Annotated in this window: 42 protein-coding genes and 1 tRNA gene (2 of these 43 running past the window's edge); 21 read left to right on the top strand and 22 right to left on the bottom strand. The window is 65.5% G+C overall.

What is annotated here, in order from left to right; translation table 11 throughout:
- The 6 genes in view from J7U46_RS06330 to J7U46_RS06305 are tightly spaced (at most 39 nt apart) and all read right to left on the bottom strand, a layout consistent with a single transcriptional unit that may run on beyond the window.
- A protein-coding gene (locus J7U46_RS06330; protein WP_282823968.1) for an MFS transporter crosses the window boundary here: on the bottom strand, positions 1–883 show its 5' end (the start). Its footprint begins 917 nt before the window's first position; only the first 883 of its 1,800 coding nucleotides appear in the window; its start codon is at positions 881–883; its stop codon lies beyond the left edge, outside the window.
- Between the two features lie 37 nt (positions 884–920).
- Complete coding sequence (gene nagA / locus J7U46_RS06325; protein WP_282823967.1) at positions 921–2,015, bottom strand: N-acetylglucosamine-6-phosphate deacetylase; 1,095 nt, start codon at positions 2,013–2,015, stop codon at positions 921–923.
- Positions 2,016–2,022: 7 nt separating this feature from the next.
- Positions 2,023–2,790 carry a DeoR family transcriptional regulator gene (locus J7U46_RS06320; protein WP_282823966.1) on the bottom strand — a complete coding sequence of 256 codons (768 nt, stop codon included), beginning with the start codon at positions 2,788–2,790 and terminating at the stop codon, positions 2,023–2,025.
- 39 nt (positions 2,791–2,829) lie between these two features.
- Positions 2,830–4,161 (bottom strand): D-tagatose-bisphosphate aldolase, class II, non-catalytic subunit, encoded by a 1,332-nt coding sequence (locus tag J7U46_RS06315; RefSeq protein ID WP_282823965.1) that lies wholly within the window; start codon positions 4,159–4,161, stop codon positions 2,830–2,832.
- Between the two features lie 2 nt (positions 4,162–4,163).
- On the bottom strand, positions 4,164–5,123 hold the full coding sequence (locus tag J7U46_RS06310) for an ROK family protein (protein WP_282823964.1): 960 nt from the start codon (positions 5,121–5,123) through the stop codon (positions 4,164–4,166).
- The gene (locus tag J7U46_RS06305) at positions 5,107–6,264 is read right to left on the bottom strand and encodes an SIS domain-containing protein (RefSeq protein WP_282823963.1); all 1,158 of its coding nucleotides are present in this window, start codon (positions 6,262–6,264) and stop codon (positions 5,107–5,109) included. Before J7U46_RS06305 ends, J7U46_RS06310 begins: the two co-directional genes overlap by 17 nt.
- A 354-nt stretch (positions 6,265–6,618) precedes the next feature.
- Here J7U46_RS06305 and J7U46_RS06300 point away from each other — a divergent pair, with 354 nt between their 5' ends.
- From J7U46_RS06300 to J7U46_RS06260, 9 genes are all read left to right on the top strand, one after another.
- Positions 6,619–9,978, top strand: coding sequence for a TIM-barrel domain-containing protein (locus J7U46_RS06300; protein ID WP_282823962.1), 3,360 nt, complete (start codon positions 6,619–6,621; stop codon positions 9,976–9,978).
- A 113-nt stretch (positions 9,979–10,091) separates the two neighbouring features.
- Positions 10,092–13,145 (top strand): TonB-dependent receptor, encoded by a 3,054-nt coding sequence (locus J7U46_RS06295; RefSeq protein ID WP_282823961.1) that lies wholly within the window; start codon positions 10,092–10,094, stop codon positions 13,143–13,145.
- Between the two features lie 26 nt (positions 13,146–13,171).
- Positions 13,172–14,461 carry a DUF3472 domain-containing protein gene (locus J7U46_RS06290; RefSeq protein WP_282823960.1) on the top strand — a complete coding sequence of 430 codons (1,290 nt, stop codon included), beginning with the start codon at positions 13,172–13,174 and terminating at the stop codon, positions 14,459–14,461.
- Positions 14,462–14,500: 39 nt separating this feature from the next.
- On the top strand, positions 14,501–17,314 hold the full coding sequence (locus J7U46_RS06285; protein ID WP_282823959.1) for a TonB-dependent receptor: 2,814 nt from the start codon (positions 14,501–14,503) through the stop codon (positions 17,312–17,314).
- Positions 17,315–17,349: 35 nt separating this feature from the next.
- Positions 17,350–18,717, top strand: a complete 1,368-nt coding sequence (locus J7U46_RS06280) for a Gfo/Idh/MocA family oxidoreductase (protein ID WP_282823958.1) — start codon at positions 17,350–17,352, stop codon at positions 18,715–18,717.
- Positions 18,718–18,733: 16 nt separating this feature from the next.
- Positions 18,734–20,248, top strand: a complete 1,515-nt coding sequence (locus tag J7U46_RS06275; RefSeq protein WP_282823957.1) for a M60 family metallopeptidase — start codon at positions 18,734–18,736, stop codon at positions 20,246–20,248.
- Positions 20,245–22,365, top strand: coding sequence for a phospholipase C, phosphocholine-specific (locus tag J7U46_RS06270; protein ID WP_349239484.1), 2,121 nt, complete (start codon positions 20,245–20,247; stop codon positions 22,363–22,365). Before J7U46_RS06275 ends, J7U46_RS06270 begins: the two co-directional genes overlap by 4 nt.
- Before the next feature lie 91 nt (positions 22,366–22,456).
- Positions 22,457–24,886, top strand: a complete 2,430-nt coding sequence (locus J7U46_RS06265; RefSeq protein WP_282823956.1) for a zinc-dependent metalloprotease — start codon at positions 22,457–22,459, stop codon at positions 24,884–24,886.
- A gap of 75 nt (positions 24,887–24,961) precedes the next feature.
- On the top strand, positions 24,962–26,179 hold the full coding sequence (locus J7U46_RS06260) for a class I SAM-dependent methyltransferase (RefSeq protein ID WP_282823955.1): 1,218 nt from the start codon (positions 24,962–24,964) through the stop codon (positions 26,177–26,179).
- Positions 26,180–26,195: 16 nt separating this feature from the next.
- Here J7U46_RS06260 and J7U46_RS06255 read toward each other — a convergent pair whose 3' ends face one another.
- The gene (locus J7U46_RS06255) at positions 26,196–26,978 is read right to left on the bottom strand and encodes a transporter substrate-binding domain-containing protein (protein ID WP_282823954.1); all 783 of its coding nucleotides are present in this window, start codon (positions 26,976–26,978) and stop codon (positions 26,196–26,198) included.
- Between the two features lie 390 nt (positions 26,979–27,368).
- On the opposite strand from J7U46_RS06255, the gene J7U46_RS06250 reads away from it, so the two are divergent.
- On the top strand, positions 27,369–28,826 hold the full coding sequence (locus J7U46_RS06250; protein WP_282823953.1) for an integrase family protein: 1,458 nt from the start codon (positions 27,369–27,371) through the stop codon (positions 28,824–28,826).
- Positions 28,827–29,145: 319 nt separating this feature from the next.
- Positions 29,146–30,063: a hypothetical protein gene (locus tag J7U46_RS06245; RefSeq protein ID WP_282823952.1), complete on the top strand. Its 918-nt coding sequence runs from the start codon at positions 29,146–29,148 to the stop codon at positions 30,061–30,063.
- A 61-nt stretch (positions 30,064–30,124) separates the two neighbouring features.
- Here the strand turns inward: J7U46_RS06245 and J7U46_RS06240 are convergent, their stop codons facing one another.
- Positions 30,125–31,138, bottom strand: a complete 1,014-nt coding sequence (locus J7U46_RS06240) for a hypothetical protein (protein ID WP_282823951.1) — start codon at positions 31,136–31,138, stop codon at positions 30,125–30,127.
- Positions 31,128–32,795, bottom strand: coding sequence for an N-6 DNA methylase (locus J7U46_RS06235; RefSeq protein WP_282823950.1), 1,668 nt, complete (start codon positions 32,793–32,795; stop codon positions 31,128–31,130). Before J7U46_RS06235 ends, J7U46_RS06240 begins: the two co-directional genes overlap by 11 nt.
- A 214-nt stretch (positions 32,796–33,009) precedes the next feature.
- Between J7U46_RS06235 and J7U46_RS06230 the strand changes: the two genes are divergently transcribed.
- Both J7U46_RS06230 and J7U46_RS06225 read left to right on the top strand, forming a co-directional pair.
- On the top strand, positions 33,010–33,225 hold the full coding sequence (locus tag J7U46_RS06230; RefSeq protein WP_282823949.1) for a DNA-binding protein: 216 nt from the start codon (positions 33,010–33,012) through the stop codon (positions 33,223–33,225).
- 16 nt (positions 33,226–33,241) lie between these two features.
- On the top strand, positions 33,242–35,038 hold the full coding sequence (locus tag J7U46_RS06225) for a replication endonuclease (RefSeq protein WP_282823948.1): 1,797 nt from the start codon (positions 33,242–33,244) through the stop codon (positions 35,036–35,038).
- Here J7U46_RS06225 and J7U46_RS06220 read toward each other — a convergent pair.
- The 3 genes from J7U46_RS06220 to J7U46_RS06210 all read right to left on the bottom strand — a co-directional run bounded on the left by J7U46_RS06220 (position 35,031) and on the right by J7U46_RS06210 (position 37,509).
- Positions 35,031–35,729 (bottom strand): protein phosphatase 2C domain-containing protein, encoded by a 699-nt coding sequence (locus tag J7U46_RS06220; protein WP_282823947.1) that lies wholly within the window; start codon positions 35,727–35,729, stop codon positions 35,031–35,033. The two genes, J7U46_RS06225 and J7U46_RS06220, sit on opposite strands and share 8 nt — an antisense overlap.
- A 1-nt stretch (position 35,730) precedes the next feature.
- Complete coding sequence (locus tag J7U46_RS06215) at positions 35,731–37,152, bottom strand: serine/threonine-protein kinase (protein ID WP_282823946.1); 1,422 nt, start codon at positions 37,150–37,152, stop codon at positions 35,731–35,733.
- A gap of 280 nt (positions 37,153–37,432) precedes the next feature.
- Positions 37,433–37,509 (bottom strand) — tRNA-Met (locus J7U46_RS06210).
- Between the two features lie 79 nt (positions 37,510–37,588).
- Here J7U46_RS06210 and ftsY point away from each other — a divergent pair.
- On the top strand, positions 37,589–38,650 hold the full coding sequence (ftsY, locus tag J7U46_RS06205) for a signal recognition particle-docking protein FtsY (protein WP_282823945.1): 1,062 nt from the start codon (positions 37,589–37,591) through the stop codon (positions 38,648–38,650).
- Positions 38,651–38,782: 132 nt separating this feature from the next.
- Here ftsY and ffh read toward each other — a convergent pair whose 3' ends face one another.
- Positions 38,783–40,174, bottom strand: a complete 1,392-nt coding sequence (ffh, locus tag J7U46_RS06200) for a signal recognition particle protein (RefSeq protein WP_282823944.1) — start codon at positions 40,172–40,174, stop codon at positions 38,783–38,785.
- Positions 40,175–40,225: 51 nt separating this feature from the next.
- On the opposite strand from ffh, the gene ccsA reads away from it, so the two are divergent.
- The 7 genes from ccsA (at position 40,226) to J7U46_RS06165 (ending at position 50,506) form a co-directional block, all read left to right on the top strand.
- Complete coding sequence (gene ccsA / locus J7U46_RS06195; RefSeq protein ID WP_282823943.1) at positions 40,226–41,053, top strand: cytochrome c biogenesis protein CcsA; 828 nt, start codon at positions 40,226–40,228, stop codon at positions 41,051–41,053.
- A gap of 6 nt (positions 41,054–41,059) precedes the next feature.
- Positions 41,060–41,311, top strand: coding sequence for a PP0621 family protein (locus tag J7U46_RS06190; RefSeq protein WP_282823942.1), 252 nt, complete (start codon positions 41,060–41,062; stop codon positions 41,309–41,311).
- Positions 41,312–41,315: 4 nt separating this feature from the next.
- The gene (locus J7U46_RS06185) at positions 41,316–43,160 is read left to right on the top strand and encodes an ATP-binding protein (protein WP_282823941.1); all 1,845 of its coding nucleotides are present in this window, start codon (positions 41,316–41,318) and stop codon (positions 43,158–43,160) included.
- A complete protein-coding gene (locus J7U46_RS06180) occupies positions 43,157–44,734 on the top strand; it encodes a sigma-54 dependent transcriptional regulator (protein WP_282823940.1) in 1,578 nt (525 codons plus the stop codon). Before J7U46_RS06185 ends, J7U46_RS06180 begins: the two co-directional genes overlap by 4 nt.
- 587 nt (positions 44,735–45,321) lie before the next feature.
- On the top strand, positions 45,322–48,228 hold the full coding sequence (locus J7U46_RS06175) for a ribonucleoside-diphosphate reductase subunit alpha (protein WP_282823939.1): 2,907 nt from the start codon (positions 45,322–45,324) through the stop codon (positions 48,226–48,228).
- 258 nt (positions 48,229–48,486) lie between these two features.
- Positions 48,487–49,644, top strand: coding sequence for a ribonucleotide-diphosphate reductase subunit beta (locus tag J7U46_RS06170; RefSeq protein WP_282823938.1), 1,158 nt, complete (start codon positions 48,487–48,489; stop codon positions 49,642–49,644).
- A gap of 238 nt (positions 49,645–49,882) precedes the next feature.
- Positions 49,883–50,506 (top strand): histone, encoded by a 624-nt coding sequence (locus J7U46_RS06165; RefSeq protein ID WP_282823937.1) that lies wholly within the window; start codon positions 49,883–49,885, stop codon positions 50,504–50,506.
- A gap of 142 nt (positions 50,507–50,648) precedes the next feature.
- Here the strand turns inward: J7U46_RS06165 and J7U46_RS06160 are convergent, their stop codons facing one another.
- From J7U46_RS06160 to aroE, 9 genes are all read right to left on the bottom strand, one after another.
- Positions 50,649–51,716 (bottom strand): zinc-ribbon and DUF3426 domain-containing protein, encoded by a 1,068-nt coding sequence (locus J7U46_RS06160; RefSeq protein WP_282823936.1) that lies wholly within the window; start codon positions 51,714–51,716, stop codon positions 50,649–50,651.
- Positions 51,717–51,783: 67 nt separating this feature from the next.
- Complete coding sequence (prmA, locus tag J7U46_RS06155) at positions 51,784–52,683, bottom strand: 50S ribosomal protein L11 methyltransferase (RefSeq protein WP_282825002.1); 900 nt, start codon at positions 52,681–52,683, stop codon at positions 51,784–51,786.
- A 20-nt stretch (positions 52,684–52,703) separates the two neighbouring features.
- A complete protein-coding gene (accC, locus tag J7U46_RS06150) occupies positions 52,704–54,053 on the bottom strand; it encodes an acetyl-CoA carboxylase biotin carboxylase subunit (RefSeq protein ID WP_282823935.1) in 1,350 nt (449 codons plus the stop codon).
- A gap of 12 nt (positions 54,054–54,065) precedes the next feature.
- Positions 54,066–54,524, bottom strand: coding sequence for an acetyl-CoA carboxylase biotin carboxyl carrier protein (gene accB, locus J7U46_RS06145; RefSeq protein ID WP_282823934.1), 459 nt, complete (start codon positions 54,522–54,524; stop codon positions 54,066–54,068).
- 71 nt (positions 54,525–54,595) lie between these two features.
- A complete protein-coding gene (gene aroQ / locus J7U46_RS06140; RefSeq protein WP_282825000.1) occupies positions 54,596–55,042 on the bottom strand; it encodes a type II 3-dehydroquinate dehydratase in 447 nt (148 codons plus the stop codon).
- 111 nt (positions 55,043–55,153) lie between these two features.
- The gene (locus J7U46_RS06135; RefSeq protein ID WP_282823933.1) at positions 55,154–55,720 is read right to left on the bottom strand and encodes a TlpA disulfide reductase family protein; all 567 of its coding nucleotides are present in this window, start codon (positions 55,718–55,720) and stop codon (positions 55,154–55,156) included.
- On the bottom strand, positions 55,717–56,313 hold the full coding sequence (locus tag J7U46_RS06130) for a hypothetical protein (RefSeq protein WP_282823932.1): 597 nt from the start codon (positions 56,311–56,313) through the stop codon (positions 55,717–55,719). Before J7U46_RS06130 ends, J7U46_RS06135 begins: the two co-directional genes overlap by 4 nt.
- Entirely contained in the window at positions 56,310–57,050 is a 741-nt protein-coding gene (mtgA, locus tag J7U46_RS06125; protein WP_282823931.1) for a monofunctional biosynthetic peptidoglycan transglycosylase, read from the bottom strand. Before mtgA ends, J7U46_RS06130 begins: the two co-directional genes overlap by 4 nt.
- A 2-nt stretch (positions 57,051–57,052) precedes the next feature.
- A protein-coding gene (gene aroE / locus J7U46_RS06120; protein WP_282823930.1) for a shikimate dehydrogenase crosses the window boundary here: on the bottom strand, positions 57,053–57,671 show its 3' portion. Its footprint extends 212 nt past the window's final position; 619 of the gene's 831 nt are visible here — the last part of the coding sequence; its start codon lies off the right edge, out of view; the stop codon is at positions 57,053–57,055.

Genomic DNA, 57,671 nt, shown 5'->3' with positions numbered 1-57,671 from the left:
TGCCGGTGGCCTGCGTGCAGGCCAGCACCAGGCAGGCGAGCAGGAAGGGCATCACATAGCGGCGGCTTAGCAGGGCATCGCTGGCCTTGGCGCCGCCTTCAGGCGCCGTGGCGCGCTGCATCTCGCGCAGCTCGGTCTCGGTGTCTTGTGCGCTGCGCGTGCGCAAAAGGGCCGCGCGAGCTGCATCGACACGGCCGCGCTGCAAGAGCCAGCGCGGCGATTCGGCCAGCAGGAAGCAGCCGGCGGTGAACACGAGGCCCGGCGTCAGGCACATCCAGAAGATGCTGCGCCAGGCATGGTCCTTGGCGGCGAAGAGGGCGTTCTGCTGGGCTGCGCTGTCGGTCAGCAGCTTGGCGGCGGCGCTGGCCGACTCCACGCTCTGCGCCTGGTACAGGCCGATCAGGGCCGCCACCACGAGGCCGACGGTCAGCAGCAGCTGGAACATGCCCGTTCCCTTGCCGCGGTTGTCGGCGCCGAGGCATTCGGCGAGATACAGCGGGATGACCACGCCGATCAGGCCGCCGCTGATGCCTTGCAGAAGCCGGCCGAGCAGCAGGGGCGTGTAGCCCTCAGCCAGCGCGATGACGGGAATGCTGAGCGTGAACAGCGCGCCGCTGAGCACCATGGCCCAGCGCCGGCCTATCAGGTCGGCCAGGGCACCGGCAAACAGCGAGGACAGCACGCTGCCAAGCAGCACGGCGGCGACGATGAAGCTCAGCTGCTGGGCCGAGAGCTTCCAGGCCACCGAGGCGGTGGACTCCAGATAGGGCAGGGCGCCGGCAATGATGCCCACGTCGATGCCATAGAGCAGGCCGCCGAGGCCGGCGATGAAGAGCAGGTAGCGCATGGCCCAATTCGTCGATTGGGGCTTGGCAGCGGTCATCGTCAACACTCCCTTGTTGTCTCGTTCGTCTGTCGGTTCAGGAAGAAGAAAGATCGACCGCCTCGCCCTCGACGAAGACTTCGACCACCTGGTGCTGCTCGTCCAGCACCACGATATCGGCCCAGGCGCCGGCCTCAAGGCGGCCGCGCTCGGCCTCACCGAGGTAGTCGGCCGGGTTGCGTGAGAGCCGGTGCGAGGCGTCCGCCAGGTCCAGGCCGAGGCTGAGCAGATTGCGCAGTGCCTGGTCCATGGTCAGCGCGCTGCCGGCCAGCGAGCCGGTGGCCAGGCGCACGCAGCCCAGGCATTTGAAGACGCGCTGCGATCCCAGCGAATACTCGCCGTCCGGCATGCCGGTGGCGGCGGTCGCATCACTCACGCAATAGAGCTTGGGGATGGCGCGCAGCGCCGCCTTCATGGCACCCGGATGCACGTGCTGCAGGTCCGGTATCAGCTCGGCGTACTCGGCATGAGCAAGCGCCGCGCCCACCATGCCAGGCTCGCGGTGGACCAGCGGCGTCATGCCGTTGAATAAATGGGTGAAGCCGGCGGCGCCTGCTTCGAGGGCGGCCACGCCGTCCTCGTAGCTGCCGGCCGTGTGGCCCAGCTGCACGCGGATGCCGAGGTCCTTGAGGTGTGGAATCAGCTCCAGATGGCCCGTCACCTCGGGCGCCAGCGTCAGCACGCGGATGGGCGCGATGGCATGGAACTCCTTCACCTGGGCCAGCGTGGCCTGCAGCACCTCGGGCGGCTGGGCGCCCAGGCGCTGGGCACTGACGTAAGGCCCTTCCAGATGCACGCCCAGCATGCGGGCGCATCCGCTCTTGCGCTCGGCCATCACGCCGGCCAGGCCTTGCAGGGCGCGGGTGATGGAGTTGGGGCGCGCCGTCATCGTCGTGCCCAGCAACGAGGTCGTGCCGTGGCGTGCATGGGTGCGGGCCACGGTCTCGCCGCTGTTGCCGCCGGCCATGATGTCCACGCCGGCCGCGCCATGCACATGCAGGTCGATGAAGCCGGGCAGGATGTAGCGCGCCGCGCCGCTCACCGCTGTCGCGTTGACCTGCCGTATGCGTTGGTCGAAGGCGATCTCGCCTTCAATCCAGCCTTGCGGTGTGAGGATCTGACCTTGCAGCATCGCTCGGTCAGTCGGCAATGATCACTTCGATGCCGAGGCGCTGCAGCCCGTCGCGGTACTCGGGGCTGATGCCGGCATCGGTGATCACCGTGTGGACGCGGTCCAGCAGCACGATGCGGTGCAGGCTGACGCGGCCGAACTTGGAGGAGTCGGTCAGCACGATGACCTTCTTGGCCCGCTCCACCATCTTGTGGTTCAGGCTGGCCTCCGCCTCGTGGTGGGTGGTGATGCCGAACTGCAGGTCGAAGCCGTCGACGCCGAGGAAGAGCTTGTCGAAGTTGTAGACGTTCAGGCAGGCCTCGGCCTGCGCGCCCTGGATGGACAGCGATTGCTTGCGCAGCAATCCACCGGTGAGCATCAGCTCGATGCCGGGCGCGTCCGCCAGTTCCCAGGCGATGTTGAGGCCGTTGGTCATCACCGTGACCTGCTTGAGCTCGCGGATGTGGCGGGCCAGCGGCATGGTCGTCGTGCCGCTGTCGATGATGATGTTGTCGCCCGGCTCCACGAGCGCAGCGGCGGCCGTGCCGATGTGCTCCTTGGCGCCGGCGTTGAGCGCATCCTTCTGGCGGATGTTCTGCTCGGGCGGCGGCGTGCGGGTCAGCGTGGCGCCGCCGTAGCTGCGCGTCACCAGGCCCTGGCTTTCGAGCGCGCTCAGGTCGGTGCGGATGGTCACGGCCGACACGCCGAGCTGCGGCACCAGGTCCGACACCTGGACATTGCCCTGCTTGACCAGCATTTGAAGGATCTGCTCGCGGCGCTGGCTGGTGTTTCTCATGGTTCGGACAAGAAAAGGCTTTCGATGAAGGCCGGAAGCTTAATGGTTCGAAACAACAGCGGCATCCGGACTTTCGATCCCGGTGCCCTGGCAGGCGCGAGCGTAAGTGGCCAGCACCTCGGCCACCTTGTCTTCGACCAGGCGCCGGGCCGTGGCGGGCAGGCGCCCCTGCATCACGGCGGCGAATTGCGTGGGCAGGTACTGGCTCAAGAGCGGCAGCGGAGTGTCGGCGGCATCGAAATTGGCAAACAGCCGCTGCTGCGCCGCCCGCACGGCCGGCTCGCCCCAGTAGTAGCGGCAGCGGTCGCTCAGCGCAAAGCGGCGCAACAGGCGCTGCTGCTCCGGCGTGCCGGCGTAGTGCTTGTGCCAATGGCGCGGCTCGGCGAGCATGGCCTGCTCCAGCGCCTCGGGCAGGCGGGCCTGCTGGCCTGCAGGCAAGAGCTCGGCCTCGATGCTGCTGAGCGCAAACAAAGCCTCGCGCAAGGCGAAAGTGAGGGCTGGGCCGACCTTGAGGATGGCGTAGTGGTCGCGGACCAGGGCGGCCAGCGAGGATTCGAGCTGGTAGTCGGTCGAGTGGGCCTCGAACACAAGGCCCGGCTGGCCGGCCACGAAGGCCGAGAGCTCGGCAGCGGCCGCGCTGTCGTAGTGCTGGACGTGGCTGTGGTCGAAGTCCACGCCGGGCTGCACCACCATGGCGATGACGCGTTGCCAGGCGCTGCGCAGGCCGGCGGCCGCAAAGGCCTGGCGATGGACCTCCAGCGTGCGTGCGGCGGCCTTGGGCGAGGTGACCGCCAGGGCCTGCTCCAGCGAGGCTTCGCCGCCGGGCACAGGCACCTCGGTGCCGATCACATAGACCGGCGCGGGGAGGCCGGCCTCGGCGGCCGCAGCTTCAGCCACTTCAGCCAGCTCGGCCGAGCGCTGGGCCACGGTCTCGTCATCGAGGCGGGCCGGATCGTCGGCGCAGGACATGCTGCAGTCCAGGTGAATCTTGCTGAAGCCGGCCGCCACGTAGTCATGGATCAGCACGCGGGCATTGGCCATCGCTTCCACGGCCGGCAGCTTCTGCCAGCTGTTCGGGCCCAGGTGGTCGCCGCCCAGCACCAGACGTGCCGGCGGCAACCCGAGCTCGGCGGCCAGGCCTTCGACATAGCGGCGGAAGTCTGCCGGCGTCATGCCGGTGTAGCCGCCGTTCTGGTCCACCTGGTTGGAGGTGGCTTCGACCAGCAACGGCGTGCCCAGCTCCAGCGCCACGCGCAGCGCGGCGCTCAGCACCAGCTCGTGGCTGGAGCACACGCTGTAGAGCCCGACCGGCTCGCCACGGCGGTGCGCCTTCAGGATGTCCAGCACCGGGGAGGTTTCTTGCGTCGTCATGATCAGAGAGAGAGGGAGTCGCCGCGCTGGCGGGCCAGCAGGGCCGCGCCGCGTGCGCCGCCGGCATCGCCGAAGCTTGGCGGCAGGATGGGAGGCACGCGTACGCCGTTGAACAGGTGGCGCGCCATGGCCGCCGGCAGCTGTTCGTACAGATGCGCCAGTTTGGACAGGCCGCCGCCCAGCACGATGGCATGGGGGTCCATGGCCATCACCAGGGTGGCGAAGGCCTGGGCCAGCAGGTCGAGGTGGACGTCCAGCGTCTGCTGCGCGAGCGCGTCGCCGGCCCCGGCGCGCGCTGCGATGGCAATCGCCTCGCTGCCCTCGCCACCGAAATGGCGATGCAGGTTGGAAAGCCCGCTGCCGGAGACATAGCGCTCCAGGCAGCCACGCAGGCCGCAGGCGCAATCGAGCAGGGGCAGATCATGCTGGCGCAAGAGCGCGGCCGGCACGGCCCAATGGCCCCATTCGCCGGCCAGGCCGTTGAAGCCCGCCATCAATCGGCCGTTGATGCAGAAGCCGCCACCCGCACCGGTGCCGAGGATGGCGCCGAACATGCTGGGCAAGCCAGCCGCCGCGCCGCCTTGCGCCTCGGAGAGCGCAAAGCACTGGCAGTCATTGCCGATGAAGACCGGCCGGGCCAGGCGCTCCTGCAGATTGCGGGCGACCTCGCGGCCATTCAGCGCCGGCACATTGGAGCTCAGCTGCCGGCCGGTGGCCGCATCGATGATGCCGGGCAGGCCGAGGCCCACGGCGGCACGCTGACCCACGGCGCTATCGGCCTCGCCGACCAGTTCCGTGATGGCTTGCTGGAAAACTGCATAGTCATCGCGCGGCGTGGCCACGCGGCGGCGGTGCCGCTCGACCAGGCCGCCCGCTTCCTCGACAAAGGCGACCAGCTCGATCTTGCTGCCGCCGATGTCGATGCCATGGAAGGCCTGCGAGGATTCAGAGGCTGCCGTCATGGGGATGGATGGTCACACCCTGGACCACGCGATTGACCGTGCCGTCCGGGAAGGGGTTGTCGGGCGTCAGGCCGAGGGCGGCGGATTTTTGCAGCGAGAACAGCTGCGCGGCCAGCAGCCACAGCGGCGCCAGCCAGGCATCGGGCAGGTCGGGCGCGGCGGCGCTCAGCTCGGCGGCCGTTTCGACCGGGCCGATCGCCAGGCAGCGGCCGGCCACTTGCTCACGGCGCAATTCGTCGATCAAGTCCTGCTCGTAGCGCTGTGAGAGCGCCTTGCGGCTGCGGAACACCAGCACCAGCGAGCTCTTGTTCAGGGCCGACTTGGGGCCATGGCGAAAGCCCAGCGGCGTGTTGGCCAGCGCGAGCGCGCGGCCGCTGCTCAGCTCCAGCACCTTCAGCGCAGCTTCCTTGGCCAGCGACTCCAGCGGACCGCTGCCCAGGTAGACGATGCGATCAAAGGGCTCGGCGGCCAGCGCTGCGACCGGTGCAGCCCAGTCGCGCAGCGCGATCTCGGCTTGCTCGGCCAGCTCGTCGATGCGGGGCAGGGCTTCGGCGAGACCGTCCTGCCCCAGCACCGACAGCGCGGCGAGCAGCATGCAGGACAGGCTGCTGGTCATCGCGAAACCGCGGTCGCAGCTGCCGGCCGGCATCAAGAGGTTGAAACTGTCGGCGCGGCCTTCGGCCTCACGGGCCAATTGGCCCTCAGCATTGCAGGTGATGTTGAGGAAGCGCGGGCTGCTCAGCGTCTGGCGCACGAGCTCCACGGCGGCCAGGCTCTCGGGGCTGTTGCCGCTGCGCGCGAAGGACACCAGCAGCGTTGGTGCCTCGGCTTCCAGGTAGAGCTCGGGATGGGTCAGGAGGCTGGTCGTGGCCACGGCGCGGACCTGGGCCGGCCAAGCGGCGTTCAGCTCATCGGCCACGATCTCTCCGACGAAGGCCGAACTGCCGGCGCCGGTGAGGATGACGCGGTGCGCGGGCTTGGACAGCCAGTCACCCAGGAAATCGGCGATGCCGGCCTGCCCGGCCTCCAGCACGCCGGCCAACTCGCGCCACAGCCGGGGTTGGTGGTCAATTTCTTCTGCGGTGTGGAGACCACCGATGCGACGCCATTCCTGGGGCTCGCGCTGGAGAAGTGTGTTCATTGCAAGGTTCAAAGTGCAGCGCAACGATAACCATGAACTTTCGAAATGTCAAACAAAGAAAGATAACGAAAGATGTTAAATGAACTGATGTCGGTTGTTGGTCGATCTATGCCCCTCGAATTGGCCAGATTTGTTGTGTCCCTCATGAATGTGTGCCACGAAAAGAAAGTTAAATGACTCGTCTATCGGTTGATCGAAAGATATTCAAGCCATTTTTCTAGTGGTTTTCACCTGAATGACTTGGATTTTGATTGTTTTTGCTTTCTTTTCGTTGACGTCTTTCGGACTGCTGCATAAAGTTTGCGCAACATTTGCCCCCTCCGCCGCCATGGCGGGATGCCCAGTTCAGTTGTCATGACCCGAGTTCTTCCCCTGTTTCCGTTGCGCCATCTCCTGACCTGCCTGGCCCTGTGCCAAGGCCTGGTGGGCGCTGCAAATGCAGCGCCGGTTGGCAATGTGAAGAGTCTTCGGGCGCTGGATGCTGCTACCCAGGCCGAGGCCGGCGTCGGCGCGCACTGGGAACTGCACACCGACACAGGCGTCAAGCTGCGCATCAGCCTGCCGCGTGCCGATGTGCTGCGGCTGTGGGCCGGCCCCAAGGGCCAGCTGACCGGCGCCGGTGACAAGGCGGCCGCGATCGTCGTCGGCCAGGCCGACGCCACCGTGCGGGCCAGCCTCAGCGAGCAGGCGGATCACTGGCTGATCAAGTCGGCGGCCCTCAGCCTTCGCATCGACAAGAAACCCTTGCGTTTCACGCTTTTCCGAGCCGGTGAAAGCCAGCCGCTGTGGCAGGAGGTGCAGCCGCTGGACCTGGCCGACAAACTGGCCGTGCAGACGCTGGCGACCGACAAGGCCGAACGCTTTTACGGCGGCGGCCAGCAGAACGGCCGCTTCGAGTTCAAGGGCCGGCAACTCGAAGTCTCGTACTCCGGCGGCTGGGAAGAGGGCGATCGGCCGAGCCCCGCGCCCTTTCTGATGAGCTCGCGCGGCTGGGGCATGCTGCGCAACACCTGGAGCGATGGCACGTACGACCTGCGCCAGAACGAGCAGATCCAGCTCTCGCACCAGGAAGGCCGCTTCGACGCTTACTACTTCGTCGGTGCCTCGATCCGCGAGGTGCTGGCCCGCTACACCGAATGGACCGGCCGCGCGCAACTGCTGCCGCGCTGGGCGCTGGAATACGGCGACGCCGATTGCTACAACGATGGCGACAACGTCAAGAAGCCCGGCACGGTTCCGAAGGGCTGGAGCGACGGCCCGACCGGCAAGACGCCCGACGTGATCGACAGCGTGGCCAGGAAGTACCGCCAGCACGACATGCCCGGCGGCTGGATCCTGCCGAACGACGGCTATGGCTGCGGCTACACAGACCTGCCCAAGGTCGTGGAAGGCCTGAAGCAATACGGCTTCCGCACCGGCCTCTGGACTGAGAACGGCGTCGACAAGATCAAGTGGGAAGTCGGCACCGCCGGCACGCGCGCCCAGAAGCTCGACGTGGCCTGGACCGGCAAGGGCTACCAGTTCTCGCTGGATGCCAACAAGAGCGCCTACGACGGCATCCTGAACAACGCCGACGCGCGGCCCTTCCTGTGGACGGTGATGGGCTGGGCCGGCACGCAGCGCTATGCCGTGACCTGGACCGGCGACCAGAGCTCGAGCTGGGACTACATCCGCTGGCACGTGCCGACGCTGGTGGGCTCGGGCCTCTCCGGCCAGGCCTATGCCAGCGGCGATGTGGACGCCATCTTCGGCGGCAGCCCCGAGACCTTCACCCGCGACCTGCAGTGGAAGACCTTCACGCCCGTGCTGATGGGCATGTCGGGCTGGGCCTCGGCCGCGCGCAAGCATCCCTGGTGGTATGAGGAGCCGTACCGCAGCATCAACCGCAAGTACCTGAAGCTGAAGCTGCGCCTCACGCCCTACATGTACACGCTGGCCCGTGAGGCTGAGCAAAGCGGCGCACCGCTGCTGCGCGGCCTGATGTGGGACTACCCCCAAGACCCGGCCGCCTGGACCGAGGCCCACAAGTACCAGTTCCTGCTGGGCCGCGAGCTGCTGGTGGCGCCGGTCTACCGCAGCCAGGCCGAGAGCCAGGGCTGGCGCAAGGGCATCCATCTGCCCCAGGGTCGCTGGATCGACTACTGGGATGGTCGCCAGCTGAGCGCCGGTGCGGCCGGCCGCGACATCGACAGTCAAGTCACGCTCGACAAGCTGCCGGTCTTCGTCCGCGCCGGCGCCATCCTGCCGATGTATCCGGAGATGCTGTTCGACGGCCAGAAGCCGCTCGACCAGCTGACGCTGGACCTCTATCCGCAGGGGAGCTCCGAGTACACGCTCTATGAGGACGATGGCGTCACCCGCCAATACCAGGGCGGCGCCTTCAGCCAGCAGCGCATCGCGATGCAGCAGCAGGGCGGCGAACTGCGCGTGCAGATCGAGCCGGTGAAGGGCGAGTACGCCGGCCAGGAGCCGCAGCGCCGCTATGCCTTGCGCATCCTCAGCCGCCGCGCGCCCGAAGCCGTGCAGCTCGGGGGCCAGGTCTTGCCTCGCCTCGCCGATGCGGCCGCTTTCGAGGCGGCCGAGCAGGGCTGGTACTTCGACGCGGCCGAGCGGCTCGGCACGGTCCATGTGAAGACCGCCAAGCGCGACATCCGCCAGCCGCTGGCTTTCAGCCTGCAGGGCCTGCAGGCCGCACCCGCCCAAGACGACGAGTTCGCCAGCGCGCCGGTGGTCGGCCCGGAGATTCCGGCCGACGCCATCGTGGTGATGAGCCGCCCGGCCGAAGAACCCGGCCATCCGCTGGAAAACGCCTTCGATGGCAAGCCCGACACCTGGTTCCGCACCACGCGCAACCAGACGGTCAAGGCCGGCCCGCATGAATGGGTGCTCGGCTTCACCGAGCGTCGCCTGATCGACGGCATCCAGCTGGCGCCGCGCACGGACCAGCACTGGAAGCACGGCCAGGTGCGCGACTACGAGGTCTACCTGGCTGACAACATGGGCGACTGGGGCCAGCCGGTGCAGCGCGGTCGTCTGACGCTGCAGCAGGGCGCGCAGCGCATCACCTTCGCCACGCCGCAGGCCGGCCGCCTGCTGCGCTTCCGCGTGCTAAGCGTGCAGAACCCCGACGGCGACAAGGCCGGTGCGGTCGACCCGATGGTGACCGCGGCTCAGGGAGGCGCTCCGGCCAAGGCCTTCGATGCGATGCAGGCGAGCGAGGTGGGCCCCATCGTGCTGTCGGAGTTCCGCGTGCTGGAACATCGCCCGGCGCAGCGGCCTGAGCTGCAGCGCTACCTGTCGGACCTGGCCCTGCCGGCCGGCGTGCAGCGCGACAAGCCCAGGAGTGCGGCCAAGGAGATGCGCATGAACGGCCTGCTGTTCCGCAAGGGCCTCGGCATGGACGCCAAGGGTCGCCTGGACTTGGCCATCAAGGGCGACTGGCAGCTGCTGCGAGCCGACCTCGGCGTGGACGACAGCTGCAAGACGGCCGGCGGCCTGCAGTTCCAGGTCTGGAGCGGCGAGCGTCTGCTTTACGACAGCGGCCTGGTGCAGGCACCGGCCGTGGTCAAACCGGAAATCGATGTGCGCGGGCTGCAGAAGCTCAGCCTGCGCACGCTCGGAGCGCGGGGCCACCAGCCCGCAGCGGTCTGCGGCAACTGGGCCAACGCGGTCCTGATCGGGATGGAGGGCGACGCCGCCACTGTCCAGCGCTGAACGAACCCACACCCTCACAAGCCATTGATTCAAGGCTTGCCGGACGGCAGGCCGGGCGGACTGTTGCCGCCTCGATCCCAAACCCCAGCAGTAGAAACGGAGAGAGAGAGATCATGCAGAAGAACACCCAGTTCAACCCGCCCGGCCGCTTCAGCGCCACCGCCCGCGCCGCCGCCCTGGCCTTGGGCCTGATGGCCGCCGCGCCGCTGGCCTGGTCGCAGTCGAACACGACGACCACGATCTACGGCGAGGTCAAGGCCGCCGCCGGTGCCAGCATCGTGCTGCAGAACCTGAGTACCGGCGTGCTGCGCACGCTGACGCCCGATAGCGCCGGCCGCTACCAGGCCAACTCCATGCCGCCCGGCCGCTACCAGGTGCGCCTGGTGCGCGATGGCAAGGTCGAGTCGACACAGGAAGTCGAAGCCCTGGTGGGTGGCGGCGTGGAAGCCAACTTTGGCGCTGCCAACACCCTGGCGACCGTGGTGGTCTCCGGAGCCGCCAAGCGCATCGACGTCTCCAACACCAACAACGGCGTCGTCTTTGCAGCCCAGGAGCTGAAGGCGCTGCCGGTGGCGAACGACGTGCTGGCGGTCGTGCAGCTCACGCCTGGCGTGACCCGCAACACCAACGGCCAGTACGGCAATGCGCCGCAGATCGGCGGCTCGGGCGCTTCCGAGAATGCCTACTACGTCAACGGCTTTCCGGTGACCAACATCCTGACCGGCGTCGGCATGTCCGAGCTGCCGTTTGGCGCCATCGGCAATATGCAGGTGCTCACTGGTGGCTACGGCGCCGAGTTCGGCCGTTCGACCGGCGGCGTGGTCAACATCACCACCAAGAGCGGCGGCAACAACTGGGAAGTGGGCGGCAAGCTGTCCCTCTCTCCCAACTCGCTGCGCGGTACGCCCGACAACACCTACTACCCGAACACCGGTGCCAACCCGCTGACCGACGGCAAGCTGCAGTACTGGAACCAGGACAACATCAGCACCACCAAGGTCTACGGCCTCTATGCCGGCGGCCCCATCCTGAAGAACAAGCTGTTCGCCTTTGTGGCCGCCGAGCAGACGCGCACCGACAGCGAGTCGGTCAGCGCCAGTCCCACGGCCACGGCCTCGCAGCTCAAGAATGGCTACAGCGTCGGCGACAGCAAGGTCGAGCACTACCTGCTCAAGCTCGACTACAACTTGACCGACGACCACCACTTCGAGCTGACCAAGATGTACGACCGCACCACCTCGCGGTCGCAGGGCTTCGGCTACGACTTCGGCACGCACAGCTCCAACGGCATCGCCGGCGGCGCGGGCAACACCTATGTCAACAACTGCCCCAACAACAGCTACTGCGTGCCCGGCGCCAACCTGACCATCGCTAAATACACCGGCTACCTGACCGACCAGCTGACCGTCACGGCCTTGTACGGCGACTCGCGCACCAAGCATGCGCGCACGCCCTGGAACTACGACCCGCGCTTCGCCCAGACCAGCTCCAGCGTGGATGCCCGCGCACCCGGCCTCACCTACAACGACCCGCAGACCACCACCGGCCTGCTCGTGGCGCCGGACTCCGGCGACCGGCAGAAGGGCGGCCGCCTGGATATCGAGTACCAATGGGGCAAGCACTCTCTCCGTGCTGGCCTCGACCACATGTCGATCAGCTCCGTGGTCGGCATCGACCTGGCGGGCGGCTCACGCTGGAGCTACCAGCACGCCAGCAGCCCGAACTTCAAGCCCTTCGGCGCGACCGAGACGCTGGCCCAAGGTGGCGGCCTCGGCACCCTCGGGTACTACGTGAGCCAGGACTTCAACTCCAAGATCGCCCGCCCCACCAGCGTGCAATCGGCGCAGTACATCCAGGACCGCTGGCAGGTCACCCCGACGGTGCTGCTGGACCTCGGCCTGCGCCGCGAGCAGTTCACCAACAACGACAGCTTTGACCGCGAGCTGATCAGCCAGCGCAACATGATTGCGCCGCGCCTGGCCGCCACCTGGGACCTGAACGGCGATGGCGGCACCAAGCTCTTTGCCAACCTGGGCCGCTACCACCTGCCGGTGCCGTCCAGCCTGTCAAGCAACATGGCCACCGGTGCGCTGAATACCAGCACCTACTACACCTACACCGGTGTCGATCCGATCACCGGCACGCCGACCGGTTTGCACGCAATCAGCAAGGCCACCTCGGTCAACAACGCCTTCGGCCAGACGCCGGACCCCCGCTCGCTGGTGGGCATCGACCTCAAGCCCTTCTCGCAGGACGAGTTCGCACTGGGCTTCGAGCGATCGTTGTCCAAGACGATCAACATCGGTGCCAGCCTGCTCTACCGCAAGCTCAACGACACGCTGGACGACTCCTGCGACCAGCGCCCGATCGACGCCTGGGCCGTGCGCAACAAGGTGGACGCGCAGCACTACGACGGTTTCGCCTGCGCCATCCTGAACCCGGGCCGCGACAACAGCCTGATGGTGGACTTCGGCGACGGCAAGGGCCTGCGCCGTGTGGACATCAGCGCCGCCGAATGGGGCACGCCGCGCCCGAACCGCAGCTACAAGGCGCTCAACTTCTTCGCCGAGCACCCGTTCAGCAATGGCTGGTACGGCAAGCTGACCTACACGCTGTCGGCCAGCAAGGGCAACCAGGAAGGCCAGACCGACTCCGTGGGCGGCGGCGATGTGGGCCTGACGGTCAGCGACGACCACAAGGAGCTGATGGAGAACTCCTACGGCTACCTGGGCAATGACCATCGCCACGCGATCAAGGCCTATGGCTATGTGCAGGTGCTGCCGGAGGTCTTCATCGGTGGCAATCTGCAGATGGTGTCCGGCGCGCCGCGCAACTGCACCGGCCTCCATCCGGATCAAGACGTGCGGGACCTCGGCTACGGCGCGTCCTACTTCTATTGCAACGGCAAGCCCTCGCCGCGTGGTTCGGCCGGACGCCTGCCCTGGTACACGCAAGTGGACCTGAACTTTGCCTACCGGCCGGCCTTCGTGAAGGGCCTGAGCCTGAAGGCCGATGTGTTCAACGTGCTGGACAAGCGGGGCACCACCCGCATGAGCGACACCCGCGAGACCACGTCCGGTTCGATCAGTTCCACCTATGGGCAGATCACGGGCCGGCAGTCGCCGCGCTCGGTGCGCCTGACCGCTGAATACAACCTGGCTTTCTAAGAGCCTGCAAGCGCGAGGGACGCAAGATGATGAGGAAGAGCAAGCACGCGATCACGTATCGCGCGGTGGAAGGCGCGCGGCCGTTGGCCGCAGCGCTGGCCAGCCTGGCCCTGCTGGGCGCCTGCGGCGGTGGTGGTGGCGGAGGAGGGGCGGCAACGCCCTCCGCGCCAACAACCCCGAGCACACCGACGACCCCTACCGACCCCACGCCGGTGGGCCCGCTGACCAAGGACTGCGCCAACGGCGCCACCATCACTGCGCTCACGCCCACGGCGGGCCTGGCGCGCATGGGCTCGGTGTTCTCGAAGACGTTGTACGACCCCGGCCCGACCGATGCCAACACGACCCACCAGCCCGAAAAGCTCAAGGTCCAGGTGACGCTTGATGGCAAGGCGCAAGCCGGCTGCACCGTGGCCTGGCAGCCGCGCGGCGGCGAGGCCAGCGGCTGGGCCTTTGCCGACAACGCGGTGGCCGATGCCAACGGCTACGTCACCGCCTGGTGGACCGCCGGCTCGGCCCAGGCGCAAACCATGGACGTCAGCATCCAGAACAAGGACGGCACGATCAAGGCCGTGGCCATCACGGGCACCGCCTATGGCCATTCGACGCGGGCCAACTCCATCCACCTGAGCTGGAGCACGCCGTCCTGGGACAAGTTCTCGGCCGAGGTCACGCCCATCACCTGGGAGCCCACGACCTACTACGAGGTCATCGGCATCAACGGCGGCTACACCGGCATCCAGAGCCAGCAGCGCTTGTTCTCGCTGTGGGATGTGAATGGCGTGAGCCCCGAGGTGATCGACAGCGGCATTTCCAAATGCGGCTTCTTCGGCGGCGAGGGCACGGGCATCAAGTGCGAATCGGCCTTCGTGCCGAAGACGAATGTGGCCTACCGCTTCGAGATGGAAGTGGCGGCCGCGCCGAACAACAAGCAGGACTACACGGTCTACTTCACCGACCCGACCGATGGCGTGCGCCTGAAGCTCGCCACCATGCGCTTGCCGCGGCCGCAGACCAATGCCGGCGCTTACGGCTTCGTCGAGGACTGGAGCACGGAGGCCGCGAGCTGCCTGGCCAACAAGCCGCGCGCCGCCTACTTCGGCAACGTCAAGTACCGCGACCTGGCCACGGGCCTCTGGGTCGATGTGAAGAAGGCCAATGGCACGGCCGTCTACACGCCGACGCACAACGAGGTCTGCGCCAACTACCAGCACATCGTCGAGAACGGCAAGTTCCGCTTGAGCACCGGCGGCACCGCCGTCGGCCGGCCGTTGAACCTGCCCGGCGACAGCAAGAGCACGCCGATGTCGCTCTGACATCGAGCCAAGACCCATAAAACAGAGAGGATGACATTCATGAAGTTCAATCGACTGACCAGCCTGTTGATCACCGCTGGCCTGGCCGGCTGGGCCCAGGCCCAGACCGTGAAGCCGCCCGAGGCCGACAAGCTGGAGCGGGTGGAAGTGACGGGTTCGCGCATCAAGCAGGTGAGCGTCGAGGGCGTCAACCCGGTCACGGTGATCACGGCCGAGGACATGGCCAAGAACGGCACGCCCACGGTCTTCGACGCCCTGCAGACGCTGATGCAGGCGACCGGCACCGGGCTGAACGAGAACGCCGGCTCCTTCGCGCCACTGGCCAAGCAGATCAACCTGCGCGGCCTCGGTGCCGGCCGCACGCTCTTGCTGATCAACGGCCGACGCACGGCCGATTACCCCTGGGCCAATGGCAGTGCCGGCAATTTCGCCAGCTTTGGCAACATCCCGTCGGCGGCGGTCGCGCGCATCGAGATCGTGTCGGCCGGCGCCTCGGCTGTCTATGGCTCGGACGCCGTGGCCGGCGTGATCAACGTGATCCTGAAGGAGAACTACTCGGGCGACAGCGTCAAGGTCCGCCTGAGCGGTGCCACCAGCGGCGGCCGCAAGAGCCGCAACGTGGAATGGATGGGCGGCCGCGCCAGCGAGAACTCGAACTTCATCTATGTGCTGCAGGGCAGCAAGGTCGATCCGCTGTTCGGCTACGACCGCGACTTCATGGACTCCAACCAGGACAACCCGGCGCCCATCGACCCGCGCCTCGGTTACCAGGCGCCGGTGTCGCTGCGCATCGTCCGTTCGGGCAATCCGCTGTCCAACACCACGCTGGACATCCCGGCCGGCACCTGCGAGAAGTTCGGCTTCACGCCCTACACCTCCAAGAGCATCACCAAGGTCGGCACGACCGAGACGGTCAACACGCTGGGCCCGGTCTGCGGCTGGGACGGCAATGACCCGCTGTTCATGCGCGTGGCCGGCCGCGAGGACATGGGCGGCTACCTGATGGGCAACTGGAACCTGAACAAGGACACCAGCGCCTGGGCCAGCCTGATGGGCTACCACTCCAAGGCCCTGGGCGGCGGCAGCCTGCTGTCGATCAGCGGCCCGCAGGTCGATGGCAAGGCCGTCACCTCCACCTGGTTCGATGCGGGCGAGAAGCGCCGCCTGAATGCCTTCCGCCGCCTGACGCCGGACGAGCTGGGCGGTGTCAACGCCGCACGCCAGTTCTTCACCGAAACCAACTTCGACATCGCCACGGGCCTGAAGGGCGTGACGCGCGGCGGCTACGACTGGCAGCTGTCGATCAACCGCGCCGAGCAGACCTCGAACATGAAGCGCAGCGTGATGGATGGCTCCTCGCTGTCGGATTTCTTCTTTGGCCCCTTGCTGGCAGCGAACGATCCGGCCTGCGCCGGCGCTGGCACCACGCCCTGCTACAAGCTGAACAAGGAGCGCTGGTACCGGCCGATGACGACGCAGGAGTATTCGTCGATCTCCGAGAACGTCGAGTACGTCAACAAGTCCTGGGTGACCCAGGCTCAGGGCTCCATCACTGGCGAGCTGACCCGGCTCTTCAACCAGCCGCTGGGCTTTGCCCTCGTCGGCGAGTACGCCTCGCAGGGCTACGACACCACGCCGCCCGTGGGCCTGACGCCCGATGTGCGCACGCTGTACGGCCTCCTGACCACCGGCGGTGGCGGCTCGCGCAAGCGCGCCTCGGTGGGCGGCGAGCTCAGCGTGCCGGTCTGGCGCACGGTCACCGGCACGGTCTCGGGCCGCGTCGACAAGTACGACGACATCTCCAGCATCGACCTGGCCAAGACCTGGGGTGCGGGCCTGCAGTGGCGCCCGACCAGCAGCGTACTGGCGCGTGTCAACTACGGTACGACCTTCAAGGCGCCGGACATGCACTTCATCTACCAGAAGGCGACCGGCGGCTCCTCGGCCATCAACGACACCTACCGCTGCACGGCCGCCGGCCTGTTGTTCGGCAGCCAGTGTGGCAACTCGCTCTACCAGTACACGACGACGACGGTGACCCGCGGCGACCCGACGCTGCGCGAGGAAACCGGCACCACCTTTGGCGCCGGTCTGGTCTGGGACGTGAGCTCGCAGCTCTCGCTGACGGTGGACTACTACGACCTGCGCATGCGCAACCGCATCCGCTCGCTAGGCTTCAACGAGATCATCGACGCGGAGAACGGGTGCAAGACGGGCCTCGACTACAACCTCGAGAAGGTCGACTACGCGCCGGACTCGCTGTACTGCCAGTCCATGGCTGGCCGCGTGGTGCGCGAGGCCACGACCGACGGCAGCATCGGCAACATCATGCTGATCACCGGCGGCTACCTGAACGACGCGTTCTATCGCACCAAGGGCGTGGACTTGAGCGCCAACTACCGGTTCAAGACTGCGAACTACGGACAGTACAGCGCGACGCTGAAGGTCTCGAACACCATCCGCTCCTACTTCCAGCAGAACAAGGACGCGGCGATCAACAAGAACTGGCGCAACGACCGCAGCAACTTCGACTACCCGAACAAGATGAGCCTGGCCCTGGGCTGGAGCATGGCTGACTACAGCAGCAATGTTTTCGTGACCCGCTACGGCAAGTTGCCGGTGGCCACCCAGCCGACCGGCGCCACCGAGGTCTACCGCCTCAAGCCCTATGTGCTGGTGAACTGGAACGGTTCGATGCGCTACAGCAAGCAGCTGGACCTCAGCATCTCGGTCAACAATCTGCTCAACAATTTCGGTCCGAAGGACGTCACCAACACCTCCTTCCCCTACCGCCACGGCCAGTACAGCGTGGTTGGACGGGAAGTGGGCATCCAGGCGGCCTACAAGTTCTGAACGCCCACCGCCCTTTGAAGAACCATTCCATGACGATGAATCGCAGAAACTTTCTTTCCACCGGCACGGCCGCCGGGGTCCTGGGTGCAGCAGCGGCCGCTGGCTTGCAGCGGCCGGCCCGGGCCGCCGGCCGCGAGCGCGTGCGCATCGCGCTGATCGGCACGGGCATGCGCGGCCAGGTCCTCTTGCAGGAGCTGGTGCGGCGCGATGACGTCGAGGTCGCGGCCCTGTGCGACATCGACCCCTTCATGCTGAACCGTGCCCTGGCCCAGGTGGCCAAGGCCGGCAAGCCGAAGCCGCGCACCGTCGGCGAGAACGGCGACGCACAAGCCTGGCGCCAGCTGCTCGATGCCTCCAAGATCGACGGCGTCATCATCGCCACGCCCTGGGAGCTGCATGCGCAGATGGCCATCGCGGCGATGGAGGCCAAGGTCACCGTGGGCTGCGAGGTGGTGGCCGGCGTGACGCTGCAGGACCACTGGGATGTGCTCAACACCCAGCTCAAGACCGGCACGCCCTACATGCTGCTCGAGAACGTCTGCTTCCGCCGCGATGTGATGGCCGTGCTGCAGATGGTGCGGGCCGGCCTGTTCGGCGAGCTGATCCACATGCAGGGCGGCTACCAGCACGACTTGCGCGCGGTGAAGTTCAACTCGGGCACGCCGGGCAAGGCCTATGGCGGCGGCGTGGAGTTCGGATCCAAGGGCTGGAGTGAAGCGCGCTGGCGCACCGAGCATTCGGTCAAGCGCAATGGCGAGCTCTATCCGAGCCATGGCATCGGCCCCTGTGCGATGTACGCCAACATCCATCGCGGCAACCGCTTCACCCACATCAACAGCTTCGCCACCAAGGCGCGCGGCCTGCACGAGTACATCGAGGCGCAGGGCGGCAAGAGCCATCCGAACGCAGCGGTCAAGTTCTCGCTCGGCGACGTGGTCACCACCACGCTGGCCTGCGAGAACGGCGAGACCATCATCCTGCAGCACGACACCTCGCTGCCGCGCCCCTACTCGCTCGGTTTCCGCGTGCAGGGCACCAAGGGCCTGTGGATGGATGTGAACCGCTCCATTCATGTGGAAGGCATCAGCCCGGCGCACCAGTGGGAGCCGTTCGAGAAATATGGCGACAAGTTCGACCACCCGCTGTGGAAGAAGCACGCCGCCACCGCGGCCAGCGCCGGCCATGGCGGCATGGACTTCTTCGTGATCCATTCCTTCATCGAGGCCTTGAAGGCCAGCGCACCCATGCCCATCGACATCTACGACGCCGTGGCCTGGAGCGCGATCACGCCGCTGTCGGAGCAGTCGATCGCCAGCGGCTTCAAGACCCTGGACTTCCCTGACTTCACGGCGGGGCTGTGGAAGACGCGCAAGCCGATCTTCGCCTTCGACGACCTCTACTGAAGCCGGAGGGGCGCGAATGAGGCTGGAACCTGTAAGGGTGGGGGCGTGGTTGTGCCTGGGCCTCAGCCTGCTGGCCCTGGGTGCATGCGCCCAGGCGCCTGGCGTGCCCAAAGCGCCGGCCGAACCGGTGCTTCGCTACCCGATTGCCGTTTCGGACACCGCGGCGCTCCTGCAGGAAGGGCAGCGCGATCTGGCCAATCGCCGGGCTCCGCTGGACCAGCCCTTGCCCTTCCCGCGTGACGTCAGCGGCTTTCCCGGCGAGGTGGCCGATTCGGTGCCGCGCATCAGCGCCGAGTTCCAGCTCGACCGAAGGGTGCGCAAGCTGAGCCACCCGGGCTGGACGCCGGGCTGGCGCCAGACCCTGCACACCGGCCTGTGGGCGCCGGCCGGTGCCGTCATCCGCATCGAGGTGAGTGGCATGGCAGAGCTCGTGCGAGGTGTCTATGCGCGCATTGGCACGCACAGCGACGTGCTGCGCACCGACGGCCAGCCCATCAACAACGACAAGCAGCTGCGCCGCTTCGCCAGCGTCTCCACCACCCAGCCGCTGCAGGCCGGCGTGACCGAGCTGCGCTCGCAGTACGGCGGCTTCCTGGTGATCGAGTCGCCCGAGTACGCAGACGGCCAGCTCGGCCTGCGCATCAGCGGCGCCATCCAGGGCGCCTACTTCGACACGGCGCGCCATGCGCTCGCCGACTGGCCGGCGATACGCGCGCGGCCCAGCCCCTGGGTGACGATTGAAGGCCGCCGCGCCGTCATCACCGTGCCCAAGGACCAGGTGGCTTCGCTCGACGATCCGATCGCCCTGATGGCTCACTACGACCGGCACGTGGAGCGCCACGAATGGCTGGCCGGCCTGGATGGCGAGGGCGCCGCCCATCCGCAGCAAGCGCCGCTGAAGCAGCACCTGATGTGGGACCCTCAGATCACGGCGGGCTATGCCCATGCCGGCTATCCCATCATGGCCACCTCGACCTGGCGCCTGGCCGTGCCCGAGAAGGCGCGCACCGACTGGGGCAACGTGCACGAGATCGGCCACAACTACCAGCAGTTCGCGCTCTGGTGCAATGCGTTCGGCAGCGAATCGACGGTCAATCTGTTCTCGCTGCATGCGCTGGAGCAGGAGGGCGTGACGTCACGCCTGGTCGAGAAGGGCCTGTACAAGGCGGCCGTGGACAAGCTGGAGGCGGGCCGCATCAAGAGTTTTGCCGACGATGCCGATGTCTGGGACAAGCTGGTCTTCATGATGCAGCTGAAGGCGGCGTTCCCGGAGCAGGGCTGGTCGCTGTTCCGCCAGCTGTTCCGGGCCTACCGCGAACTGCCCGAGGCCGAGCAGCGCGCCCTCATCGCGAGCAGGCAATTGCAGTACGACAAGAACTTCGAGTTGCTGTCGCGCCTCAGTGGCCACAACCTCGAAGCGCACTACCTGCACTGGGGTGTGCCGCTGAGCGAGGCAGCGCGGGCCCGCGTGCGGGCACTGAACCTGCCGGAGCCGGCGCAGCCGACCTGGCGTCTGATACCGGAGCGTTGAGGCGTATCGAGATGGTGGAGCGCAAGGGCGGACGAAGAGGATTCCTGAAGCAGCTGGGCGCGGGCAGCGCGCTGGCGGCACTGCCACCGGCCATCGCTCGCGCGCTGGCCATCGAGCCGGAGCGGCGCACCGGCACGCTGCAGGACGTGGCCCATGTGGTGATCCTGATGCAGGAGAACCGCAGCTTCGACCATTACTTCGGCCCCCTGCGCGGCGTGCGTGGCTTTGGAGACCGTTTCGTGGTGCCGGTGCCCGACAGCGCCGGCGGCCACCGGCCGGTGTGGTTGCAGCCCACGCGCGATGGCAAGGGCCTGATCGCGCCCTTCCACCTGAACACGCAGCAGCAGTTCGCCCACATGCGCATGGAGGGCACGCCGCACAGCTGGAGCGATGCGCAGGCCGCCTGGGACCAGGGCCGCATGAGCGCCTGGCCGCGCGCCAAGCACGACCATGCTATGGGCTACTTCCGCGCGGAAGACATTCCCTTCCAGCATGCGCTGGCCAATGCCTTCACGCTCTGCGACGCCTACCACTGCTCGGTGCAGACCGGCACCTGCACCAACCGCCTGTTCCACTGGACCGGCACGAACGACCCGCTGGGCCAGCAGGGCGGGCCGGCCACCGACAACAGCCACGAGTTCTTCAAGCCCGACCCGGCCGACGACTACCGCTGGACCACCTACCCCGAGCGCCTGCAACAGGCCGGTGTGAGCTGGCAGGTCTACCAGGACATGGCGGACAACTTCCACGACAACCCGCTCGCCGGCTTCCGCCCGTTCCGCGATGCCTGGTATGGCCGGCCGGGCTACTCGGAGGAACTGAAGCAGCGCGGCATCAGCACCCGCCACCTGGATCTCCTGAAGGCCGATGTGCTGGCCGACCAGCTGCCCCAGGTGTCCTGGATCGTGGCGCCCGAGGCCGACTCCGAGCATCCCGACCCGTCCAGCCCGGCTCAAGGAGCCGACTACACGGCCCGCGTGCTGGAGGCGCTGACCAGCAAGCCAGCGGTCTGGAGCAAGACGGTGTTCCTCGTGAACTTCGACGAGAACGACGGCTTCTTCGACCACATGCCACCGCCGGCGCCGCCGTCCTACCTCGAATGGCACGCGGACCCGGCCAAGGCCCGCCTGGCTGGCGGCTCGACCGTGAGCACGGCGGGCGAGTACCACGAGATCCTCAACGGCTCTTCGCCCAAGACCCTGCACCGGCCCTACGGCCTCGGCCCGCGCGTGCCGCTCTACGTGATCTCGCCCTGGAGCCGGGGCGGCTGGGTCAACTCGCAGGTGGCGGACCACACCTCCGTGATCCGCTTCCTGGAGGCGCGCTTCGGCGTGCGCGAGCCCAACATCAGCGCCTGGCGCCGCGCGGTCTGCAGTGATCTGACCTCCGCCTTTGATTTCAAGAACCCCAGCGACCTGGCGTTCGCCGCCGCGCAGCTGCCGGACACGCAGGCGCTGGCCGAGCGTGCGCGCCGCCTGCCGGGCAAGACCACGCCGCCGGCGCCTAGCCGCGTCGAGCTGCCACGCCAGGATGTGGGCACGCGGCCGGCGCGGCCCTTGCCCTATGCGGCCGAGGTGCAGGCGCAGGCCGATGCGTCGGCCGTCGAGCTGAGCCTGCGCAACAGCGGCGACGCGGCCCTGGTGCTGCAGGTCTACGACCGCTTGAACCTGCAGGCGCTGCCGCGCCGCTACACGGTGGAGCCGGGCAAGCAGTTGCAGGACCGATGGATGCCGCACGGCCCCGAGGCGGCCTATGACCTGTGGCTGCTCGGGCCCAATGGCTTCCATCGCCAGCTGAGCGGTTCGGCCGCCAGCGCGGGCGTGGAGGTGGACGCGGTGGTGGACGGCGAGACGCTCTGCCTGCGCCTGCGCAATGCGGGCACGCAGCCGCGCCGCGTGGCGGTGCGCGCCGAGAAGTACCGCGATCCGGCGCCGCGCTGGCAGCTGCTTGCGGCCGGCGAGAGCGTCGAGCTGCGCTGGCCGCTCGCCGAGAGCCAGCACTGGTACGACTTCAGCGTGCAACTGGACGGCGTGCCCGGCTTTGAGCGCCGTTTCGCCGGCCATGTGGAGACCGGCCGGCCCTCGGTCAGTGATCCGGCGCTGGGCGATATGCGTTGAACCCGCCGCTGAACCTCGGGAACTCCGCAGGCGGCCGCAGGTGGCGCCGCGCTTAGGATCGCTTGCCCATCACGGGCAGGAGAGGGTTCCTATGAGGCAGCTTCGCAAACTGGGTTTGGTCTTGGGCTTCAGCCTGTTGATGCCGCTGGCTGCGCAGGCGGCCACGCTGGGTGACCTGACCAAGGCGCTGGAGCCGCAGCCGGGCTTCATCGACGTCTGGCGCGATCCGGCGCGGGGTCGGGTCTTGCTCTCGCTGAGCGCGGCCCAGCTGGACCAGCCTTTTCTGCTGCTGAGCTCGCTGCCCTTCGGCCTCGGCTCCAACGACGTGGGCCTGGACCGCGGCCAGCCGGGCGAGAGCCGGCTGGTGCATTTCGAGAAGCGCGGCGCCAAGCTCTTGCTGGTGCAGGAGAACACGCGCTTCCGCGCCAGTGCGGCCAACCCGGCCGAGCGGACCAGCGTGGTCGAGGCCTTCGCGTCCTCGGTGCTGTGGTCCGGCGAGATCCTGGCCAGCGAAGAGGGCAAGCACCTGGTCGACTTCTCCAGCTTCCTGCTGGCAGACCGCCACGGCGTGATCAACCGGCTGCGCGACAGCCGGCAAGGCGCCTACCGTGTTGACGACAAACGCAGCGCGGTGCTGGTGGAAAACAGCAAGGGTTTCCCGGCCAATGTCGAGCTGGAGGCCTTGCTGACCTTCGACGGCACGGGCGAGGGCAATTTCGTCCGCGATGTGGCGATGGAGGCCAGCAGCCTCTCGCTGCGCCAGCACATCAGCCTGATCAAGCTGCCCGAGCCCGGCTTCCAGCCGCGCGCCTACCACCCGGCTTCCGGCGGCATCGACATCGCGCACGCCGACTTCAGCACGCCGCTGGCAAGCAGCCTCAACGTCGCCTGGCAGATTCGCCACCGGCTCGAGAAGACCGACCCGTCGGCGCGCCTGAGCCCGGTGAAGAAGCCCATCGTCTATTACCTGGACAGCGGCACACCCGAGCCGGTGCGCTCGGCCCTGCTTGATGGCGCGCGCTGGTGGGCCACGGCCTTCGAGAAGGCCGGCTTCAAGGACGCTTACCGCGTGGAGATGCTGCCCGAGGGCGCCGACCCGATGGACGCGCGCTACAACGTGATCCAGTGGGTGCACCGCGCCACGCGCGGCTGGTCCTATGGCGCGCCGATCAGCGACCCGCGCACCGGCGAGATCATCAAGGGCGTGGTGATGCTGGGCTCGCAGCGCGTGCGCCAGGACATCCTGATCGCCGAGAGCCTGCTGGCCGCCTATGCCAAGGGCGGCGAGGCCAAGCAAAAGCAGGCTCTCGACATGGCGCTGGCGCGGCTGCGCCAGCTCTCGGCGCACGAGGTGGGCCACACGCTCGGGTTCTCCCACAACTTCGCGGCCAGCCGTGCCGGCAATGGCTCGGTGATGGACTATCCGCATCCGCTGGTGAAGCTGGATGCGGCCGGCGAGGTCGACCTGCGCGAGGCCTATGGCGTGGGCCTCGGGCCCTGGGATGACTTCATCGTCGCCCATGCCTATGGCCAGTTCGGCTCGGCGGCTGACGAGGCGGCCGCACTGGCCCGGCTGCGTGCCCAGGCGAGGGCGCAGGGTCTGCTCTACGTCGGCGACAGCGATTCGCGCAGCCCGGGCAGCCAGCATCCCGATGGCGTGCTGTGGGACTTCGGCGCCGATTCGATCAAGACCTGGGACCAACTGATGGCCGTGCGCCAGCGCGCACTGCGCAGCTTCTCGGTCGATGTGCTGCCGCCTGAGCGCCAGCTGGGCGAGCTGGAGGCGCGGCTGGTGCCTGTCTATCTGCTGCACCGCTACCAGGGCGAGGCGCTGGCCCATCTGCTGGGGGGGGCGGAGTTCGAATACGGCTTGGCGGGCGATGCGCGCTCCGGCGCAGTCAAGGCCGGTGCACGGCCGGTGCCGGCGGCGGTGCAACGGCAGGCGCTGGCGCGGCTGGTCGGCACGCTGCGGGCCGAGAGCCTCGCGCTGCCGGCGGCGCTGCTGGACCAGCTCACACCGCCCGCCGAGGGCTATGAGCGCGGCCGCGAGTACTTTGCCAACCGCATGGCCACGCAGTTCGATCCGCTCGCGGCGGCGCAGGCAGCGGCCGCGCATTTCGGCAGCCTGCTGATGAATGCCGAGCGGCTCAATCGCCTGGCCTGGCAGCAAGGCCGGGATGCGGCTCAGCCCGGCGTGGGCGAACTGCTCGATCAATTGCTGAAGGCGACCTGGCAACGCGACGGCCTCAGCAAGGGCGTGCCTGGCGCAGCCCCGGTGCAGACGGCCGTCAACTGGGTGGTGGTGGATGGCTTGCTCGGCCTGCTCGATGGCGGGCGCCTGCATGCCGGCGTCGATGCCGAGCTGCGCCAGCGGCTGCGCGACCTGGCGCAGTGGCTGCAGAAGCAGCCGGCCGAGGCGAACCGCAGGGAGGCGGCGGCGCTGATCCAGGCTTACCTTGCCAACCCGCAATCGGTGAAGCTGCGCCGTCTGCCGGCCGTGCCGCCGGGCGCGCCAATCTGAGTGGCGATCTGAGCGTCGATCCGTGCGTTGATCGGCGGGCCGGGTCGGACCTGATGGAGCACGTATCCTCGCGCCATGGATGACGTCAGCACGATGGTGGCCCGGCAGTACGAAGCCTATGCCTACCCCGAACCCTTCAGCGACCTCGAGGCCCAGATCGCGGCCGGCTACCAGCAGTTCGGCGACCCCAGCCGCTACGGGCCGCTGATCTGGCCCGAGGGCCGGCCCCGCCAGAAGCTGCGCATCCTGTGCGCCGGCTGCGGCACGGTGCAGGCCGCCTATTTCGCCTTCACCAACCGCGACTGCGAGGTCGTGGGCGTGGACCTCTCATCAAGCAGCCTGGCCCATGAACGCTTTCTGCAGGACAAGCATGGGCTGACAAACCTGCGCCTGTTCCAGGGGGACCTGCGCGAGGTGGGGCAAGTCGGTCAGCAGTTCGACTACATCGTCTGCTCCGGCGTGCTGCACCACATGGCCGATCCCGATGAAGGACTGCGCGCTCTGGCTTCCGTACTGGATCCGGCAGGCGCGATGCTCCTGATGGTCTACGGCGCGACCACGCGCACCGGCGTCTACCTGCTGCAGGATGCGCTGCGCCGCCTGAACGTGCCGCAAAGCCCCGAGGGCGTGGCCTTTGGGCGACGCTTGGTCGGGCAACTGCCGAGCCACCACTACGCCCGCTGGTACACGAGCGGCGCCGAGGAACTGAAGCACGACACCGCCTTTGTCGACACCTTCCTGCATCCGCAAGACCGGGCCTACACGGTGCCGCAACTGCTCGAGATGCTGGAGCAGGGCGGCCTCAAGCTGCACAGCTGGATCGACAACGGCCTCTACTTTGCCGATGCGGCGCTGAACGAATTCCAGCCAGACGTGCGCGAAGCCGTGGCGCGCCTGCCCGATGCAGAGCAATGGGCGGTGGTGGAATCGCTGACCTTGCGCATCGGCATGCACATGGCGATTGCGCGGCCAGCGGCTGTGGCGAGCAGGATCGACTTCGATGCCCCTGATTGGGATCTGCTGCGGCCGCAGTGGATGCCCGACTTCCGCTGCATTCGCGCCGCCAGCGGCCAACAGCCCGCGCAATTCCGTCGCGGCTCAGTGACGTTGGACCTCGGCCCCACCGAGTCAGCCTTGCTGGCTGCTGCCGACGGCAGCCGCAGCTTGCGCGACATCTTCGCGCTGCCGCTGCTGGCCTCAATGCCTCCGGCCGAGCGAGCTGCTCGCGGCGGCCGCTTCTTCTCGCAGCTGTGGCGGATGGGGCATTTGATGTTTTCGCGGGCCCCCTCGTGATCGTTCGCGCCAGGATTCAGGGTGCAGGCTGGCCGGGCAGGGGCCACTCGGGCAAGCCGTAGCGCGCGAGGATCTCGCGCAACTGGCCCGTGCGCCGCAACTGCAGCATGCCTTCCGAGAAGAGCCGGGCATAGGCTTGCGCCTTGGGATGCTGAGGCGAGATTGCCATGAAGGCATAGGTCGGGGCCTCGCAGCCTGCGCTGCGGGCCTTGAGCTCCGGCTTCTGGCGCAGGGTGTAGGTGACCAGGTTTTCGTCTTCGATGAAGGCGTCAATGCGGCCGACCTCGAGCCGGCGCAGCATGCGCTCGGTCAAGCCATCGCCCGCATGCACGTCGAACTGCTTGGGCTGCGCCTTGATTAGGCGGTCCAGCTCCGAGCCGTAGCTGTAGTTGCGGACGATGCCCACTTGCTTGCCGCGCAGTGAGCCTGGGCCCGTGTAGGTCCAGCGCTGCTGGGGCAAGACATAGACGCAGTACCGGTTGCGCGAGATCGGCTGCTCTGGCAGGACGAAGTCGGGGGCCTCGTCGCGGAAGGTCGACGGCGTGGCGGTGTAGCGGCCAGCTCGCACGTCAAGCAGGGCGCGGGAGTAGTTTTCGTTGACCAGGCGCACTTGATGGCCGGCTGGGCCGAAGATCGCCCGGATGATGTCGACCGTGAAACCCTCCAGCGGATCTCCGGCCTTGCAGCTGAAGGGGCACCAGAAGTCCGGAGAGGCCAACACGATCTCATCGGCCCGCGCCGCCGGCAGTGCGAGGCAGGGCAGCAATGAAGCTAGCAGCGGCAGCGCGCGGCGATTCACGGAGCCTGCTTCGGGATGTGCATCGGCATAGTTTGCCGCAAGGTGCGCGCGTGAACGCGGGAGCACCGAGGGTGCGGCTTGTGAAGCTGCCGCCAGCCGGTCTTCTGTCGTGATGAAAGCCAGAAAAGCAAAAAGCCACCGCTAGGGTGGCTTTTCTGTCCGACAGCCCGTGGGCACAAGGACATTATTTGGTGGCGCTTCAGGGATTCGAACCCCGGACCTGCGGATTATGATTCGGCGTAAATGCGCATTTGCCTATGTTGTGTAGTGTTGATATACACTATGAAAATCAACAACTTATTGCGATTGTTGGCTGACCTGGTGTTGAATTGAATTGGTCTTTATCCAGTCAATTTGCCTACAGATTGCCTACAGCCAAGCGGGGCGCAGATGTCCAAGGACAGCAGCAGAGTTCGATTGACGGCGGGCCGGGTGGCTGCCTTCACTTGCCCCGAGGGCAAATCGCAAGCTTTCCTTTGGGACACCGATGCCCCATCTCTGATGCTTCGCGCGACTCCTACAGGCCGCAAGACATACGCCTTTGAAGCACGCTTGAACGGCGCCACGATACGCGTTGGCATTGGCACTGCTGCGGACTGGAGCCTTGAAACTGCTCGCAAACGCGCGGCTGAATTGAAGCAGCTTGTGGACAGCGGGGTAGACCCGCGAGAGCTGGAGCGGCAGAAGCTGGTTGCCGCTGAAGCCAAGAAGGTGGCAGACGCGAAGCAAGTCGAGGCCGAACGACTTGCCGAGATTGCGCTTGGCTCCGTATGGGATGTGTACCTGGCTGACCGTCGCCCGCATTGGGGTGAGCGTCACTACGCCGACCATTTGAAGATGGCAAAGCCAGGTGGCGAAGTCGCGAAGCGGGGTGTGAAGCGTCTTGCTTCTGGCGAGCGACCCAAGACTGTCCCTGGCCCTGTATTTGAGCTGATGCACCTGCCCCTACGCGACCTGACGCCTGCCCGCGTTGAGGCTTGGGCCACCGAGCAGGCTAAGACTCGTCCGACCTATGCACGGCTGTGCTGGCGCTGCCTGAAGGTGTTCTTGAATTGGTGCGCTGAGCACCCCGACTATTCCCACCTGCTTGCGACGGCTAACCCGGCCAGGACTAAGAAGGCCCGTGAGGCTTTGGGTAAGCCAGCGGTGAAGGACGACGCTTTGCAGCGTGAGCAGTTGGCCGTCTGGTTTGAGGCGGTTCGCAAGATCCCGAACCTTGTCATTGCCGCGTACCTGCAGACCGTGCTTCTAACCGGCGCGCGCCCCGGCGAAGTCCTTGCGTTGCGTTGGGAGGATCTGGACCTTCAATGGAAAGGCATGACCATCCGCGACAAGGTAGAGGGCGAGCGAGTGATTCCGCTGACGCCTTACGTTGCGCACATCCTGACGAGCCTGCCTCGGCGCAATGAATGGGTTTTCTCTAGCACTCGTGCGCTGAGCCTCAACCCGATCAGCATCAAGCGAAGACAAGCCAAGCATGGCCGCAAAGGTTCAGTTGCGCCCACTGGCGAGCTTGTGCAGGCGAGCGTTTCTGGTCATCTGACCGACCCCAGCACTTCGCATCGGTGCGCGTGTGCATCCGTTGGCTTGGAAGGGCTGACCTTGCACGGGCTGCGCCGCAGTTTTGCTAGCCTGACCGAGTGGCTTGAAATTCCGTCTGGAGTGGTTGCCCAGATTCAAGGGCACAAGCCGAGTGCCACGGCTGAGAAGCACTACAAGCGCCGGCCTCTAGACCTGCTACGCCTTCATCATGAGCGTATCGAGGCATGGATTCTTGAGCAGGCGAGGGTGCCATTCGCCGCCGCCCAATCGGGTGGCAATGGACCCAGATTGGTGGCTGTCACCTGACGGCAGCTTGCGCACTCGCTCCGTACGTAACGTACGTACATACGGCGCTTCTCCCACGTACGTACGTACGAATGGGTGTGCCCCTACCCCAGTACGTACGGCACTTAGAACGCCGATTGAAGAGTCATAGTTGGGCTTGCACGGTGCGGACCCCTTTAGGGGTTTGTCTGGCCTGGTTCGCGCACTACCCCTAAGGACACTTTCCTTAGGGAGCATCCCTAAGGAAGTCGTCCGAAGCCCGCCGACGGGCGTTTAGCGGGTCGTCATCAACGCCGGCGAATGCAGAATGCACCGCTGCAGCGAGTTCCAACACCAATCCATGACCCAGGCATCCAAGGCAGACATTGACGCCATCCTGAAGGAGCGATTTCCACTCTTGCCTCTGATCCAGGCGTTTGCGTCGTTCGAGGAGTCACAGAAGCGCGGCGCTATCTCCGCGGCGGCGCCCACGCCTGCAGCGCCGAGTGCCTCAGCGATCAAGGCGGAAATGGACGAGTACCGAACTCGACTAGAAGCGTTGCCCGCAGCGGAGGTCGCCCAGCTGGCCGTGCAAAGCCGCGCCAAGCTTGCGGCGAAGGTGGCTGCCGCGGAACGCGAGCGAGAGGCGAAAGCCGCTGCAAAGCGAGCGGAGAAAGAGGCTGCACGCTTCTACAACCTGCCCGCCGCAAAGGCCGACTACGAGTTTTGGTGCAAGGTGGAATATTGGACGGCCGATGAAGCCGCCGCCCTTTTGCTAGGGCGAGACCCAAGATCAGTCAACCCTGCCACGCTCGCCGCAGAATTGAACAAGGCACCCGGCCTGCTCTCATTTGAAAAGCCCGCAGCCCCCGCGGCATTTCATAGTCAGTACGACGGACTCCGAACGCTGGTACAGCGTTCGCGGGCCCTGCAAGGCCCGCAATGCACGCCAATCCATGTTGTTGAATGGGCTGAGGAAAACCAGGCCATCAAGATCGATCCCGCGTTGAAGCGCGCGGCCAGTAGCGCGGCAAGGTTGGCGCCGGCCGTCGCCAAGGCGGAAGAGTTTCAAGAGCCAGCACAGCGCTCGCCGAACGGGACTGCCAAGAAATGGTCAGCTGATGATCTAGCCCAGCTCAGCAGATTCCGCGAGAAGCACGGGACCAGGGCTGCCGCCGAGGAGTTCGGGATTTCCGAAGCCCGCGTTCGAAAGCTGCTGCCCAAGATCAAAGTAGCTGCCGCCAGCCCGTTCGCTGGGCTGACTCACCGAATCAAGTAGCGCGACCTCCCCCGTTACCGTAACGGGATCCGTACGGTAACGGTAACGACAACAGATACGGCTACAAAGCTGCGCGACGTCGTCGAGCTTCGCGATGCATCGTGACCGGTGTAGCGCCGAGAACCCGATCGACCATCACCGCAAGAAACCGCCCGGGTGATAGTTCGTCGGACACGTCAAGAATCTTGACGCTCGGAAGGCTCGCAACAATGCGACCCAGTTCAGATTCAGCAGCGGCTTGTTCGCCTGACGCTTCGCCATCCTGACCCGCCTCCACGCCAGGCTCTGGAATAACAGTCGCCGGAACGTCTTCGCCACCGTCCGCAACTGCGACGGAATCCGAATACTCCATCATGACAAGGCAGGTGGCGTGATAGGCGTCATCCTCCCGCCCAAGCTTAGCCAGCAGGTCCGCGAGCCACTCGGCGGTCAGCGGCTCTTTCGTGAGGATTTCTGAGCGCAGGCCAAACACGAACCCTAGCGCCGCCAGCGGGTGCCTGAGGCGCAGGTTTTTTGCATCGCCATAGGATTCTTCGATTCGATTTGGGGCGTTCTTCCCATACGAGGAATCCATGCGCTTGGTCGAAATCAGCACCTCAGGTCCAGTTGACCAATCCGACATGACGACATCGACTTGCTTGATGTAGTTCTTGCCGAGAATGTTGGCGCTGGAGGAGGTAACTCCCGAAATCGAAGCGCGAGCATTTATTCGCGCCTCCAATTGAGCGCGATCCCTCACGGGAAGGTCTTCCAGCAACTTCACTACGGTCGTAGGCAGCACGCGCGGCGGAACTGGACGAGGCCAGATCGCATTTGGATCGAACCCAGCCCGGCGTAGCTCATAGCTCAACCAGACGTCCAGGGCGAGTGCAGGCACGCCGCTTTGCGTAGCCGCCTTGAGGTAGAGCGGGACGCCCAGCAATAACGTAAGCGTGCGGAAATCCGGCGCATAACGCAGCTTCCCGCTGGGCCCAATTTCCCACGGATTGCTATGGTTCCCTTGAGGGGCGGCTGTCGCGACGATGTGGTCAAAGAGTGGCCAGGCTCTGGCCCTGATAGACGGTTCAGTGGCCACTCGCCCCCCTTACTTTGCGACGATCAGCAAGCTCCGCACGAGCCAATCGGACTTGTTCAACTTGCTTTTTTGTCATCCGCCTGGAGCCGGTCAACAGCGCTTGATCCACAAGCTCCACTGCCTGCAGGAGTTCTCCTGCGTCCAGCAGCCGAGCAACGGAATCCTTGATCGAGCGAAGTGCATCGGCCCTTGCTGAAACTAGCGTTGGCGAGGGCATTGCCCAAACGTCTGCCTCTTTCGGCTCGATCTTCAACATCCCGCCGCCATAAGAGCGGCCGGCCATTTCAGCGTGAAGGAGCGTGACCGAATTCAGGCTCGCCAAGGGCAAGAGTTCTCGACCGAGATCACGGTGCTCAGGACGAAGATAGACGCCGTGAACTGAGTTCAAGTGGCGCGCGCCCGCTTCGTTGGTCGTGAGTCGAGGGGTATCCGCATTCATGCAAGTCAGCAGCAAGTCGGCAACGCCGACTAGCGGTACGCGGTGCCAGATCTTGCGCACGCGGCATTTGTAGGCGGTATCGACACCAGTGCGATGCCCATCGGCGATATATGCCGCGGCCTCTGCAGAAGGCCGATCACTGGGATAGAACAGTAGCGTAGACCCACCTTGCTTCCCAATGTCGGTCAGCATCGCGTCGGAAAGCACCAAGCCGCGTAGGTGTGCGCTCCCTGGGGGGGAGAGTCGAAGCAGTTCTTTGCTACGTAGACCGAGTTCCTTTGCGCGCGCCGGAGAGAGGGTAAAGAATTTGTTGTTCCCCGTCACGATTCCAAGAGTGGTATCGCCCCAGGATTCAAGATTCACAAAGTGTTGGGCTCTAAGCAGTTGCTGCAACGGCTCAACGGCTGCTCCGTCGACGATGCTGCTAGTCCATTTGGCCGCAGGATCTAGCGGCGTCCAAGACTGCCCAATTCCAAGTGATGCGAGATCCGACGCATTTCTGGACTGTCGGATAGTCGCGTGATTCGCCGGTCCCTGCCGAAAACCGTCGGCTAGCAACAAGACGACGTCGGCCTCAGCCTCAGGAAATACTTGCTCATTGAAGAGTACTAGCTGCACTTCTCGAAAGTGATCGAACAGGAACCGACGTACTGGGGCAGCGTAGTTCACTGAAAGAAGTTCTGCCGGAAGCACTAGCCCCAGCCGACCACCATCCTTGAGGAAAAGGGCAGAGTGAATTGTGAAAGCTGCCCAACTGGACGCCAGGGCCGATAGCGAAACACCTGCCCTCAAAGCGGCAGCGCGCGCCCGAGCACGTCCTTCCCCGGCAAAGTCTTGGTATCGGATATACGGCGGATTTCCGATTACGGTGTCGTAGATAGGTTCGGGGTCTACAACAAAGAAGTCGCTCTGTTTGATTTGGGGTAGCCCCCCCGCATCTCGCACCCTTTGCCGAGCGACACGTGCGCTATGCGCATGAATCTCAACACCGGCCACTGCTGGCTGCGCCTCAGGATCCCTAGACAACTTGCGAAGCCGATCCACAGCAGCAACGAGGAATGCTGCGTCCCCTGCGGACGGCTCCATCACCGAATCGTTTGCCTGTCGGATAGCCCAATCGGCAATGAATCTGGTGATTTCGTCGGGCGTAAAGAACGCGCCACGCTCCTTGCGAAGCGCAGGCGTGTCTTTGGGATGGATGGCATGCAGTCGAGTCACCGGCTGAGTTTACGTGGCAACGAACAGGGTCCGTAAGAGGCGCCACCCGACCGACGAACCGACACGGCCGCTATTGCGCAACCGTTGCGGCATGACTCGAAATAGTCATTTCTTGACAATGACTTAGGCCGCGACAGCTGTTGCGGCATTGACCGCAATACGGGTTGCGCTTCGATTCTCCGGTCCATGTTCAACACGCCTCGACGGCAAAAACATGGAATCGCAGACCCTCAACCTGATCCCGCTTGATCGCGAAGCCCGCGCCGCACTCCCCACCCCCGAAGCGGCCCGGCATCTGAACCGCGCTCAGCAGACCCTCCGTCTTTGGGCCATGCGAGAGAACGGCCCCATCCGGCCCATCCGGATCAATGGTCGACTGGCTTGGCCTGTCTCCGAGCTCCGAAAGCTGCTGAACGTCGCTGCTGCCTGACAGTCGAGGTTCCCCCATGGTTCGACTCCCAACGGATGCGGAATGGGTCGAAGGCCGTATTCGAGGCCTCCCCCCGCGCTGGCGGCACAAGCTGCGACGCCGCTGGGAGCAGCGCAGCGTTGACGACTACGTAGGCGCCAACGTGGAGCTGCGCGAAGCGACGGCCGCACTCCTCAGCGTCCGCGTATCGCTCGATGCCTCCGATTCGGAAATTTGTGACGCAGCAGAGCGCCAGGCGCTGCGCTGCCTGGACCGACTGGCGCTAACAGTCACTGTCAAGCAAGCACGGGCCTCGATGGAACGTGTTTGCATCGGCCAAGGCATCACGCCACCATCCGAGGAAACAGAACACGGCCCGGCACTCGCGCGTATGTGCTGCCCGCTTTGGTGGCGGCGCAAGCTACGCAAGCACCACGGCCAGACCGTCGAAGGCGCCGCCGTACGGCTGGGCTACGTAAATCGCTTTCGAGACCTCTACGTCAGCAACGAGCGGCTTGCGGAGCGAACCCAACAGAACAAGCGTAATGCCTCAATGCTTGAGGCCACCACGGCGCGCAATGATGCAGGCCAGGTTTTCACCCTCGCTGAGCTCGCGGCCAAATCCACTGCGAGCAAAGCGATTCGCCGGGCCGAGTTGATGACCCGCATTGCCGGCTTCGAGCGCTACGCCGATGCCGAGGGCTATCAAGGCGTGTTCATCACGCTGACCTGTCCCAGCCGATTCCATCGCTACATGATCGTCAACGACGGCAAGGCCGCCGTTCCTAACCCCAAGTACGACTGGCACGAGACGCCGGCTACCGCGCACAAGCACCTCACGCGCGTTTGGGCGCGCAGCCGCGCCGCACTCGCGCGACAAGAACTCCGGCCCTTCGGCTTCCGCATCTCAGAACCTCAACACGACGGCACCCCGCATTGGCACATGCTGCTGTTCTGCCCGCCGGCGGAGGTTGAACAGCTCATGGCCACCCTTCAGCGCTATGCCCTTCAAGATTCCGGCGACGAAAAAGGCGCGCTACAGCACCGCTGCGACTTCAAGCTGATTGACAAGGCGCGCGGCACGGCTGCCGGCTACATCGCAAAGTACGTTGCGAAAAACATCGACGGTGAGCATGTCGGCGACGACCTTGAAGGCCGCCCGGCCACAGAAAGCGCCAAACGCGTCGAGGCCTGGTGCAGTACGTGGCGCATTCGGCAATTCCAGCAGATCGGCGGTCCACCCGTGAGCGTCTGGCGCGAACTGCGGCGGATCAAGCACCTTCCGGCTGACGCACCGGTGCACCTTCATCACGCTCATCGGGCCGCGAACAAGCAGGTTCAGCGTGACGGCGACGAAACTGCAACCGTGGCTTGGGATGCCTACTGCCGCGCGCAAGGCGGCATTGCGTGCGGCCGCAATGCCGCCATCAAGCTCACGATGCGTGAGGCGGAGGGCCTAGGACGCTACGGCGACGCGGCCCCGCCTCGCCCCGTTGGTGTCGAAACTTGGTCGCATCAAACCGGCGACGCGGAAGGCAACGGAGAGCAAGCCCAGCGCTGGCAGGTCGAGTCTGAACGCAGCGTATGGACGATTGAGCGGGTGCCCGCTCGCCGCTTTGACTGGCGGAGCTTTGATGCTGAGTCGGCGACGCCGGCGCAGCCTCGGACTAGTGTCAATAACTGTACGCAGCCAAACGTCGACGGAACCAAATCTCCGACACCTGCGGCCTCTCAACACTCCTACGTCCGCAGTGGGGCGTTGTGCTATCCGCCTGGCAGTTCACCTGCTCTAGACGCGGGTCGAATACTCGCCCCCTGGGGGAAACTTACCTAATCTCTGCGCAAACTGCCGTCGCATCGTCGACTACGCCTTTTGAAAGCAGAAGATCTTCTAGTGAGCCGAGGAATCCACTCACGCTTTCGGAACTAACGGAAGCCGCTACGATTTCTTTTTTACTGACCTGCTTATACAGGCCATCCGTCAGGAGTAGTAACCTATCCCCAAGCTCTACTTCAAAGTCGGAGCACTCCAACTCATATGTTCCACTACTACTCATCGCCGACAAGAGGACGTGCCTCCTGGGGTATCGAAGTGCGCGCTCTGGTGTAAGGACGCCTTCTTCTATTAGTTTAGCGACCTCTGTTTGATCGCGCGTCCGAGTAAGCAGGCCAGCACCGCGAATATGATATAGCCGCGTATCTCCAACATGCCCGACCTCAACACGCTTACCACGAACCCTGCAAGTCGTAAGAGTAGTGCTCCATTGCCCCTCATTGCCAATCGCAGCCGCCTGAATTCTGTCGCTCACTTTGGCAAATATTTCTTCAGTCTTTAGAGTCCAAGAAAACTCAAGGGCAGTCGAAATGGCAAGCCTAGCCGCATCTCCGCCATATTGCGATGATCCAACACCATCCGCAATGGCGATGAACACATCGCCATCGTCAGAAAGTAAATGCGCCTCTGCGTCAAAATTCTGACGCCCAACAACCGGCACACTAAATGATGAAATACTCTCGCGACTCAATTTAGCCGCCCCAGAGTTTATGTAGCGGGAGGGCCAGTGCGGTGCGACTAACATTAATCGAACGTTCTAGGTGTCCGATATCTGAAAGTACATCGATGCCACCAACTTCCACATCCATGACGATTCGGTCAGCAACTGCAGCATCAAGTGAGTGCCCCGCAAGCTGCATAAAGCGCCTTTCAACGAACCATCGGTTATGTGAAACCCCTAGGCCTAGCATCGACAGCAACACTCGCGCCTTAACGGCCACTTCGCCTAACTCGAACAGCCAAGTCAACTTGTCGACAACGACATCGCAATAGTCGAAGTCAAATTTCCCACGGCATGCGTCGACATAGTCCACATAGTAGCTAGCAAATGCCATTAACAGGTCGGGGGCCTCGCCTGCCAATGCTTCCATATGAGGCCGGCTAAAGGACCGAAGGATCAAGTCCTTCGCTTGGGTGAACGGCGCCAATTCCTCAAGCAAGAGGAACACACGATCCCAGTCCTGCTCTGCAAGCACTACGCCAGAGCGCAGCAATTCAATAACGTGCTCTTCGCGCGGGGATCCAAATTTCGGCGGAGCCTTCTGCAACGCCTCATACAACGCAGCACGCAAATCTGCAATCGTTGCATATCTACGAGCGGGTAGACTCTTTGTGCATTTTGCAGCGACTAGGCCAATTGGGCCGTCAATCGCTACCTCTGTATAAGGAACACGCGCCAGAGGACCGACAAAGATGTCAAATAGAATTACTCCAAATGAGTAGATATCAGACCTTGCGGTCGCTCGCTTAAAGTTGGATATCAACTCAGGCGCGGCGTACCTTTCGGTCCCGCCCTGCGCCCCCGTCATGGTCAGCGTCGTCGCGTCACCTGCGGTAATTTTTATCAGACCGAAATCCGATATTGCGTATCGCGGCGAACCATCCTGATTGCGCAATCGCAGAATATTTTGAGGCTTGAGGTCGCGGTGATATATACCTTGGCCATGAAGTCCTTCAAGTCCAGCGAGAATGTCAAACAGTGCTTGGTGTGGCGCACCATTTAACGTGTGATCGAACGACAGGTCCTGTGCAAGAGTCGCCTCAGCAAGCTCCATTACAAAAAATGGAGGATTGGAAGCAAGGTTGCTCTCAAAAACCTTGACCACATTTGGATGATCAATGCGCGCTTGATATGTTGCTTCGCTGAAGAAGCGGCGCCTAAGTTCCTCAATGGTGACATGCCCCGCTGCGATAGCGTTGGTCACCGCCGCACTTGGCTCAAAGACCTTAAGCGCAACAACTAGTCCAGTGTCGCTTCGAGCCCGCTCCACACGCCCAAAAGCGCCGCGACCAAGCGTTCCCTCCAAGGTGTAGTTCGCCATGAGATCCAGCGCGAAGTGATAGAGCCGAGCATTGTAGGCAGGGTACCCAACGCCCAAGGTCTTCTCGCGCACGGGTTAGCGCGGAGCAGGAGCGCCGTCTAGCCGCGCTCAAGGGGAGGGCCGCCCCTCGCTGGCTCAGACAAAGCGACCAAAGGATTCTGAGTCCTGGCAGCCGGGCCTAGGGCACAGCTGGCCAGCACGAGCTTGCCAAAGGACGCATTGGTGGCCGTGGACTGTTGCTCGCCGCTATTGCGCCTACAGATTGCCTACAGGTGTGACTGTAGGCAGAAAGCAAAAAGCCACCGCTAGGGTGGCTTTTGCGCCTAAGTACTTGTCGTACAAAGACTTTATTTGGTGGCGCTTCAGGGATTCGAACCCCGGACCTGCGGATTATGATTCCGTCGCTCTAACCGGCTGAGCTAAAGCGCCTCAAGCCCGCCATTCTAGCCAAGTTTTGGAAGACAATGCAAGCCTCTTTCGCGGCCTCTGCAAAAAAGCGCATTTCTCGATGTTCAGTTTCTTCAAGAAGAAGTTTGGCGGTGGCTCGAACGCCGATGCAGCGCCGCTGTCGGAGGCCGTGGTCCAGGCGCCCATGCCTGCGCCTACCGCTGTATCCACACCTGCACCAGCTCTCGAGCCTGCTGCCGTGCCGGCACCGGTCGAGGCTGCGCCGCGCAAGAGCTGGCTCGACAAGCTGCGCCAAGGTCTGCGCAAGACCGGCTCCAGCATCGCCCAGGTCTTCACTGGCACGCAGATCGACGATGCGCTGTATGAGGAACTGGAAGCCGCGCTCTTGATGGCCGACGCCGGCGTCAAGGCCACCGAGTTTCTGCTTGAAGACCTGAAGCGCCGCGTCAAGGAGGCCAAGGCCACCGAGCCGGCGGCCGTGCGCGGCCTGTTGATCGATGCGCTGGCCGATCTGCTGAAGCCGCTGCAGAAGTCGCTCGCCATCGGCGCTTCGCAGCCGACGGTGATGATGGTGGTGGGCGTCAACGGCGCCGGCAAGACGACCAGCATCGGTAAGCTCACGCGCCATCTGGCCGATGCCAATGCCAAGGTGCTGCTGGCGGCGGCCGACACCTTCCGGGCGGCGGCGCGCGAGCAGCTCTCGGTGTGGGCGGATCGCGCCCAGGTCGAGATCGTGAGCCAGGAAGGCGGCGACCCTTCGGCCGTGACCTTCGATGCCGTGGTGGCCGGCCGCGCGCGCGGCTGCGATGTGGTGATCGCCGACACGGCGGGCCGCCTGCCGACGCAGCTGCACCTGATGGAAGAGCTGAAGAAGATCAAGCGTGTGATCGCCAAGGCCGAGGCCTCGGCGCCGCATGAGGTGCTGCTGGTCGTTGATGGCAACACCGGCCAGAACGCGCTAAACCAGGTCAAGGCTTTTGACGACGCGCTGGGCCTCACCGGCCTGATCATCACCAAGCTCGATGGCACGGCCAAGGGCGGCGTGCTGGCGGCCATCGCCCGCGAGCGCGCGATTCCGGTCTACTTCATCGGCGTGGGTGAGAAGCTGGAAGACCTGCAGACCTTTGATGCGCGGGAGTTTGCGCAGGCGCTCCTGGAGTAAGCGCTCGGCATTGCATTTGCGCCCGGCGCCGGGCCGCCCCAAGGCGGGCGCCCAGAAGACAAAAGCCGGGTCAAGCCCGGCTTTTGTCTTCACCCTCTCGGAGGGTGGCTCGCGTACCCGCGAGCCGGGAGTTCACATTCCAGGCATGCCACCGCCGCCCATCATCTTCTTGAGGCCACCCATGCGCTTCATCATCTTCATCATGCCGCCGCCGCTCATCTTCTTCATCATCGACTGCATCTGGTCGAACTGATTCAGCAGGCGGTTGACGTCCTGGATCTGCACGCCGGCACCTTGAGCGATGCGGCGCTTGCGGCTGGCCTTGCTCTTGCCGTCTAGCAGCAGGGCGGGCTTGGCGCGTTCCTTGGCGGTCATCGCGTTGAGGATGCCTTCCATGCGGCGCATGTCGCGCTCGGCCTTGTCCATGTCGGCGGCGCCGGCCTTGGCGGCCATCTGCGTGGGCAGCTTGTCCATCAGGCTGGAGAGGCCGCCCATTTTCTTCATCGACGAGATCTGCGACAGGAAGTCGTTGAGGTCGAAGCCATCGCCTGACTTCAGCTTGCCGGCCAGCTTCTCGGCCGCCGCCATGTCGACGCCCTTGGTCACTTCCTCGACCAGGGCCACGATGTCGCCCATGCCCAGCACGCGGCCGGCATGACGTTCGCCGTCGAACACCTCCAGGCCGTCGATCTTCTCGGACACGCCAGCAAACTTGATCGGCGCGCCGGTGATGCTGCGCACCGACAGCGCCGCGCCGCCGCGTGAATCGCCGTCGAGCTTGGTCAGCACGATGCCGGTAAGCGGCAGTGCTTCCTTGAAGGCCTTGGCGGTGTTGACCGCATCCTGGCCCTGCATCGCATCGACGACGAACAGCGTCTCGACCGGGTTCAAGGTGGCATGCAGGTCGCGGATCTCGGCCATCAGCGCTTCGTCGATGGCCAGGCGGCCGGCGGTGTCGACCAGCAGCACGTCGAAGTAGTGCTTCTTCGCGTAGTCGATGGCGGCCAGCGCGATGTCATGCGGCTTCTGGTCGGGCGCAGAAGGGAACCATTCGGCGCCGGCCTGCTTGGTCACCGTCTTCAGCTGCTCGATGGCGGCGGGGCGGTAGACGTCGGCCGAGACAGTGAGCACCTTCTTCTTGCGCTTCTCGATCAGGTGCTTGGCCAGCTTGGCCGTGGTGGTGGTCTTGCCCGCGCCCTGCAGGCCGGCCATCAGGATGACGGCAGGCGGCTGGGCGGCGAGGTTGATGTCGGAGACGCCTTCGCCCATCGTAGCGGCGAGTTCCTTGTGCACCACCGAGACCAGGACCTGGCCGGGGTTCAGCGAGCTGACCACTTCCTGACCCAGCGCCTTCTCTTTCACGCGGGCGATGAAGTCGCGCACCACCGGCAGGGCCACATCGGCCTCGAGCAGGGCCATGCGCACCTCGCGCAGCATGTCCTGCACATTCGATTCGGTGATGCGGGCCTGGCCGCGCATCGTTTTGACGAGCAGGCTCAGGCGATCGGTCAGAGTGGAGGCCATCGGGGGTTAGCGCCAGCCGGAACGGTGGTCGCTCAAAAGTACACTGTGGTGATGATTTTATCGTCCGCCTCTCCAGCGACGCTGGCACTGGCCGCAAGCAGTCTCGCGGCCATGCTGGCCTATGCGCTTTCGGCCTGGACCGACGAGGCCAGCGGCCGACGCCTTCGTTGGGCCTTGCCGCTTGGCTGGGCGGCCCACGCGCTGGCCTTGTTGCTCGACATCGCCGGCCTGGGCAGCCCGCTGGCCGGCGCGCGTTTCGGCTTCGCGCCGGCCTTGTCGATGACCTGCTGGCTGGTGCTCTCGGTCTACCTTGTGGAGAGCCGCTTCCTGCCCTTGCCAGGCGTGCGCCGAGTGCTGGCTGTGCTGGCGGCGCTGGCCTGTGCGCTGGCCTGGGGCTTCCCGGGCGAGAGTCGGCCGCTGGCGGCGTCGCCCTGGGCGCCTCTGCACTGGGTGCTGGGCCTCGCGTCTTATGGCTTGTTCGGCGTGGCCGTGCTGCATGCGGCGATGTGGAACCGTGCAGAGCGCCAACTGCGCGACAAGAAGGTGGCTGCCGTCTCTGGCGCGGCCACCACGGGCATGCCGTTGCTGCGCCTGGAGCGGCTGACCTTCCAGTTCGTGGCGGCCGGTGTGACCGTGCTGTCGCTGGCCATCCTGCTCGGCTGGTGGTTCACGCCGCACTGGCGCTGGGATCACAAGACCTTGCTGTCGGTGCTCGGGTGGCTGGTGCTGACCGGCTTGTTGACCGGTCGGCAGGTGCTCGGCTGGCGCGGCCGCCGGGCCACGCGCTGGCTGTACTTTGGTGCAGCCCTGTTGCTGCTGGCCTATGCCGGCTCGCGCTTCGTGCTGGAAGTGTTGTTGCAGCGGCCCCTGGCCGGCTGAGGATTCATGGCCAAGTTTCTTTTTTTCATCGGCCTGGTGGCCCTGGTGTTCTGGACGCTGGGCGCCAAGGGCCGCGCGGCGCGCAAGCCGGCGCCTCCGCCCCAGCCGCCCGCACCTCCGCCGCAGCCGCAGGCCATGGTGTCCTGCGCGCAATGTGGCCTGCACCTGCCGAGCGCCGAGGCCCTGCCGGGCCGGGGCGGCATGTTCTGCAGCGCTGCTCATCGCCAGGCCTATGAGGCTGCGCAGGCGGGCGGCTAACTGAATGGCCACGGCTTCGCCCCGCAGCAATCCCCGCAGCCACCCCGGCGAGGAATCGCCGCCTTCCTGGTTCGGTCCGGGCCTGGGCGACAGCGAAGCCGGCGCGCTGGATGAAGCGCCGCAGCCGCCTGGCAGCGAGGGCGACTCGCAGTTCTTCTTTTTCCAGCAGCCGCGCCGGCTGGTCAACGTGGGCGGCAGCGCCTTCCTGCGCCTGTATCGCGCCTTCCTCGGCGCCCGCATGGCGCTTGGCCTGGCCCTGATCGCCACGCTCATGCTCGCTGCCATGCTCGGCAGCAGCACGCCGCGCTGGACCCTGATGGTCTGCGGCCTCTATGCCCTGGAGGCCACGGCCCTGTGGCTGCTGCCGCGCCTGCAGCGCAGCGCCTCGGTGCAGACACTGTCGCGGCTGAGCAGCCCGCAGTGGCTGGCCAGCATCGGCTTCGACCTGGCCCTGTTCGGCGTGCTGCATGTGGCGGAGCGCAATGCCGGCGTCAACTATGGCGCGCTGTTCGTGCTGCCGGTGCTGATGGCCGGCGTGCTGACGCCGCGCCTGCTCGCGCTGGCCACGGCGGCGATGGCGGCGCTCTTGATGCTGGGCGCCGCGACCTGGGCCTATCTGTTCGGCCTCGAGCCCGAGTTGCGCCTGACGCAGGCCGGCATGGCGGGCATGGGGCTCTTCGTCGTCGGCCTGCTGGCCAGCGAACTGGCCAGCCGCCTGGCGCGAGAGGAGCGCGCCGCACGCGGCAGCATGGAGCTGGCGCGCCAGCAGGCGCAGCTGAATCGCCTGGTGATCGACGAGATGCAGGAGGGCGTGCTGGTGATGGACCGTCGCGGCCGCGTGCGTGCCGCCAACCCCGCCGCGCGTGCGCTGCTGGGCGAGCATCAGGCGGTGCGCACCGCGCCCTTCCAGATGCGCGGTGTGCCGGCCTGGGAGCCGCTGGTGCGGGCGGTGGAGCAGGCCTTCGTCGAGGGCCGCTGGCCGGAGGAGGGGCGCGACATCAGCCTGCGCTTCAGCCCCGATGCGCAACGCGGCCTGCGCCTGCGCATGCGCTTCACCCGCTCGCGTGAAACGCAGGCGAGCGAGGACCTGTGCGTGCTCTTCATCGAAGACCATCGCAATGTGCTGGCCCGCAGCCGACAGGAGAAACTGGCTGCCATGGGCCGGGTCTCGGCCGGCATCGCCCATGAGATCCGCAACCCGCTGGCCGCCATCGCCCAGGCCAATGCGCTGATGGCCGAGGACGCCGGCGATGCCCAGCAGCGCCAGCTGACCAGCATGGTGGCCGCCAATGTGGAGCGGCTGAAGCGCATCGTTGACGACGTGATGGAGCTGGCGCCGGGCCGCCCGCCGCAGGCCGTGCCCATCGACCTGGCGCGGCTGTTGCCCGAGATTTGCGCCGACTGGGCCCGCACCAATGGCTTGCCGGCTGACGCGAGCAGCCTGCTGCGCCTGAGCCTGCCGCCCGGCGGCAGCTGGGTCATGTTCGAGCCCGAGCATCTGCGCCGTGTGGTCATCAACCTGTTGGACAACGCCTTGCGCCACGCGCCGCGCGAGCCGGGGGCGCTGCATGTGCGCCTGCAGCCGGGGCAGGGGGGCGAGATCCTGCTTGCGGTCTTCAATCTCGGTGCGCCGATTGCGCCCGAGGTGGAGCGCCATCTCTTTGAGCCCTTCTTCTCCACGCGCAGCCGGGGCAGCGGCCTCGGCCTCTATATTTGCCGAGAGCTGTGTGAGCGCTACGGCGCGCGCATCGACTACCGCCGTCACGATGGCGCCACCCAGGCGGGCAACGAGTTCCTCCTGAGCCTGCGCCGCAGCGCGGCCACCGCCTCCAAGCAAGCCCACTCATGAATGCGACCCAAGCCAATCAAAGCCTGCTGGTCATTGACGACGAGCCCGACCTGCTCACGCTGTACGAGCTGACGCTGCTGCGCGAAGGCTACGAGCTGGAGACGGCCGGCACGGTCGAGGCCGCGCTCGAGCGCTTGCAGGCGCGCGAGTTCAGCGCCGTCATCACCGACATGAAGCTGCCCGACGGCAGCGGGCTCGACGTCTTGAACTGGCTGGAGCGCGCCGGCCGGGTCGAGAAGACCCTCGTGATCACCGCCTTCGGCTCGCCCGAGAACGCGGTCGAGGCCCTGAAGGCCGGCGCCTACGATTACCTGACCAAGCCGGTGGACCTGCGGCAGTTCCGCATGGTCGTGGCCTCGGCGCTAGGGCGCAGCCCGCGTGTCGAGCCGTCGCCCGCCTCGGCGTCCTCTCCGGTGGCCTCGACGGCATCGACTGCACCGGCGGCGGCTCCGGCTGCGCGTGCCGCGAGCAAGCCGGCGCTTGCGCCCAGCGCCGCGTCCGCCCCGGCCGAGGCCAGCCCCGATGCCGCGCTGGCCGCTGCCCTGAACCGGCTGGCCGGCGACTCCTCGGCGATGCGCCAGGTGCGCTCGCTGATCGGCAAGGTGGCGCGCAGCATGGCGCCGGTGCTGCTGCAAGGCGAGTCGGGCACCGGCAAGGAACTGGTCGCGCATGCGGTGCACGATGCCGGCGCGCGCGCAGCCGGCCCCTTCATCGCGGTGAATTGCGGCGCCATTCCGGAGCAGTTGCTGGAGGCCGAGTTCTTCGGCTATCGCAAGGGCGCCTTCACCGGCGCGAACGAAGACCGCGACGGCTTCTTCAAGGCCGCGCATGGCGGCACGCTGTTTCTCGATGAGATTGGCGACCTGCCGTTGGCCATGCAGAGCAAGCTCCTGCGGGCCATCCAGGAGCGCTCGGTGCGGCCGGTGGGCGCGGTGGCGGAGTCGCCAGTCAATGTGCGCATCCTCAGTGCCACGCACAAGGACCTGGGCGCCGAGGTCGCGGCCGGGCGTTTCCGCCAGGACTTGTTCTACCGGCTCAATGTGATCCAGATCCGCGTGCCGCCGCTGCGCGAGCGCATCGAGGACCTGGCAGCGATCAGCGAGCGCGTGCTGGCTCGCATTGCGCACGACGCTGGAGTGTCGCCACCGCCGCGCCTCACCGGTGCGGCACTCGCCCAGTTGTCGCGCTATGCCTTCCCGGGCAATGTGCGTGAGCTCGAGAACCTGCTGCACCGTGCCTTGGCGCTCTCGGGCGGCGAGGCTATCGACGCCGAGGACCTGGGCCTGCCGGACGCTGCGCTGGACGATTCACAGTTCGCCACGCTGGACGATCCGCTGGCCAGCCTGCCGATGCCGGTGGCGGGCGGCGGACGTGGCAGTGAGAGCGAGGAGTTGCCGCAAGACCTGGCCCTTTATCTGGACGAGGTCGAGCGCAACATCCTGGTGCGGGCGCTGGAGCGGCACCGCTACAACCGCACGGCGGCCGGTGCGGCGCTGGGCTTGTCGCTGCGCCAGATCCGCTACCGCATGGCCCGCCTCGGCATCACGGCGGGCGAGGGCGGCAGCGACAGCTGAAGCCCAGGGTTTGCGAGGGCCCCAGGCTATCCCTAGTGGTGGCTTGCCTCCTGTTACAGCGGTCGCGGTTGGTGTCGGGCCTCACGCCACCGCAAGCCGGCTCACAAGCCCAAACACTCGCTCGATCAAAGCACCAATTGGCGCGGCCTGGCGGCCGATTTCGTGCTGCAAGCAAGCACTGGCGCGGGCTGGTGGCCGCACCTGCCGACGGACACGCGCCGAGCCCGCGATCACGCGGGCAAGACCTGGCCCGACACAGGCCTGTCACGGCATTTCGCTAGCCAGATCGACCCCCTAGGTCAACAGTGTTCGTACGCTATCGGTAGTGCTTGAAGGGGTGTGGACCCCCAGATATAGTGTCCTTTCGTGCTATCCTGCTGACTCGGTTCCACACCGCAATGCCTGTCTCAAAAGCTGTTCCCGGAGACCCCCAAGGCCACGCTGCATTCGCAGTGGCTGGCGCCTGGGTTCAGGCATCGGAGCCCCGATCAAAACCCAAATAACGCAAAGCCACGGCTGCAGCCGCACATGCCGCCGCGGCTTTGCCATTTCTGATTCGAACGAGAAGACAAGGAAGAAGACCCACCATGCAAACCCATCTCACCCAGCCCGCCGTCGCCGAAGGCGCGAGCCGCGTGACTGCCTCCGACAGCGCAGCGGCGCCGCAGTCGTCGGCCTACCAGGCCTACCAGATCATTCGCCGCAATGGCGCGGTCGTGTCCTTCGAGCCCAGCAAGATTGCCGTGGCCCTGATGAAGGCATTCCTGGCAGTGCATGGCACCAGCGGCGCGGCTTCGGCCAGCGTGCGCGAGACTGTGGATGGTCTGACCGAGAACGTGGTGCGCGCCCTGCTGCGCTCGCGTCCTAGTGGTGGCACCTTCCATATCGAAGACGTGCAAGACCACGTCGAGCTGGGTCTGATGCGCGGTGGTCACCACGAAGTGGCCCGTGCCTATGTGCTGTACCGCGAGCGCCGCGCGCAGGAGCGCCTGCGCCAGGGCGAGACGGCAGCGCCCAAGGCCGTTGAAGCCAGCATCCATGTGATAGACGGTGGCCAGCGCGTGCCGCTGGACCTGGCCAGCCTGCAGGCGCTGATCGTCTCCAGCTGCGAAGGCCTGGGCGCCGACGTGAAGGCCGAGCCCATCCTGGCCGAGACCAAGCGCAATCTGTACGACGGAGTGCCCATCGACGAGGTCTACAAGGCCTCCATCCTGGCCGCCCGCACGCTGATCGAGAAGGACCCGAGCTACAGCCAGGCCACGGCGCGCCTGCTGATGCACACGATCCGCAAGGAAATCCTCGGCGAAGAAGTCACGCAGGCCGAGATGCACACGCGCTACGCCGAGTACTTCCCGCAATTCATCAAGAAGGGCGTGCAGGCCGAGCTGCTGGACGAGAAGCTGCAGCAGTACGACCTGGCCAAGCTGGGCGCTGCCCTGAAGGCCGAGCGCGACTTCCAGTTCGATTACCTGGGTCTGCAGACCCTGTTTGATCGCTACTTCCTGCACACCGAAGGCAAGCGCATCGAGATGCCGCAGGCCTTCTTCATGCGCGTGGCCATGGGCCTGGCGCTGAATGAGATCGACCGCGAAGCCCGCGCCATCGAGTTCTATGAAGTGCTGTCGAGCTTCGACTTCATGAGCTCCACGCCGACGTTGTTCAACTCGGGCACGCGCCGCTCGCAGCTCTCCAGCTGCTACCTGACGACGGTGGCCGACGATCTGGACGGCATCTATGAAGCGCTGAAGGAAAACGCGCTGCTGTCCAAGTTTGCCGGCGGCCTGGGCAATGACTGGACCCCCGTGCGCGCCCTGGGCTCGCACATCAAGGGTACGAACGGCAAGTCGCAAGGCGTGGTTCCGTTCCTGAAGGTGGTGAATGACACGGCCGTGGCCGTGAACCAGGGTGGCAAGCGCAAGGGCGCCGTCTGCGCCTATCTGGAAAGCTGGCACCTGGACATCGAAGAGTTCCTGGAGCTGCGCAAGAACACCGGCGACGACCGCCGCCGTACGCACGACATGAACACGGCGAACTGGATTCCCGACCTGTTCATGCGCCGCGTGATGGATGGTGGCGACTGGACGCTGTTCAGCCCCTCGACCTGCCCGGACCTGCACGACCTGTTCGGCAAGGAATTCGAGGCTGCCTACACGGCCTATGAAGCCAAGGCCGACCGCGGTGAGATCAAGCTGTTCAAGCGCATGCCGGCCAAGGACCTGTGGCGCAAGATGCTCTCGATGCTGTTCGAGACCGGCCATCCCTGGATCACGTTCAAGGACGCCTGCAATGTGCGCTCGCCGCAGCAGCATGTGGGCGTGGTGCACTCGTCCAACCTCTGCACCGAGATCACGCTGAACACCAATGACAGCGAAATCGCCGTCTGCAACCTGGGCTCGGTGAACCTGAAGCAGCACCTGAAGGACGGTGGCATCGATTACCCCAAGCTGCAGAAGACCATCGCCACGGCGATGCGCATGCTCGACAACGTCATCGACATCAACTACTACGCCGTCAAGAAGGCCCGCGACTCGAACCTGCGTCACCGTCCGGTGGGCCTCGGCATCATGGGCTTCCAGGACGCGCTGTATGCGCTGCGCACGCCCTACGCCTCGCAAGCGGCCGTGGAGTTCGCCGACCGCTCGATGGAAGCCGTCTGCTACTACGCCTACCTGGCCTCGACCCAGCTGGCGCAAGAGCGTGGCCGCTACAGCAGCTATCGCGGCTCGCTGTGGGACCGCGGCATCCTGCCGATCGACTCGCTCGACCTGTTGGCCGAAGCCCGTGGCGGCTACGTTGAAGTGGACCGCAGCTCGACCATGGACTGGGACGCCCTGCGTGCCCGCATTGCCGAGCACGGCATGCGCAACAGCAACTGCGTGGCCATCGCCCCGACCGCGACCATCTCCAACATCATCGGCGTGGATGCCTCGATCGAGCCCTGCTTCGGCAACCTCTCGGTCAAGTCCAACCTGTCGGGCGAGTTCACCGTCATCAACGAAGCGCTGGTGCGCGACCTGAAGCGCCTGGGCCTGTGGGACGACGTGATGGTGATGGATCTGAAGCACTTCGACGGTTCGCTGCGCCGCATCGACCGGGTGCCGGATGAGCTCAAGAGCCTGTACGCCACGGCCTTCGAAGTCGAGACCGAGTGGCTGGTCGAAGCTGCGGCGCGCCGCCAGAAGTGGATCGACCAGGCGCAGAGCCTGAACATCTACATGGCCGGTGCATCGGGCAAGAAGCTCGATGAAACCTACAAGCTCGCCTGGTTGCGCGGCCTGAAGACGACCTACTACCTGCGCACGATCAGCGCTTCTTCTGCAGAGAAGAGCACGGTCACGAAGTCGGGTCAGCTGAACGCGGTGTCGAATTCCGGCGGTGCTGTTTACGCAGCACCGGTGGCTGTCGAGACCACCGTTGTTGTTGAAGACACCACACCGGCGACCGACATCAAGTTCTGCGCGATCGACGATCCGGGCTGCGAGGCCTGCCAGTAATTTGATGCGTGAAAACCTGATCGCGGAAGCGATCAGGTTTCAAGCCCATCGCGAGAGAACCCAGTGTTCATCGATGCAAAACGCCGACGGCACTTTGCGTGGATGCATCGATGAACACTTGATTGCCTCGAACTTGAAGCACGCGTTGCGTGAGAAAAGTCGATGCAGTCGAGCAACAGCGAAGCGCATTTGCTGTCAAGAAGTCCTTGGTGTTTGAACACAACACTCCGATAATTCGCCTCGATAGGAAGCCCCACCATGCTTGATTGGGAAGAAGAACTGAAGCCCGCTCAACGAGTCACTACCAACGTCGCACCGAGTCTTGCTCAGGTCGCGAGCGGTTCAGTCTCCCCCTCGCATTCCAGCCCCGCTGCAGCAGTCACTCCCGCCGCCACCGAGCGCCGTGTGAAGGCCGCTGACAAGCGCATCATCAACGGCCAGACCGACGTCAATCAACTGGTGCCGTTCAAGTACAAGTGGGCTTGGGAAAAGTACCTCGCCACCTGCGCCAATCACTGGATGCCGCAGGAAGTGAACATGTCGCGCGACATCGCCTTGTGGAAGGACCCGAATGGTCTGACCGAAGACGAGCGCCGCATCATCAAGCGCAATCTCGGCTTCTTCGTGACGGCGGATTCACTGGCCGCCAACAATATCGTGCTGGGCACCTACCGCCACATCACGGCGCCCGAGGCTCGCCAGTTCCTGCTGCGCCAGGCCTTCGAAGAAGCGATCCACACGCACGCTTACCAGTACATCGTCGAGTCCCTCGGCCTTGATGAGAGCGAGATCTTCAACGCCTACAACGAAGTCAAGTCGATCCGCGACAAGGACGAGTTCCTGATCCCCTTCATCGAAGCGATCATGAACCCGAACTTCGTCACCGGCACCACGGCCAACGACCAGACGCTCTTGAAGAGCCTGATCGTTTTTGCCTGCCTGATGGAAGGCCTGTTCTTCTACGTCGGCTTCACGCAGATCCTGGCCATGGGACGGCAGAACAAGATGACCGGTGCCGCTGAGCAGTACCAGTACATCCTGCGCGACGAGTCCATGCACTGCAACTTCGGTATCGACCTGATCAACCAGATCAAGCTTGAGAACCCGATGCTCTGGACGGCAGAGTTCAAGGCCGAGATCAAGGCCCTGTTCCTGAAGGCCGTCGAGCTCGAGTATCGCTATGCCGAGGACACCATGCCGCGTGGCGTGTTGGGCCTCAATGCTTCGATGTTCAAGGGCTATCTGCGCTTCATCGCGAACCGTCGTGCGGTGCAGATCGGCCTCGAGGAGCTCTTCCCGAACGAGGAAAACCCGTTCCCCTGGATGAGCGAAATGATTGACCTGAAGAAGGAACGCAACTTCTTCGAGACGCGCGTCATCGAATACCAATCGGGTGGTGCGCTCAGCTGGGATTGAATGAACGGGTTTGGCAAGGCGTGTGCTGTTGCCTGACCGTTCATTGAGAAAGAGTTTGAAAGATTGGCGCTTGAGCGCGACCTTGGCCACTTGATGAAGCCGAGGCGGGCGAAAGCGCAAACCCATTCACCGCACCGGGGCGCTCCTCCTGGGCGACTTCGGGTGGTGAATAACTGTTCAACGAGCGGCGTTGCCGTGAGTTGGACAGTGCTTCTTACCTTGATCAAGGAGAACTGTAATGGCAACTGCAAAGAAGGCGCCGGCCAAGAAGGCCGCTCCCGCGAAGAAGGCCGCTCCGGCCAAGAAGCCCGCAGCGAAGAAGGCTGCTCCGGCAAAGAAGGCCGCTCCGGCCAAGAAGGCTGCTGCTCCTAAGAAGGCCGCTCCGGCCAAGAAGGCTGCTGCTCCCAAGAAGGCTGCTCCGGCAAAGAAGGCTGCTGCTCCTAAGAAGGCTGCTCCGGCAAAGAAGGCCGCTGCTCCTAAGAAGGCTGCTCCGGCAAAGAAGGCTGCTGCTCCTAAGAAGGCTGCTCCGGCAAAGAAGGCCGCCGCTCCTAAGAAGGCTGCTCCGGCCAAGAAGGCTGCTGCTCCCAAGAAGGCTGCTCCGGCAAAGAAGGCCGCTGCTCCTAAGAAGGCTGCTGCGCCCAAGAAGGCTGCCGCTCCTAAGAAGGCTGCTGCGCCCAAGAAGGCTGCTGCTCCCAAGAAGGCTGCTGCTCCCAAGGCCGCTGCCAAGCCTGCCGCTGCCAAGCCGCCTGCAAAGAAGGCTGCCCCGGCCGCCAAGCCTGCCGCTGCTGCTCCCGCGCCCGCTGCCAAGACGGCACTGAGCCCGCAAGCTGCATGGCCCTTCCCGACGGGCAACAAGCCCTGAGTGAAGCGCCGTTAGGCGACGCTAGAACCCCGGCCCTGTCGGGGTTTGAGAAACCCGGCCCAGGCCGGGTTTTTTTATGGCTGAAGCGGTCTAGCCCTGTTCCATCCGCTCCGTCCGCACGGAGCCTGCGAGCCTTTGCGGCTCAGGGGTGGAAGATCTCGACGGTATAGCCCGCCACGCGCTGGCTGCCGCTGCCGAACACCAGTTGCAGCGGTTGCTCGGCATGGGGGCTGAGGCGGTCGGTCTTCAGATTGAAGTCGGCCGGCGAGAGCATGCGGCGCGCGACGAGCTGGCCACTCGCGTCGGTGAGGCTCAGGTCCACCCAGGGCAGGGCGAGCTCATGGACCGACTTGTTGCGCAGGGTGAGCGCCAGCTTGTAGTGATTGCCCGAACCGGCCTGGCTCAGCGCCGTCTGTTCGACCGAAATGGCCTCGATGTGGCGCCAGGGCTGGACCTTGCAACCCAGGGCTTCGCAGGCGGCGTTCAGCGTTGGTGCGGCTTCTGGATACTGGGCCGCCAAGGCATCGCGGAATTGCCAGGCAAACTGGCCGGCCAGCAGGCCGAGGAGCAGGCCACAGGCCAGGCCGAGAGCCACACGGACGCCGGGGCGCTGCCAGCGCTGCTGCGCCTGGGCGCGGCGGACGAACTCTGGCGTGGCGGTCTTCTCGGCAACGGCCGGGCTGGGTGCATCGGCCGGATCGGCGGCGAGCTCGGCGAGGCGCGGCGCCAGCACCACGTCGGGTTGCGGGTCGAGCTCGATGCTGGGCGGCTCGATGGGTTCGTGCGGCTCTTGCGCCACGAGCGGCTCGTCGAAATGAGGCTCGATGTGGGCGGCGGGTGGTGACGCGGCAGGCTGGTCCGGCGGTGGGGCGGCCGGTGCCGGCACTGCGGGCGCGAACTCGGGTTCGTGCTCCGGCTGGTAGGCTGGTTCGTAGGCCGGCGCGGGCGCGACGACGATGACTTCAGGCTCAGCCTCGATTGCGGCGGCTTCGCTTGCCATGGCCTGCGGTTCCGCGAGGCTCGACGCGCTCGGCAGGCCGGGTGCCGGCCAGACGGGTGGCGGCTCGCGGTCCATGTCAAACAGCTGCTCGCGTGCGTCGAACACTTCGGCGCAGCGGCCGCAGCGCACCCAGCCATCGGAGACGCGCAACTGGTCCTGCACCACCCTGAAGATGGTGCCGCAGGCGGTGCAGCGGGTGGCCAGGCTCATGGGCGAATCATGCCATGTGCCAGGCAAGACCAGACCCCAGGGCGACCCTCAGCGGAACAGCCCGGCATCAAGCGGGGCGCTGAGCCGTCATCAGGATCCAGCCCTCTTCGCTGTCGCTGACATCGAGCTGCAGCCAAGGGGCATAGGCCTCTTTCAACTCGTCGGCCTGGCGAGCCAGGATGCCTGCCAGCACCAGGTGGCCACCAGCGGCCACGTGGGCGCACAGCAGGGGCGCGAGCAGGCGCAGTGGCGTGGCCAGGATGTTGGCCAGCACCAGCGGGTAGCTGCCTTGTGCCACATCGGGTAGGGCGGCCCTGATCGACGCGACCTGGTTGGCCGCGGCATTGGCCTCGGTCGAGATGATGGCGGCCGGGTCAATGTCTACCGCGTCAATGGCGCGGGCGCCATGCAGGGCCGCGCCGATGGCGAGGATGCCGGAGCCGCAACCGTAGTCGAGCACGCGATCCCAGCCAGTGGCCAGGTCGGCGTGATGGGCGATCCAGCGCAGGCACATGCGCGTCGTCGGGTGCGTGCCGGTACCGAAGGCGAGGCCCGGGTCCAGCCGCATCACCTTCTTCGCTTGTGCCGGTGCTTCATGCCAGGACGGCACGATCCAGAACTCCGGCGTGATCTCCACCGGCGCGAACTGCGATTGCGTCAGGCGCACCCAGTCCTGCTCGGGCACTTGCTGGATGGTCTGCACATGGACGTTGGCGGCCCAGTCCTGCGCGAGTATCAGCGTGGCGCACTCGGTGGCCTCGGCCTCGCCGGGGAACAGCGCGCGCACGGCTGAGCGCTGCCAACCACCCTTGGGGGCCGGCATGCCGGGCTCGCCAAAGAGGGCCTTCTCGGCATCGGTGTCGGCATCGGCGTCTTCCACCGAGACGGCCAGCGCGTCGAGTTCCATCAGCGCATCGCTGACGGTCTCGACGTCGTCTTCGCCGCAGATCAGCACCAGCTCATGCAGATTGGGATCGCTCATGGTCATCAGCGTTTGTGCTCGCTCATCCAGCTCTCAAGATAGTGGATGCTGGTGCCACCTTCCATGAACTTGGCGTCGGCCATCAGCTCGCGGTGCAGCGGGATGTTGGTCTGGATGCCTTCGACCACCGTTTCCGACAGGGCGATGCGCATGCGGGCCATGGCCTGCTCGCGGGTGTCGCCGTGGCAGATGATCTTGCCGATCATCGAGTCGTAGGTCGGTGGCACGAAGTAGTTCGTGTAGGCATGCGAGTCCACACGCACGCCGGGGCCGCCGGGGGCGTGCCAGGTCGTGATGCGGCCGGGCGAGGGCACGAACTTGACCGGGTCTTCCGCATTGATGCGGCACTCGATCGCATGGCCGCGCATCTCGATGTTGCGCTGCGTGAACGGCAGCTTCTCGCCGGCGGCAATCTTGATCTGCTGCTGCACGATGTCGATGCCGGTGACCATCTCGGTGACCGGATGCTCGACCTGCACGCGCGTGTTCATCTCGATGAAATAGAACTCGCCGTTCTCGTACAGGAACTCGAAGGTGCCGGCGCCGCGATAGCCCATCTTCTTGCAGGCGGCGGCGCAGCGGTCGCCCACCTTCTCGATCGAGCGGCGCGGAATGCCCGGTGCCGGCGCTTCCTCGATGATCTTCTGGTGGCGGCGCTGCATCGAGCAGTCGCGCTCACCCAGCCAGACGGCGTTCTTGTGGCTGTCGGCGAGGATCTGGATTTCCACGTGGCGCGGGTTCTCCAGGAACTTCTCCATGTAGACCTGCGGATTGCCGAAGGCGGCGCCAGCTTCGGTGCGCGTCATCTGCACCGCATTGACCAGGGCAGCCTCGGTGTGGACCACGCGCATGCCGCGGCCACCACCGCCACCAGCGGCCTTGATGATGACCGGGTAGCCGACCGCGCGGGCGATCTTGATGATCTCCTTCGGATCCTCGGGCAGGGCGCCTTCGGAGCCCGGCACGCAGGGCACGCCGGCGCGGATCATGGCTTGTTTGGCCGAGACCTTGTCGCCCATCATGCGGATGTTTTCCGACGTGGGGCCGATGAAGGTGAAGCCGCTGCGCTCGACGCGCTCGGCGAAGTCGGCGTTCTCACTGAGGAAGCCGTAGCCGGGGTGGATGGCTTCGGCGTCCGTGACCTCGGCCGTGGCGATGATGGCCGGCATGCTGAGGTAGCTCTGGCTCGACGGCGCCGGGCCGATGCAGACGGCCTCATCGGCCAGCTTCACGTACTTGGCATCGCGGTCAGCTTCGGAGTACACGACCACCGACTTGACGCCGAGCTCGCGACACGCGCGCTGGATGCGCAGGGCGATCTCGCCCCGGTTCGCAATCAATATCTTCTTGAACATGACTGCAGCGCCTTACTCAATGATGAACAGCGCTTGGCCGAACTCCACCGGTTGGCCGTTCTCGACCAGGATCTTGGTGACCGTGCCGGTCTTGTCGGCTTCGATCTCGTTCATGATCTTCATCGCTTCGATGATGCAGATGGCCTCGCCTTCCTTGATGCTCTGACCCACTTCAACGAAAGGCTTGGCATTGGGGCTGCTGGAGCGGTAGAAGGTGCCGACCATCGGCGACTTGACCTTGTGACCCACTTCCTCGGCCGGGGCCGCGGCCACCGGAGCGGCAGTTGCGACGGGCGCGGCGGCCACGGCCGGGGCGGCCATCGGCGCCTGCATGACCTGGGTCATCGGCACCATCGCTGAGCCATCCTGCTTGACGATGCGCACCTTGCCATCGGCCTCGGTGATTTCGAGTTCGGAAATATTCGACTCGGACACCAGGTCGATCAGGGTCTTGAGCTTGCGCAGATCCATGAGGTCTTCTCCAACGGAATAAGTTGTATCTTGAGTTTCCAGTGCCGGGCTGCCCCGTTCAGGCTTGTGGCCTAGCTGGGGCGGGCGAGCTTGTCGAGCGCGTACTGCAAGGCGAGCCGGTAGCCCATCGGCCCCAAGCCGCAGATCACTCCGTCGGCGAGGTCCGAGAAATAGCTGTGCTGCCGGAAGGCTTCGCGCTTGTGGATATTGGACAGATGCACTTCGACAAAGGGCAGGCCCACGCCGGCCAGCGCGTCGCGGACGGCCACGCTGGTATGGGTGTAAGCCGCCGGATTGATGATGACGAAGCGGCATCCGTCCCGGCCCGCCGCTTGGATGCGGTCCACCAGGGCACCTTCGTGGTTGCTCTGGAAGCATTCCAGCTGGACTCCGGCTTTCGTTGCCATCTCTATGAGATCAGCATCGATTTCAGCCAAAGTTCGCGAACCATAGATCTGTGGCTCCCTGCTGCCAAGGAGGTTGAGATTGGGTCCGTGAAGTACCAGAATTTGCATCAGCGGCGCGTCCTGGCCCATTAGAGCGCAGACACTAGAAGCGAGAAAGGCTGGACTTTACGCTTTTTAGGCCCCAATCCTGCTAACTAGCCTGAAATTTATCGCTTGACCGGTTCAGGCTTTTGAGTTCGCCAGTTCTCGCAGCTCAGCGAGGCTGGTCGGCCCCAGCTTGGTCCAGTAAGGCTGGCCTTCGGCATTGAAAGCCACGCTGAAGGGCAGGCCGCCCTGAGGGTTGCCGAGTTTGCGCGCCAGATCCGTGCCGGTCAATCCGGCCAGGCCCAGGTCGAAATCGACCGGCACCTTGCGCAGGAACTCCTGCACCGCCTCGGGCTTGTCGATGGCGAGACCCACCACCTTCCAGCCCTTGGCCGCGAACTCGCGCTGGAACTCGTTCAGCTCGGGCAGCTCCTTGACGCAGGGGGCGCACCAGGTGGCCCAGAAATTGATCAAGAGCGGCTTGCCGCGCAGCGGCGCCAGTTGCAGCTGACCGCCACCGGGCCTGTCGAAGCTGGCCGACCAGACCTGGCCCAAGGCCTCGGCGTCAGCGCTCAGCGCTGGCGGCGGCGGTGCGCCCTTGTCCTTGCGGCGCAAGGCCACGGTCAGGCCGGCGGCGGCGGCGGCCAGGCCAACGCCAATCATCAGCAGGCGGCGCTTGCCCGCGTCTAGGGTGTCATTCGTCATGGCTGCATGCTTTCCTTCTCAATCAGTTGGCGCAGGGCCGCCAGGTCGCCGCGCTCGCTGCGGCCTCGGGCGTCGGGCTTCAGGGCGCCGCGCAGGTCGTCGTGGTCGAGGATGGAGAGCAGCACCAGCACCGGCTCCCCGAGTTCGCGGCAGGGCACGGAAAGGCCCAGCACGTCGATCTGCCTGCCATGGACGGTACTGCTGCCGACCTCATAGTCCAGGCCCTGGTTGATCAGGGCGATCTCGGTCGACTTGCTGTCGTCGCAGAACAGTTGCAGGTGAATATTGGAAAGCCGCGTGGCCGTACCGCGCCAGACCGCGCCGGAGAGATGCGGTCGGAACTCGGCCAGCCGCTCCATCCACTGGGCGGCCAGCGCCCGCAGCGCGGCCAGCTCGGCCGGCTGGGTGTCGGCGCAGAACAGGGCCAGGTACTCGCGCACCTGGTCTTCCAGCTCATCGTTGTCCGGCAGCTCGGCGCGGCGGTTCAGGCCGAGCTGCTTGACCGCGCGCTGCTTGGCCGGACCGTACTCCAGGCCTTCCTCGACCACGAGGCGGGCGGCCGTCACCGCAATCTCCTGCTTGATATCACTCATGGCAGTTCCACCGCACCCATCCGCGCTTCCACCGTGCCAGCCCGCGCCAGCACATAGGGCGAGGCCGGCCGCTTCTCGAAGCGCTTGGGCGCCGGCAGCATCACGGCCAGCCGGGCGGCCTGGTTGGCGCTGAGGTTCTTTGCGTCCACATGGAAGTAGTGACGGGCCGCCGCCTGGGCGCCAAAAACGCCTTCGCCCCATTCCACATTGTTCAGATAGATCTCGAGGATGCGGCGCTTGCTCAGCAGGCCTTCCAGCATGAAGGTGATCAGGAATTCCTGGCCCTTGCGCACGAGGTTGCGCTCGCTGCTGAGGAACAGGTTCTTGGCCAGTTGCTGGGTGATGGTGGAACCGCCCACCACCTTGGCCACCGGCTTGGTCGGCGCTGCCGGGTTGCGGGCCACGCGCTTGTCGACCCTGGCCTGCTCGCGCTGGTTCTTGTCCCAGGCCTTCTCCAGTGCGTCCCAGTCCACACCGCTGTGGTCCGCAAAGCCGGCGTCCTCGCTGGCGATGACCGCCCGGCGCAGATTGGGCGAGATCTGGTCTCTGTCGACCCAGTCCTGGCTCCACAGCAGCTGATGCTTTTCGGTGGCGATGCGCGCCATCTCCGAGCGTTGGAAGCTGGTGGACTGCGGCGCGAGCCAGTTCATCAAGGCGATGCGGCCGGCGAAATAGAGCTGCAGCGCGAGCACGCCCAGCAGGGCGAGGGCCAGCAAGCGCCAGAGCTGCTTGAGCATGATCAGGCCTTGAGCCGCGCGCGCAGCGCCGCCAGCACCGAGGCGGTTTCCGGCTTCACGCCCCGCCAGACTTCAAAAGCCTCGGCGGCCTGCTCGACCAGCATGCCCAGGCCGTCACGGCCCTCGGCGCCATGGGCTGCGGCCCAATCGAGGAAGGGCTGGGCCTTGGGGCCGTACATCATGTCCAGTGCCAGCGCCCCCGGGGCGAGCACCTCGCCCGACACCGGCACGCCGGCGCCGGCCAGGCTGGCGGCGGTGGCATTGACGACGACGTCGAAGCCCGTGCCGCAGGCATCGAGCGCCGAGGCACGCAAGCTCACGCCGTAGTGAGAAGCCCATGCGGCATGCGATGCCACCAGGGCCTCGGCCTTGTCCACGCTGCGATTGGCCAGCACCAGCTCGGCAGGCCGTGCTGCCAGCAGCGGGCCCAGCACGCCGGCCGAGGCACCGCCGGCGCCAATCAGCAGCAGGCGCTTGCCCGCCAGCGGCCGGGCCGCATTGCGCTCGATGTCGCGCAGGAGGCCCACGCCGTCGGTGTTGTCGGCGAACCAGCCGTCGGCATCAAAGCGCAAGGTATTGGCCGCACCGGCGAGCAGGGCGCGCTCGCTGCGGCGCGACGCC

It is taken from the genome of Pelomonas sp. V22 (assembly GCF_030014915.1).
Taxonomy (GTDB): Bacteria; Pseudomonadota; Gammaproteobacteria; order Burkholderiales; family Burkholderiaceae_C; genus JAUASW01.
Note: the sequence above shows the minus strand (reverse complement) of the source record. Positions and strands in the feature narration are given on the sequence as shown.

Bases quoted from the DNA above. Each gene is read 5' to 3' on its own strand.
- J7U46_RS06315 (WP_282823965.1), bottom strand. From the start codon at position 4,161: ATGACGACGCAAGAAACCTCCCCGGTGCTGGACATCCTGAAGGCGCAC.
- J7U46_RS06180 (WP_282823940.1), top strand. From the start codon at position 43,157: ATGAATGCGACCCAAGCCAATCAAAGCCTGCTGGTCATTGACGACGAG.
- J7U46_RS06225 (WP_282823948.1), top strand. From the start codon at position 33,242: ATGGTTCGACTCCCAACGGATGCGGAATGGGTCGAAGGCCGTATTCGA.
- J7U46_RS06185 (WP_282823941.1), top strand. From the start codon at position 41,316: ATGGCCACGGCTTCGCCCCGCAGCAATCCCCGCAGCCACCCCGGCGAG.
- J7U46_RS06230 (WP_282823949.1), top strand. From the start codon at position 33,010: ATGGAATCGCAGACCCTCAACCTGATCCCGCTTGATCGCGAAGCCCGC.
- J7U46_RS06305 (WP_282823963.1), bottom strand. From the start codon at position 6,264: ATGAACACACTTCTCCAGCGCGAGCCCCAGGAATGGCGTCGCATCGGT.
- J7U46_RS06280 (WP_282823958.1), top strand. From the start codon at position 17,350: ATGAATCGCAGAAACTTTCTTTCCACCGGCACGGCCGCCGGGGTCCTG.
- J7U46_RS06190 (WP_282823942.1), top strand. From the start codon at position 41,060: ATGGCCAAGTTTCTTTTTTTCATCGGCCTGGTGGCCCTGGTGTTCTGG.
- J7U46_RS06135 (WP_282823933.1), bottom strand. From the start codon at position 55,720: ATGACGAATGACACCCTAGACGCGGGCAAGCGCCGCCTGCTGATGATT.
- J7U46_RS06170 (WP_282823938.1), top strand. From the start codon at position 48,487: ATGCTTGATTGGGAAGAAGAACTGAAGCCCGCTCAACGAGTCACTACC.
- J7U46_RS06310 (WP_282823964.1), bottom strand. From the start codon at position 5,123: ATGACGGCAGCCTCTGAATCCTCGCAGGCCTTCCATGGCATCGACATC.
- J7U46_RS06275 (WP_282823957.1), top strand. From the start codon at position 18,734: ATGAGGCTGGAACCTGTAAGGGTGGGGGCGTGGTTGTGCCTGGGCCTC.
- mtgA (WP_282823931.1), bottom strand. From the start codon at position 57,050: ATGCTCAAGCAGCTCTGGCGCTTGCTGGCCCTCGCCCTGCTGGGCGTG.
- J7U46_RS06265 (WP_282823956.1), top strand. From the start codon at position 22,457: ATGAGGCAGCTTCGCAAACTGGGTTTGGTCTTGGGCTTCAGCCTGTTG.
- accB (WP_282823934.1), bottom strand. From the start codon at position 54,524: ATGGATCTGCGCAAGCTCAAGACCCTGATCGACCTGGTGTCCGAGTCG.
- J7U46_RS06320 (WP_282823966.1), bottom strand. From the start codon at position 2,790: ATGAGAAACACCAGCCAGCGCCGCGAGCAGATCCTTCAAATGCTGGTC.
- J7U46_RS06165 (WP_282823937.1), top strand. From the start codon at position 49,883: ATGGCAACTGCAAAGAAGGCGCCGGCCAAGAAGGCCGCTCCCGCGAAG.
- J7U46_RS06175 (WP_282823939.1), top strand. From the start codon at position 45,322: ATGCAAACCCATCTCACCCAGCCCGCCGTCGCCGAAGGCGCGAGCCGC.
- J7U46_RS06260 (WP_282823955.1), top strand. From the start codon at position 24,962: ATGGATGACGTCAGCACGATGGTGGCCCGGCAGTACGAAGCCTATGCC.
- nagA (WP_282823967.1), bottom strand. From the start codon at position 2,015: ATGCTGCAAGGTCAGATCCTCACACCGCAAGGCTGGATTGAAGGCGAG.
- J7U46_RS06290 (WP_282823960.1), top strand. From the start codon at position 13,172: ATGATGAGGAAGAGCAAGCACGCGATCACGTATCGCGCGGTGGAAGGC.
- ccsA (WP_282823943.1), top strand. From the start codon at position 40,226: ATGATTTTATCGTCCGCCTCTCCAGCGACGCTGGCACTGGCCGCAAGC.
- J7U46_RS06245 (WP_282823952.1), top strand. From the start codon at position 29,146: ATGACCCAGGCATCCAAGGCAGACATTGACGCCATCCTGAAGGAGCGA.
- J7U46_RS06130 (WP_282823932.1), bottom strand. From the start codon at position 56,313: ATGAGTGATATCAAGCAGGAGATTGCGGTGACGGCCGCCCGCCTCGTG.
- J7U46_RS06160 (WP_282823936.1), bottom strand. From the start codon at position 51,716: ATGAGCCTGGCCACCCGCTGCACCGCCTGCGGCACCATCTTCAGGGTG.
- ffh (WP_282823944.1), bottom strand. From the start codon at position 40,174: ATGGCCTCCACTCTGACCGATCGCCTGAGCCTGCTCGTCAAAACGATG.
- J7U46_RS06295 (WP_282823961.1), top strand. From the start codon at position 10,092: ATGCAGAAGAACACCCAGTTCAACCCGCCCGGCCGCTTCAGCGCCACC.
- accC (WP_282823935.1), bottom strand. From the start codon at position 54,053: ATGTTCAAGAAGATATTGATTGCGAACCGGGGCGAGATCGCCCTGCGC.
- J7U46_RS06285 (WP_282823959.1), top strand. From the start codon at position 14,501: ATGAAGTTCAATCGACTGACCAGCCTGTTGATCACCGCTGGCCTGGCC.
- ftsY (WP_282823945.1), top strand. From the start codon at position 37,589: ATGTTCAGTTTCTTCAAGAAGAAGTTTGGCGGTGGCTCGAACGCCGAT.
- J7U46_RS06250 (WP_282823953.1), top strand. From the start codon at position 27,369: ATGTCCAAGGACAGCAGCAGAGTTCGATTGACGGCGGGCCGGGTGGCT.
- J7U46_RS06300 (WP_282823962.1), top strand. From the start codon at position 6,619: ATGACCCGAGTTCTTCCCCTGTTTCCGTTGCGCCATCTCCTGACCTGC.